This window comes from Spiroplasma endosymbiont of Melanargia galathea, from assembly GCF_964031075.1.
Lineage (GTDB): Bacteria > Bacillota_I > Bacilli_A > Mycoplasmatales > Mycoplasmataceae > Spiroplasma_A > Spiroplasma_A apis.
In genome coordinates this window covers 865069-922739 of sequence record NZ_OZ035000.1, presented here as the reverse complement: position 1 = coordinate 922739, position 57671 = coordinate 865069, and the positions used below count along the sequence as shown (strand labels likewise).

The window sequence follows — 57671 nt, the reverse complement described above, 5'->3', positions numbered from 1 at the left end:
CTCATAATGACTTATTTGATAATGCTTATAAGGCTAATGTTATTTTGGACACAACAAGAAAAATGACAGCTAAGTTTATCGGAGCGAAAAATCACAATGAAGTAATTTTTACCAGTGGTGCGACTCATTCATTAAATCAGATCTGCTTTGGACTCAAAACATATTTGAAGAAAGATGATGAAGTAGTTTTAACAATTCTAGAACACTCTTCAAATTTATTACCTTGAAAAGTATTAGAAGAAGAAATAGGAATAAAAATTAAGTACCTAGATTTAAATGATACCGGATCAATAGATCTGAACAAAATAGATAACACAATAAACAAAAAAACTAAAATAGTATCATTCGCTAGTGTTTCTAACACAGTTGGAGCAAGCAACGATGTTCAATCAATAGCTAATGCCATCAAGAATATAAATAACGATATTATCATTGTTGTTGATATTGCTCAGTCAGTACTGCATACGAGAACAAATGTTGAAGAATGAAATGTTGATTTTGTTGCTTTCTCTTCACATAAAATGTTTGGACCTTTTGGCTTAGGTATACTTTGAGGGAAAAAAGAAAAATTAGATATATTAAAACCACTTATTTATGGTGGTGGTAACAACGTTAATATCACATTAACTGAGTACAAACTTGCCAAGATTCCTCAAAAATTTGAGGCTGGAACCTTGAATTTAAGTGCAATTTATGGTTTTTTAGAAGCACTTAAGTTTATTGATAAGATATCAATTGAAAAAATACAAGAATACGAAGAAGGTTTAAAAAGATATTTGGTTGATGAATTATCCAAAATTGATGTTTCTAAATTTGAGTTTTATAACTTGAAAAATCCACAACCAATTGTTTTATTTAATATGATTGGTGTTAGTTCACAAGACTTTGGAGCATTTTTGAATAAAAAATACAAAATATCTGTAAGAGTTGGTAAACATTGTGCAAGATTATCACATTTAAAAACCGGAGCATTAACTACTATTAGAGCTAGCTTTTCAATTTATAATACACGTAATGACATTGATATATTTATTAAAGCATTACTTGATTGTGAAAATTGAGTTAACGAATTAATTTAAATAGGAAAGAAAAAAATTATGTTAAATAAAGAAGATAAAATTATTTTAAGACAAATTATTATGGAACACTTTACAAGTCCATCTAACAAAGGCTTTTTAGAACTTTCAAAAGGAATATTTAAAAATCAGGACTCAGCTAGTTGTTCAGATGAAATCAATGTACAAATAATTTTTGAAGATGGAAAAATAGTAGATAGTAGATTTGATGGTGTTGCTTGTTCAATATCAACTGCATCTATTGATATATTATGTGATCAAATACGTAATAAGGGTAAAGAAGAAGCTCTTAATATTTTGTATAATTACCATAATATGATTTCGGGAAAAGATTACAATGAGGATATTTTGGATGAATTAATAGCTTTTTGACAAATTCACCATCAAGGCAATAGAATAAATTGTGCTCTATTAGGAGCTGACGGTTTGAGATATATTTTAGAAAATGAGGTTAAGTAATGAAGAAGTTAAAACAAGAGGAAGAAATTAAAAAAATAAGTGAATATAAATACGGATTTAATGAAGGGGAAGTATCTTCGTTTAAGGTTGAAAAGGGGATTAATGAGGACATTGTTCGTCAAATTTCTAAAATTAAAGGTGAACCTGAATGAATGTTAGAGTACCGTTTAGATAGTTTCAAGAAGTTTTCTCTTAAACCACAACCAAATTTTGGTCCAGACTTGAATTTTGTGGACTTTCAAGATTATTATTACTATACCCGAGGTACAGATAATGTTGCCACAAGTTGAGATGATGTACCTGAAAATATTCGTAAAACATTTGATAGATTAGGTATTCCCGAGGCAGAAAAAAATTTCCTAGTTGGTATAAATGCGCAATGAGACGCCACTCCGATCTATGAACAATTACAAACTGAAATATCAGAAAAAGGGGTCATTTTTACTGATTGTGACACAGCATTAAAAAAATATCCAGAATTATTTAAGAAGTATTTTGGGAAATTAGTGCCAAATGACGACAATAAATATGCAGCATTAAATGGTGCTGTTTGGTCAGGAGGAACTTTCATTTACGTACCTGAGGGTGTTAAGTTAGATATGCCGCTTCAAGCGTACTTTAGAATTAACTTCAAGCAATCAGGTCAGTTCGAAAGAACGCTGATTGTAGTTGAAGATGATGCTCAAATTCACTATATTGAAGGTTGTACAGCCCCTGTTTACTCAAAAAACAATTTACATGCAGCAATAGTTGAAATATTTGTGGGTAAACGAAGTAGTGTGCGATATACAACTGTTCAAAATTGAAGTGATAATGTTCTTAATTTAGTAACTAAACGAAGTCTTGTTGAAGAGGATGGAAGAATGGAATGAATTGATGGTAATATTGGTTCTAAAATCAATATGAAGTACCCATCTTGTATTTTAAAAGGTGATCGTTCACAAGGTGATACAATTTCTATTGCGGTTGCTAAGAAAGGTGTTTATCAAGATGCCGGAAGTAAAATGATACATTTAGGCAAAGAAACCAAGTCAAAAATAGTATCAAAATCAATTACTTTCCAAGGTGGAACTGCAAATTATAGGGGTTTAGCTTATATTGGTGAGAATGCAACAAATTCTAAGGCAAGAGTTGAATGTGACACTTTAATATTAGACAATCAATCGCACTCAGATACCATCCCACAAAATAAGGTTCACAATAATGAGTCACAAATTGAGCACGAGGCTACTGTGTCTAAAGTGAGTGAAGAACAACTATTTTATCTAATGAGTCGTGGTTTGAGTGAACAACAAGCACTAGAAATTATAGTTATGGGTTTTTTAGAACCATTCACAAAAGAATTACCTCTTGAGTATGCTGTTGAATTAAATCAACTTATAAAAATGGATATGGAAGGATCTGTGGGTTAATAAATTTAACCCATTTTTTTAATATATAAAAATATTTTAGTTTGAAACTCCTTTAAAATGTTTCAAAGGAGTACAAGTATGAAAAAAATAATAAACTTAGTTTTGCTATCGTCAATTTTTGTTAGCGCACTTTCTTCCATTAGCTGTTCCACTATTTCAAGCACAACGCAACCTAAAAATTCTTTTAAAAACTTCTATGTTTTAGGAGATAGTCTTAGTGACACTGGTGGCTATGAAGCAATTGCAAATAGCGTCATAAAATCAAATAATCAAAATGCTATTTTTAAATATGCCGGTTACTATAATAAAAATATTCATAAAAATAACTTGGCATCAGCATCTAATGATCAACCCGCTGTGGAATGAGTAAATAACTTATTAGGATTTGGAAATATGGGTCCTGCAGGCGAATTGTTGAGTGATGAATATAAAGGCGGAAGGAACTATGCTATAAGTGGTGCAAGAGCTAGCGATGATATAACATTAAACTTAACAGAAATTGGTATAAGAAATTTTAAAATGAAAGCAGATTTATTATCTCAGGCTAGTGCCTTGACTTTGCAAAATAAATTATCAAAGGAAGATTTGGTTTTCATTGAAATTGGTGGAAATGATATGAATGCAGCTCTAGAAGCATTTTTGAGTAGTGGTTCTATAAAAGATGCAACGGATTTACTTAACAGAAGTAAAAATAATATTAGCAAAACTTTAGACATAGTTTTAAAGACTGGCGCCACTGTCTTATATATGAACTCACCAGATTTAACCTTAATACCAATTTTAAAAGGTGGCGAACTTGACAAGAATGGTAAAGTAACTAAACTCTCTGAAATGGCACCAAGGTTTACATCATTAATAAAAAAATATGATATGCAATTTTCGAATGAAATATCAGAAATAATCGATAGTTATAAAGAACAATACAAGGGACAAATAGAGTATTATGATTTATACGGTAATTTCAAAAATATTATGAATGATTATAAAACATTGATGTTAGAAGAATTTGGTTTAAAAATAAATACTTCGAATAATTTTGGTTACTCGTATACAAGATCACAATATGAAGACAAAACTATCGTATATGAATTTAGAAATGACCCGATTTCAACACATGAAAATATGGATATAAATGAGTTTTTCTTCATTGACGGTGTTCATCCAACCAAGTATGTTCATCAGTTTGTTGGTAAACTTATTTATAATGAAATCTGTGACCTATGATATCAAGGTCTTAACAAAGTTTCAATCAACCTTGAACTTATGGGAAATGATAAGTATAAGCATAACAATAAATTGTAAGAGATTATGGCACTAAATACAAGAAGTTAATAAATGCTTCTTGTATTTTTTCTTTGCTTATTTAAAAAATTAATTACCATATTTTAAAGGGCAACCCTTTTTTAGGTGTTTTATACTTTCATTATATTCTTTTTTAATTGCAATTTTATTGCCGTGAGTTCTATGACTTCTTATTCGATTGTATTATAAGCTTCATTTCATAACGTCGAGTTATATTTAGGGTCTTATGTTTTCATAACAATCGCCTTTGATTTAGGTTTAAGAAAAAATGGTTTAAATCAAAAACACAGAAACCATTTTTTATTATCCTAATTAATTCTTGAACCATATTTCACAACTCTTGTTGAACTATATGAAAACACAATGTCGAGATTTTCTATAAACTTATCTAGTAATTGACTTATTCTTAATAGGGTTTGAATGATTTTGTTATATTCTTTGAACAGTATTGGTAAATATGCATTCCACCTTAAATTGTTTCTATATTATTTATTCTATTAATTATGGTCATCATATTCGAACCATCCCTAAAGTTCTTTCCACCAAGGTTTTTCATGAGATATAGTGGTTGTTTTTGTTGAAATTTTTAAAGACAAAAAGTAAATTGCAATTGAGTATAAGACTCAGAGTCTTTATTTATTTTCCAACTAAATACATTTCTATTGTCGGTTACATTTTTAATGGAATACTGTACTTTTAAAAGTTTCTTTATAAATATAATAATTCCCCATTATTTATTGCTCACTAAATACCCATCTAAGATTTTTTAGTCAACTTCTCTATTGCTATATGTAATGTCATTTAAACCATGTTTTAACTTGTGGTTTGATGCAGTTGCCTCAAACACCGTTCTTTTTTGAACGGGGAAAATTATTTCAATATTTTATTTCAAAACACTCTTGATAACCAAACATACTGAAATGAAAGTAATTTATTTTACATAAAATTATAACTTTATCTTTTGTGTATTGATTTATTTTATTTCTCGCTACTTTCCAATATTTTTAAAGATAAAAGATTTTGCACCAATATCTATGCAATCTTTAAGTTTTCTGTATGCATGTCTTTTAGATCACCCAAGAGCTTGTGCACTTGTGTTAATTTTGTCAATATTATTTGATGATTTTCTTATGATTTCTAATTTGAATTGTTTCGTAATGTTTAAATAAATTCCCCTCATGGGACTACGTCCAAGTAATTTTACCTGTGACATAATTGTTTGTTAATTGGTTGTAATATTTTTGCTTATTATTCATAATATTTATTTAGAAAAATTTATAAAATTATTAAATTATGAGTGTATATATGATATATTAATAATAAGAGCGGAAGCAATTGCAAGCCGACGGTTACACTCTATCTGTTCATAGAGTTGAAGATAAAGGTTTATATAAACCTTTTTTTTATTTATATTTTAAATATGATGAAATATTATTTAAGAGAACGATAATTGGTAAAAATTCCTAAGAAAGTTAACATAACAAACAAGAAGGATTTGACCAAGAAATTCATATTGCAAAAAAATGAGAGATTTTTAAACAATAATAAAAGATATAAAATACAAATGCTTTCTAAACAAGATAAGGAAAACACAAAATGAACATTTCAACCTTTTAATGATCAATAAATTGAAGCAAGGGGACATTATAGATAAGTTGTCAAAGAAAGTTCTATGATTCGTAGAGTAGATAAATTAGTTTAATTGTCTCATAAATAATTAATAAAATATAGTTAATTAAACAAGCCAAAAATGTGAGTCAAAAAAAGAAACCAGTTTTGTCTAAAAGACAATCAAAATTATTTAATACAATCTCTAAATCAGGTAAAGCAAAACTCTTGGGATTAGAGAATAAAAAAATAATGAATAAAATGTTATTTCTTTTATAGCAAAAATTATTTAAAAGAAAGCGGTAATTACAATGTCAAGTTTATATTAAGGGTGAATTATAAAACATTGAGATTAAATTATAAAACAATCGATGTTATAAGTTTATTGAAGAATCTATTTGTAATAGAAGATTGTAATGAGAGAAAAACGAAGTTAGATGAAATTAAAGTTAAAAATTATGATGAGAGAAAAGAAGTATACAAGTTTTTTTATATTTTATGTAACACTGAGATAATTAGTAATGCTAAATCTTAGTACGAGAAGCATTTGATAAATGATGTTGATTATATTTTTTAAAAAGATAGAGTAGAAAAGACTGTTATAGCCAAAAAATAAATAAAATGAAGATAATAAATGTGTTGGCAAGTCAATTATTTATTGAAGTGAGAGATTACGCAAGCCAAATGAGGTGGAACCAAAAATAAAACAAAAAGCTAAAAATTTCTAGTAGAAAAGTGAATTTAAAAAGAGGTATGAAAAAAAGAAACATGGTTGGGGTTAAGCAGAAGGCATTTTCGAAAAAAGTTTTGAAACAAAGGTTTTTTACAATTGACATTTATAAAAACCCTTTTCAAACTCTTCGAAAACGAACTTCGAATCCACGCGAACTAAATAATGAGCTAGTTAAATTGAGTAAATCATAAAAGTTTTAGCTTCCTTAATTACATAACCGAACATGATTTGTTGATCGCTAGCACCCGTTCGTAACCATCAACTCCTTGAGATTTTTTGCGTATACTCCTATTCTTCAAACCAAAACTTTGAGAGTGGGCACGTATGGGTTGTAAGCAACAAATAAAAATCTAAACCATGTTTTTAGTTTATTTGTCACTCATCAAATATGTTTTCTTTATAAGATAAAAAAAGTTTTTTGTATATATTTAAAAAAATGATTTATAAAGATGGGTGTAAAGGATTTTGAAAAAAACTAAAAATAAAATCATCTTTTCTTTTTCTTTAAAATGATATTAAGGTAAAAAACAAAATATATATAATGGAATTAAGATCAAAGTCAAAGAAACTCCGTTTTTTAGAGGCTCAAAAATATTGAGAACGAAAGTTTTTTTTATATTAATCATCAAAGTTGTGATAAAAACTCACGAAAAAGGGAAAATAATATTTAGTTAAACTTGATTTAGATAAAAAACATAATAATAAATTAATAGACAATGAAGCAGATGATAATGCGGGCTTAATTTCTAGTTTGACTTTTTTTGAATAATGCACAGATTTAAGTATTATCAATCTTGTGTTTCCAAAAAAACAGCAGTCAAAGAAGAAAATATTAAACAAAATGTATAAAATAACCAAGAATAATATGAATACATAAATGTCAAACTAACGAAAGGTAGAAAAAGATAGATATTTATAAATATCTAAATGGGGGCGAGTAAATAGATTTTTTTAATATAACCAAGTTGTGATTAAAATGATGATTGTCATTAGCTTAATGCTTATTTTTTACTGATTGTTTTCATCTTCTTTATATCGAAATTACAACATGCTTAAAAATAACAACAAATCACGATGAATGAGGAGGGACTCACAGGCTTCCGGGGTAAAGTGACTATGTTTCAGTAGGGTTAGTTATCTGACATATCTAGGTAATAGCCCTAGCCCTTGTTTTATTTAAAAAAAAGCATGTATTTTGATAAAAGTAAAAAAAGAGGACATAATATTTAAACGACATATAATAAAAGCAATCAATTATATGATAACTGGGTCGCAAGAACTAATGTTTTTATCGGACGTTAAAAAAGGCGTGGAGTCCAATAACAAAAAAAGGAGACTCATCTCCTTTTTTTGTTTAGAATTGAGATATTATGAAATACAAAGCTGGACAAATTTGGTGATGTTATTCAGAATTTCTATAAGATTTTTACAAAAGAGATTACAAAAATATAAAAGATAATTATGACGAAGTTATCGCCTATATTGATGGGGCGAGCAAAATAATAAATAAAAGAAAAAATAGTTATTTTTTCTTTTATTTATATAATTTTGGTACGAGGGTAAAGAAATGAAAAGAGTAATAATGATATCAATGATGTTGAATTAAGAAATGCCTTCTTCAGATTGATATTTTCATTTATAAATATTCTTGTAACTAAATATAGATATATCAATGACAAAATATCACCAGAAGGAATGAAGAAATAAAATGTAAGTCAAAGTGAAGCTATTAGATATTTAAACAAAACATCTATATTTGTACATGAGACTCACAAATTGTGAACTGAAAACCTTGTTGCAAATAAATAGATATTTGATTGATATAAAGTTCTAAGAAAGTACAATGCGAGAATTAGTTGTTGAACACAAAATATAACCGACTTTTATGGAAGTAGTGCATATGAAATACAGCTAACTAAGGGTATTTTTGAAAATAGCCAATATGTAAATATTATGTCGTTAAAATTCAAAAAAGAACTTGAGTAGCTAATAATTTATTTGCTTCAACTACTACTCCTTCTACGGATTATAAAAGAATGTTTAAACTTGAAAAAAAAGCAGGAAGTGCGTTGTTTATGGCTACAAATTCAAAAAGATATACTGTATACAATACAAATTTCTAAAAGTATTACAAAAAATGAAAACAGAAAGCGGTGCTTAAAATAAGTGATTTAAACGAGATTAAAATTAGGATAAATGATAAGAAGATTCTTCAAAAGTGATGCCTTTTAAGGAATTTTGTAGGTTAATAATTGAACTAGATCCTAATACAAATAAAAGTTCTTTAAAAAAATTTTTTTTCAAGATTTACTAGAGGGTGCTTTGAATACATATTTTGAAGACCAACATAAGGAGAATATAAACACTAGTGTTAAAATTGCAGTGAGACGAGTTCTTAGGGATGAAATGAAAACTTTATAAGAAAAATAAAATCAATTAACTTAGAAACAAAATATGATAGAGACTATGTTAAAGCTATCAGTAATGTATTGTGCAGGACGATTATTGAGACTAAATATGAATCTGATGATAAGTTATTTTTTTATAGTGATTATAATTTACACGATGAGTTTTTGAAAACCCTTGTTAGTGTTGAGAAATTTGCAAACGATTTAGAAAGAAAAAAACAAGTTAGTGTGAACAACAGTAAAAAAACGTTTAATAAATAAGAATTTTGGGAGTATGAAAATAAGGTTTTATTCATCATACATGTTGAGTTAATGGTGGTCCTATCCCCTATTTTATTAAAAAAAGTATTTTATTTAATAAAAAGTGAAAAAAGTGTTGACATAATATTTGAACGATATAAAATAGAGATAACAGTTAGTAATAACTGGGTGCTACAAGAAAACTTTTCTTGTAAGCTCGACTAAAGAAGGCGTGGAGCTTTCTAAAAAAAAGAGCGTAAGCTCTTTTTTTGATTCAATAATAATATGAACAAAATACTCGCAGGACAAATTTGATCAGGTTATGCAAAATTTCCAAGGGATTATTATATAAAAAATTACAAAAATTTTAAGGCCGGTCAACAAAAGAAAAGGCCTTTTTTAATTTTAAAAACTAATAGAGACGGTACTGCAAGAGTGGACTATTCTACTTCTAAAGAAAATCCAAAATATTGTTTTAATGTAAAAAACAAAAACAGTAATTTCTATTTTAAACCTAATGATACATATGATTTACCAATAAATAAACTTGGTTATTTCTAGAAGGACCTTTACGGTTCTAAATTATATAATATATTTGAAAAATTTTTTAAAAGGGGCTATTAAAAAAATTTTCATCAGACCCTTATAGAGCGGCTAATGAAAAAAACTATTAGAAGGTAAATTTGACAAGTTATCTGGACGACAAAAAAAATAAATAGAAGGAATCAATTTTCTCCTGAAAGACAAAAACAATTATTTAATCAAATTTATAAAGCGGAAAGAAAAAACTTATAGATGAGTGAAAAAATACAATAAAAAAAGAAACCTTGAGCGGTGTGTGTATGTTGGTAAAGGTTGTTTAAAGAAAAATGGTAGGTACGAAATTCCTATTTTAAGGAATAAAAAAATTAGGGTATTAGGAATAGATTGTTTAGAAAAAGATAGTGAAAAATCAAAACAAGGCCGACAATTTGTAATAGAAGATTGCAACGAAAGAAATATGAGTTTTGATGGGAAAGAAGTTAAAACAAGTAAAGAGAGAAAAGAAATATACAAGCATTTTTTTATTTTGTGTAACTTAGAGTTAAGTAGTCCTGATAAGTCTCGGTACGAGAAGCGTTTAAAAATTGACACTGATTATATCTTTTAAGAGATTAGGTAGAAAAAGGCTAATATAGTCAGAAAACATGTAAAATGAAGAAAATAAGCGTGTTGGCAAATCACTCAATTAGCGAAGTTTTATAGATTCTACACAAGCAAAATGAGTTGGAACAAAATATAAAATAAAAAGATAAAGATCTTTATAAGAAAAGTGAATCTAAATAGAGTCATGAAAAAAAGATAAGGTTAGGGTTAAACATAGTCCCTTGATCGCTAGAATTGTTTGTAATCACCCTCTTCTCGAGAGTTTTTGCACCTACTCCCAATATTCAAACCAAAACTTTGAGAGTTTTTGTGTATGAATTGTAGGCAACAAGTAAAAATCTAAATGATGTTTTTAGTTTTTTGCCACGTGTTACCTATAAGTTTTTTATTAGTTATTTTTTTGTATAAATTTAAAAAAATAAAAAAATGAGTTGTAAAAATGAGTTTGAAGATATTTTTAAAAATTGATGCTTTTTTCGTTTAAATACTATTAAGGTAAAAAAATTCCTGAAGATGAAATAAATAATTTATTAAAGCTTGATTTGGATAAAAAATATAATCATAAATTAAAAGACATCGAAACGGATAATAATGTGGAGTAATTTTGGGTTTAGACATTTTTTCTTTTTTTTTGGGAGAAGTCACAAATTTTGATATTATCAGCCTTGTGTTTACTAAAAAAACAATAATTAAAAAAATATAAGATAAAATCTTGAAGACCTATTAGTTAGAATGGAGATTTTGTAAAAAAAAGAAATATTAAAGTTAAGGGTAAAATAATTAAAAAATCAGATAAAGAAAATATCCAATAACAATATCAATTCATAATTGACAAACTAGCCAAAAGTAGAAAAAGATAGATATTTTTAAATTCCTATTTCGGGTGAGTGAAGAGATAATTTGTTTGTTTTCTGATATAACCAAGTTATAATCAATTTAATAATTTTTATGGCTGTAACGATTATTTTTTTTATTATTGTTTTCACCTCCTTTGTAGCTGAATGACAACACACTTAAAAATAATTACAATTTACGATGAGTGAGTGGGGGTTCGCGGGCTTGGGGGCGAAAGTATAGTGTTTCTTGATTTAGTTATCTGATTTATTTGAGGAATTGATACCAAAAAAGAAGTGATTAAAAAGGGGATTTGATTTTTAGAGAAAGTGGTATAATTAAATAAATTGGTTAAACAATTAAAAAATAAAATTAAAGGTCTAAAAGGAGAAACAAGAGTATGAAAAAATTATTAGGAATATTGGGAGCAATGGGAATGATAGCTTCAACAGGAGCGAGTGTTGTTGCTTGTGGGAACAAGAGTAGTAATGGTCCTGAGAGCGATACAGAGGTAAATGCGAATAATATTGATGAAAAAGTTAAAGAATATCAAAAAAAATTAGATAGATATAACGAGTTGTGAGAGAGAAAAAAAGGAAATGGGGCCGCTTTATCAAAAGACGAAAAAATTGAGTTTGCAAAAATAATAGTAGATGCTATGGTTATGGACTATGAAATATGTCAAGTTGACAAAAGTAAGTTACCTCACGATGCGAGTTATCCAGCAATTGAAACTAAAGAGAAGTTGTTAAAAGAACTTAAAGAGCAGAAAGATGACGAAGAACTCAAAGAATATTTTAAAGAAATTTTGGACGAAGTTATAAGTTATATTGATGGTGCAATTGCGAAATATTCAAAATAAAAAGATTTTAAAAAGAAAAAATAGTTATTTTTTCTTTTTTTTATATAATTTTGTATGAGGGTAATGAAATGAAAATAATAATAACGATAGTAATGGTAGTAATTAGTATATTTGGAATGGGAGGATTTTTACAAAATCATAGTGAAAGAAAGGCAAAAATTGATTTAAATGAAATATATAAGAAAAATGAGGAAGGAAATTTAGTTCAAGGAAAAGAAAAAATTAATGAAATGAATAATGGGACTTATCCGCAAGTAAGTTTAAAGGGAAATAATTATAATTATTGAAAATGATTATATATTGACAGCACTAATGACAGAGGATTAGATGAAGAATATTTTCCAAGTGGATATGGAGAAAGCAGGGGGAAAGTAGAAAAAGAAATTTGACAGACACATACATACGAAGTGAAGAGAATAAAGGTCAATGATTATAGTAATGGGTGAGATGATTTTTGAAAGTATTATAGTAATATTTATATTGATTTTAAATATAGTTATAATTTGTGGAATGGGCAAGATGATTGAAGTTATGAGGGAGTAAATGAAGAACTTTATAAGATAAATAAAAATGATCAGTTTAGCAACGAAATATGATGGAGAATATGTTAAAGTTATTAATAATGTTTTGTACAGAACAATTATTGAGACTTATGAGTCTGATAATAAGTTATTTTTTGATAGTGATTATAATTTACACGATGAGTTTTTGAAAACCCCTGTTAGTGTTGAGAAATTTGCAAACAATTTAGAAAGAAAAAAAACAAGTTAGTGTGAATAAAAGTAAAAAAACGTGAATAAATAAGAACTTAAGGGTTTGAAAATAGGGGTTTTGTTATCCAACAAGTCTAGTTAATAGTGGGCCTATCCCCTGTTATATTAAAAAAACTATAGTATTTAATAAAAAGTAAAAAAAGTGTTGACATAATATTTGAACGATATATAATAAAAGTAATCAGTTACATGATAACTGGGTTGTCTATCTTATAGGATATGGCATACGACGAAAAAGGGCGTGGAGTCCAAACACAAAAAGAGCATTAGCTCTTTTTTTGTTATAATAATATTATGAAATATTATATAGGACAAATTTGATGAGGTTATTCTGAATTTCCGGGAAATTTTTACAGAGAGGATTATAAAAGTAAAACAGCAGGTTTTCAAAAGGCGAGGCCCTTCTTGATTTTAAAATTTAATAGGGATGGGACGGCGAGGGTCGCATACTCATCATCAAAAGCAAACCCAAAATGATGTTTGAATATTAATCACAAAAAAGATAAGTATCATTTTAATATAAATGATACGTACGATTTACCGGTTAGCAACTTGATCTTTAAGAAAATGGATTTGCAAAACTCAGATTTCAACAAAGCTTTTAAAAATTTTAGAAAAAACGCTTTGCTCAGATACTCAAGCGATCAATATAGAGGTGCTTATGAAAAGAAACTCCTAAACGGAGAATTTGATAGGTTGAATAAGCACTCAAGAAAACTAAACAGGAGGAATCAGTTTTCTCCTGAAAGACAAAAACAATTATTTAACCCAACATATACAGAAGAAAGAAAAAAACTTATAGATGAGTGAAAAAACACAATAAAAAAAGAAACCTTAAGAGGGGTTGCATATGTTGGTAAAGGTTGTTTAAAGGAAAATGGTAGGTACGAAATTCCTATTTTAATGAATAAAAAAATTGGGGTATTAGGAATAGATTGTTTAGAAAAAGATAGTGAAAAATTAAAACAAGGTCGACAATTCGTAATCGAAGATTGCAACAAAAGAAATATGAGTTTTGATGGGAAAGAAGTTAAAACAAATGAAGAGAGAAAAGAAATATACAAGCATTTTTATGTTCTGTGTAACTCAGAGTTAAGTAGTCATGTTAAGTCTCGGTACGAAAAGCATTTGAAAAATGATACTGATTATATCTTTTAAGAGATAAGGTAGAAAAAGGCTAATATAGTCAGAAAACATGTAAAATGGAAAAAATAAGCGTGTTGGCAAATCACTCAATTAGCGAAGTTTTATAGATTTTACACAAGCAAAATGAGTTGGAACAAAATATAAAATAAAAAGATAAAGATTTTCATAAGAAAAGTGAATCTAAATAGAGTCATGAAAAAAAAGATAAGGTTAGGGTTAAACATAATCCCTTGATCGCTAGACTTGTTTGTAATCATCCGCTTCTCGAGAGTTTTTGCACTTACTCCCACTCTTCAAACCAAATCTTTGAGAATGTTTGCGTATGAATTGTCGGCAACAAGTAAAAATCTAAATCATGTTTTTAGTTTTTTGCCACTTGTTACCTATAAGTTTTTTATTAGTTATTTTTTTGTATAAATTTAAAAAAATAAAAAAATGAGTTGTAAAAATGAGTTTGAAGATATTTTTAAAAATTAATGTTTTTTTCGTTTAAATACTATTAAGGTAAAAAAATTCCTGAAGATGAAATAAATAATTTATTAAAGCTTGATTTGGATAAAAAATATAATCATAAATTAAAAGACATCGAAACGGATAATAATGTGGAGTAATTTTGGGTTTAGACATTTTTTCTTTTTTTTTGGGAGAAGTCACAAATTTTGATATTATCAGCCTTGTGTTTACTAAAAAAACAATAATTAAAAAAATATAAGATCAAATCTTGAAGACCTATTAGTTAGAATGGAGATTTTGTAAAAAAAAGAAATATTAAAGTTAAGTGTAAAATAATTAAAAAATTAGATAAAGAAAATATCCAATAACAATAATAATTCATAATTGACAAACTAGCCAAAAGTAGAAAAAGATAGATATTTTTAAATTCCTATTTCGGGTGAGTGAAGAGATAATTTGTTTGTTTTCTGATATAACCAAGTTATAATTAATTTAATAATTGTTATGGCTGTAACGATTATTTTTTTTATTATTGTTTTCACCTCCTTTGTAGCTGAATGACAACACACTTAAAAATAATTACAATTTACGATGAGTGAGTGGGGGTTCGCGGGCTTGGGGGCGAAAGTATAGTGTTTCTTGATTTAGTTATCTGATTTATTTGAGGAATTGATACCAAAAAAGAAGTGATTAAAAAGGGGATTTGATTTTTAGAGAAAGTGGTATGATTAAATAAATTGGTTAAACAATTAAAAAATAAAATTAAAGGTTTAAAAGGAGAAACAAGAGTATGAAAAAATTGTTAGGAATATTGGGAGCAATGGGAATGATAGCTTCAACAGGAGCAAGTGTTGTTGCTTGTGGGAACAAGAGTAGTAATGGTCCTGGGAGCGATACAGAGGTAAATGCGAATAATATTGATGAAAAAGTTAAAGAATATCAAAAAAAATTAGATAGATACAACGAACTACGAGAAAAAGCTAATAAAGAAAAATTTACAAAAGACGAAAAAATTGAGTGGATAAAACTTGTTGTTGATATTACGGTTATGAACTATGAAATATGTAAAATTGATAAAAGTAAGTTACCGTACGACTCAGAATTTCCAGCAACGGAAACTAAAGAGAAATTGTTAAAAGAACTTAATAAAATGAAAGGTGATGAACTAAAACAAGAATTTGAAGACATTTGGGACGAGGTTGTTGGTTATATTGATGCTGCAATTGCTAAATATTCAAAATAAAAAGATTTTAAAAAGAAAAAATAGTTATTTTTTCTTTTTTTTATATAATTTTGGTATGAGGGTAAAGAAATGAAAAGAATAATAACGATAGTAATGGTAGTAATTAGTATATTTGGAATGGGAGGATTTTTACAAAATCAAAGTGAAAGAAAGGATAAAATTGATTTAAATGAAATATATAAGAAAAATGAGGAAGGAAATTTAGTTCAAGGAAAAGAAAAAATTAATGAAATGAATAATGGAACTTATCCGCAAGTAAGTTTAAAGGGAAATTATTATAATTATTGAAAATGATTATATATTGACAGCACTAATGACAGAGGATTAGATGAAGAATATTTTCCTAGTGGATATGGAGAAAATAGGGGAAAGGTAGATGAAAACGTTTGACAAACGTATACATACGAAGTGAAGAGAATAAAAGTCAATGATTATAGTAATGGGTGAGATGATTTTTGAAAGTATTATAGCAATATTTATATCGATTTTAAATATAGTTATAATTTGTGAAACGGGCAAGATGACTGAAGTTATGAGGGAGTAAATGAAGAACTTTATAAGATAAATAAAAATGATCAGTTTAGCAACGAAATATGATGGAGAATATGTTAAAGTTATTAATAATGTTTTGTACAGAACAATTATTGAGACTAAATATGAGTCTGATAATAAGTTATTTTTTGATAGTGATTATAATTTACACGATGAGTTTTTGAAAACCCCTGTTAGTGTTGAGAAATTTGCAAACAATTTAGAAAGAAAAAAAACAAGTTAGTGTGAATAAAAGTAAAAAAACGTGAATAAATAAGAACTTAAGGGTTTGAAAATAGGGGTTTTGTTATCCAACAAGTCTAGTTAATAGTGGGCCTATCCCCTGTTATATTAAAAAAACTATAGTATTTAATAAAAAGTAAAAAAAGTGTTGACATAATATTTGAACGATATATAATAAAAGTAATCAGTTACATGATAACTGGGTTGTCTATCTTATAGGATATGGCATACGACCGAAAGTGGCGCTAAGCTACGGAAAAAAGAAGAATAATCTTCTTTTTTTGTTTATAAGACATATATTATGAAATATGAAGTAGGACAAATTTGGTGAGGTTATTTAGAATTCCCAGTAGATTATTATAGAGAGGATACTAAAAAATTTAGAGCCGGCACTCAAAAACTAAGAACTTTTGCTATTGTTAAAATTAATAAATATGATACCGGCAGAGTAGTTGATGGTTCTTGAACAGTAAAAGATAAATATAGTTTTTTTTAAATGTAAAAAAAATCTCTTATTAGATTTGATAAATATAACGTATTTGATATTTCATTAAAGAATTTAAAAAAATAGCCCTCAAATTTTTTAATAAATATAGTTTTAAAAAAAAGAGCGGAAATAATAGCTTGAATAAACTACTAAAAAATCAAATAGAAGGAATCAATTTTCTCCTGAAAGACAATTACAATTATTTAATTCAATTTACAATGTAGAAAGAAAAAAATGTTATCTTCATTCATGGGGAAAAATACAATAAAAAAAGAAACCTTAAAAGGGGTTGCATATGTTCTTATCAATTGTTTAAAGGGAAACGGTAGGTATGAAATTCCTATTCTAATAAATAAAAAGGTTGGGGTGTTAGGAATAGATTACTTAGAAAAAGATAATGAAAATTAAAAAAAGGCCATCAGTTTGTAATAAAAGATTGTATCGAGAGAAATATGAGTTTTGATGGAAAATAAGTTAAAACAAATGAATAGAGAAAAGAAATATACAATCATTTTATATTTTGTGTAATTCAAAGATAAGTAGTCATGTTAAGTCTCGATACGAAAAGCATTTGAAAAATAATGTCGATTATATATTTTTAAGAGATAAGGTAGAAAAAACTAGTATAGCTAAAAAGCAAGTAAAATGATGGAAACAAATGCGTTGACAAATCATCTAATTAGCGAAATGAATGATATTGCACACAAGCAAAATGAGTTGGAAAAAATTAAAAAACACAAAGCAAAGGATTTATTCTCTTGTATTTGAAAACGAATGATGCTAATGATTCTTCGAAAGTTTTTTAATTGATCCAAAAGCTGGTTTTGAAGAACCAGAGGATCTTTTTTTGGTATTTGTAGCTTAAAAGCAAAGAAACAATCGAGAAGCCCGTTTTTTAGAATCTCAGGTTTTTACAATTACCAGTTGTAAAAACCCTTCTCGAACTTTTAAAAACAAGCATTGAGAGTTTTGTGAACGCTATTACTATCCGAATCAAATCTTTGATAGTGTTAGCGTAAGGATTTTAAGCAACAATTAAAAATCTAAAACTTGTTTTTAGTTTATTTACCACTTATTTGTAAGATAAAAAATGTTGATTAAATAAATTTAAATAAATAATAAACGTACTTTAAAAATAGGGTTTAGAATATTGTCGAAAAACTGGCGAAAGAAAAATTATTTCTTTTCTTTTTGTTTAAAATATTATTGAGGTAAAAAAATGAAAATCAAATATATTTATATTCCAATTAGTATCAAAGTTAAGGAAACTAGGTTTTTTATAGGTTTTAAATCTCCTGATAACGAAGGATATTTTTACATTAATCGTCAAAGTTGTAAAAAAATTCCTGAAGATGATGAAAAATATTTGGTAAAGCTTGATTTGGACAAAAAATATAATCACAAATTAAAAGATATGGAAACAAATGATAATGTGGGAGTAATTTCAGATTTAGACATTTTTCCTTTTTTTGAAGAATGCACAGACTTTAATATTATCAGCCTTGCGTTTCCTAAAAAAACAGTAATTAAAAAAGAAAATTTAAGATCAAACGTTGAAGACCTAGTAGTTAGAGCAGAAATATTGGAAAAGGAAATTGAAATACTAAAGTTGAGGTTTAAAAAATTAGAAAATTAAATGTATAAATAACCAAGAACAATAAAAATACATAATCGACAACTTGCCAAATGTAGAAAAAGATAGATATTCATAAATTTCTAAATAATGGCGATTAAAAAAAATCCAAAATAAGAATAAAATTTTTAAGAAGAGCGAAAGTTCTTTTTTTTTTTTTTTTGATTTAAAGTAGATGTATGAAAAAGTTTAAATATATCGTAGTTACCATAATTTATGAAGTTTTTAAAAACAATAATAAAAAATTTGATATGACAGTAAATAATTTAGATTACTTTTAATAACAAAAAATAAATAACGATGGAACTACAAGATGTAAACTGTATTAAAAAAAAGTTTAAATTTATTTTTAATTTTTGTATTGTAGATCAATACAAATTCTATTGTTACGATAAGTAAGAAACTTTGCATAGCTACTAATTTATTACAAAAAGTAATATAGAGTTATTTGTTTTAATTCATGATGTAAATAGAAAAAACCTTCGAACTTATAGAAAAACGCAAAAAATAAAGTGCTTTAGTATTTTATTTTAAGGTGATTCTTTTTAATGATTAATGATTCAATAGAAAGTGAGTAAACTAATAGAATCATTTATTTAAAAAAGAAAGAATTTCAAAGGATACCATAAAATTTGACATGAGTACCAGCATATTAAATGATGAAAATAAGATCTAATAAGAAAATTCCAAAGTGTTTTTTGAGTGAGTAGAGTATTACAATTTAAAAGCAATAATAAGAAATCTAAAACAAGACTTTATTCAAGATAAATAAGTAAAAACATCACACTTTCTTAATATGAAAGCAAAGTGTCTTTGAAATTAGTTTATTAAGCATAAAAAATCTCATTAGGTATGGTCATATTAATGTCTTAAAGTGGAAAAACTGTAAATTAAATATTTAGTCAATTTTGAGTTCTTAAATAAGATTACTTTTCTATTTAAAATGCTGCTAACAAATTTGTTATTTTAATATAAATAATTCAACAAAGACTTGAATTAATCTAATTCTTATATATAAAAATAGATGTTTTAAATGAATTAATAAGAAAATCTAAGAAAAATTTTAACTAGCATTATTAAGGATCAAGAATCTTTAATCCAAAACTTAATGCTAAGCAAAATAGTTATAATTTTTTCAGATGCCCTCATAAAAACCATAAATTAAAATATATTTGTTGATTAGATTTTTTTATCATCTATGTAATTTTGGGTTGAAGTATCTCTAATTTAAATTGATAAATAGTTGATACAAGTTCTAATGTTTGCTTAATAAAAAAATTTTAAAACTACCTCATTCAAATCAAGTGCCTTAATATATAAATAATACTTGGAAATTCTTACAAATTAAAAAACACGATAACTACATAATTCTCTAGGAGAGGCATTCCATCATATAATAATGGCACAGAAAATTATTTACTGAGTCTTTAAATAGAGCTATAGTCGCTAAACAGTAAAGGGGCGGATATCCAAGGTTTGAGATCACCTTTAACTATGTAAAAGTTTATGATAATTTAGTTCAAATTCAGGAAGCAAAAAAATTTATGTCAAGTTCTTATGAAAGAAGTATTTTTGATGTCAGTTATAGTTGACGACTATATATGAGAAGACTTTTATTTTTTTAATATTGAGCTATCTATTGCTTTTTAATATTTATTTCCTATAATATTTATGATTTTGAAAAATATTTTTTAAAATAAGAAAGGAAAAACATCGGATATAGATTTAAAACATAATTTGAATTTCTAAATAACATGTAAAAGATATTCTTAGTTTCAATCTTACAGAAACGTGTAATGAGGATATATAGTGGAAGGGTAGATTTTATAGAAACTACCAAATAATGAATTGTTAATAATGATTCTTATACGTCATAATTATTTATTTGAAGCACTATTTTCTAAGAAATATCATAATACTCTGTTTTTTAATAAGTTATATCTTTTGTACAACGTTTTCGCACTAAAATATATTACCCAGTATTAATTTAACAACTCATTTTATTGATTACTTATAAATAGAGAGAGGTGTCATTATGTCAAATGTCACAAGTTGCAATTATTCTGGGTGCATTTCTAAACCCAAAAAAAGCCTATTAAATTTCTATTATTGTAAAAAACACTATAGATGGATTAAAAAAACTAGAGGATAGTTTTTAGGGTGGTTTGGGTGGGTTAAGATATATAAATTATCAAAACTTTTTCCGTCTTACTTATATTTTTCATAATTTTCTAAAGTCCTTGGGAAATTATTGACCTCATTTCATGAATGAGGTTTTTTTGTATCCTTATGAAGTTTTGTTATATAATAAAAGAATAAAAAGGATCAGGATTAAATATGAACATAAAGTTTAATTTAAATTCAATAATTAAAGATTGAAGATGATGGTCGTACGTTTTTATACTGATCTCATTAATTTCTTCATTAATTTATGGTTTTTATTATTGTGTTTTAAAAGAATATTGATACGTAAGTGAAACTAGTATCTATGCTAGTTTACTTAATTACGATGCACTTATGAGTTTTTTTTCAGTACAAGTAACAATCATCACGATTGTTTGACTATTATTATTTGTAATAAAAAGCTATAGAAATCAAAAAATAATAGAAAGTGATTTTCAAATCTCGGTAATCAATTATAATTTATTGGTATTTATAATCTTTTGGGTTGGTATCATCTATAGTTTTGCAAATGAAAAAGGTTTTTTAGAAAATTACAGTAAGAATCAGGTCATTTGTACTTCAATTACACACTTCTTCTTACCTACTTTTTTATTGGTTTTATATCCATTTACAGCAGGAAATAAATATATTGACTTTAAAAAAATCTTTAAAGAAAAAACTTTTTATAAAACAATGATATATCCTATCTTTTACTTGTTTTATATACTTGTAAGGGGAAAAATATACCAAAATGATAAAGCTTCAGAAAACTCTTGACCATATGATTTTCTTAACTTTGATAAATTATTAATTGGTAACTCATTGTTTGGTTATATTATTTTACTAGTACTTGTGTTTTTCATATGATTGATTTTGCACCATTGATTGATAATTTCTATCAATAATCTTATTTATAAAAAACGAAAAAAAATAGAGAAAAGCTAGTTTCTCTATTTTTTATTTTTGATCTATTTTATATTGATTTTCACCGTTACATTTGTAGCATGTTAGAACAGACATAGTGTTTTGATATTTAGTATTTTCTGTTCTAAATGAAAAGTTGTTTATTTCTGGTATGATTTTATCCACGCTTTTAAAGTATTCCATGTATTTTTCTGGTGAGGAACGTTTTTTACAATTTATACAACGGAAATTACGAACATCAAATCTTTTGATTACAGCTTGTATTTGAGCAAAATACCACTCGAAGTCATTTTTTGGATACTCACTTGAGAAATATTTATCAAATGCGTCGATTAAAGCACGTTCACCTTCTTCTAGTTTGGATTGTCTGCTAGCAAACTTTTTGTAAAGTAAAGGTAGCAATAATGATGCTGTAAATAGTGACATAGCAGAAACTGCAGTAAAAATAGCTGATATTAATCCAGTTACCTCTTGTAAACTCATATTTTTTTACTCCTTTATATTTTTTAATTTTTGAATTACATTACTAATTCAACACCTTCGATGTCATAGGGAAATTCTTCTAATAATACACCTTCGACACCTTCTTTGAAGGTGAGCTCTGTGAGACCACAGCCAACACAGTTGCCTTTTAATCTAATATAAACTAATTTGTTTTTAATAGCAACAAATTCCATATCACCACCATCTTGTGATATATAAACTTTTAATTGGTCCAAAATTTCAATGACTTTTTTTTCTAAGATATTTTTTTCCATTTTTTTCTCCTTATTTTGAAAAAAAATACAAAATATATACTTTATTTCTAAGATAAGTTTATAATCATTTATGAAGGAGAGCAATAAAAAATGATAAATATAGGTCAAAAAGTTACAGCAAAAGTTACAAGTATCGTTAATTACGGTGCATTTTGCGAAATTATTGATGGTGAAAACATTATTAAAGGTTTAATCCATATATCAGAAATTTCTGACTTTTACGTTAGCGATATCAACGAGTTTTTAACTGTTGGTAGCGAAGTTGAAGTTGAAGTTATTGATATTATTCAAGATAAAAACCAAGTAAAATTAAGTTACAAACGCATCAGACCAGATTTAGTTAAGAGTGATGACTCTAAATTAAAAGAAACTGGCAGCGGATTTGATAACTTAAAAAATAGTGTAGAATAAGCCATAAAAAAAGAGGTATTTTTTATGATTAAAATAGATTTTTCAAATTCAAAAATTGAAAAAGAAGTAAAAAACTTTGACATTTCAAGAATTAAGCAAATACATGAGATGATTGAAAACCGTTCTGGTTTAGGAAGTGATTTTCTAGGTTGATTAGATTGACCTGATAATTATGATAAAACAGAATACAAAAAGATGAAAGAAGTGGCTGAAAAGTTACGAAATCAAATTGATGTTTTAATTGTTATCGGTATTGGTGGAAGTTATTTGGGTGCAAGAGCAGCTGATGAAATGATACGTGGTCTTTATCACAAGGATAAAGTTGAATTAATATATGTTGGTAATACAATAAGTTCAACTTATACACAACAAGTTCTAGATTATCTAGATAATCTGGAGTTTGGTATTGTTAACATCTCCAAATCAGGTACAACAACTGAACCTGGTATGGCATTTAGGGTGTTCGAACAATATCTTGTTGAGTCAAAAGGCAAAGATGTTGCAAAAGAAAGAATTGTAGCGATTACAGATAAAGCCAAAGGTGCTTTAAAAGAGTTAGCTACAGCAGAAGGTTATCAAACTTTTATAATTCCCGATGATATTGGTGGAAGATTTAGTGTTTTCACACCTGTTGGAATTTTTCCACTATTGGTGGCTGGTATTGATACTGATGCTATTTTCAAAGGGGCAAGCAAAGCCGTTAAAGAGTTAAAGGACATTAATAACGATGCATATTTATATGCTGTGTCGCGTTATTTATTGAATACTCAAAAAGGTTACGCTGCTGAAACTTTAGTTAGTTATGAAATTCAGATGCAAATTTTTACAGAATGATGAAAGCAATTATTTGGTGAATCCGAAGGTAAAGATGATAAAGGTTTACTTCCTACAAGCTGTATATTTTCAACAGATTTACATTCATTGGGTCAATTTATACAAGAGGGAACAAAAAATGTGTTGTTTGAAACTATCATAGATGTTAAAAAACCCACACATGATTTAAAAGTTCCTAAAAATAAAGATGATCTTGATGGATTAAACTATCTTACTAACAAGACTTTTCATGAAATAAATTCAACCGCCCTAGTCGGTGTAGTTGATGCACATTCTCAAAAAGGTCTAGTTCCAAATATTTTGTTGAAGTTTGAAAAAATGGACGCCGAAATGTTTGGTTATGCAGCTTATTGATTTATGAAAGCTTGTGCTATGAGTGGTTATTTGTTGGGTGTCAACCCATTCAATCAACCAGGAGTAGAAGTTTATAAAGAAAATATGTTTAAATTATTGAAAAAACCCGGTTATTAAAATAAAAGTTACGATAATATTTATGTTATTCGTAACTTTTATTTTTTTTAATTTAAAATTATTCAAGAGGTGTATTATGTTAACTAATAAAGAATTAATTTATCTATCGGAAAAACAAAAATATTTGGATAATTATATAATGGAAGCAAAAAGTATTGTAAACTCTCCAGAAATTACCAAAAAAAAATTAATCGCTTTTTATGTGGAGGTAGCTGAGTTCATTAATGAACAAAGGTCCTTTAAATTTTGGTCAAATAAGAAGCCAAGCGAAAAATCGATTTTACTTGAAGAGTATATTGACGGCATTCATTTTTTAATTTCTTTGGGAAATGATATGGAATACGACTTTTCTAAATACATAAATACTAATGAAATTAAGACAAAAGACATCATTGAAAATTATTTAAATGTATTTTCTATGACATCCAATCTAGTTGAAACTCAATCAATAGAGAATTACGAAAATTTATTAAAATCTTTTTTAAATATATGTTATATCCTTGATTTTACTATCAATGATATTATTGGTTCTTATAATAAAAAAAATGAAATAAACTTTGAAAGACAAAATAGTAATTACTAAAAGGAGAAGTTTCGGTGAACGATTTTAAAAAAAATAAATTATACGATTATCAGCCTTCCAATTTAAATGACCACAAAATGCCCAAATTAGAAAAGGACATTGTAGTTAGCAATAATATCAATAAAGAGTCAAAAAATGAGCATAACTCAGATGAAGTTGTGTCAAACAAGTTGGATAATTCAAAAGCTAAGGAACTGATTGCCAATATTAAAAAGCAAGCAGAACTTTCTCATGAAGAATCCGATAATAATCCAGAACAGTCTAAATTAGTTATGCCAGATCCAAATAGTAATGATCGTTTAATCAAATATGGTAGTTATAAAGTTGCATATGAAGCAAAGGTTCCTGACTATAGAAACTCACAAAAAATAGTTAAAGATTCTAAAAAAGAAGCCAGAGAGAACTTACAAAAAAAAGATATAGATGTCATTGTAAATACTTTTAAACATAAAGTTATTAAAATAAATAAGACTGAAGTAGTTATTAAAAATAATAAATACGGCTTCGAATTTTATAAAAATAGTTTCGATAGAAGGTGATGGGTAACTGCAATTGTCTTCGATGAAATCTGAAATCCAAAAAAAGAAGCTTATCTTTCGTTGTGAAGTGGTAACGCGTTTGTAGGTTATGGTGAAAATACTTTGGACGAAGTTATTTCAAGAGCTCACACTTTAACAACGTCAGGCAGAACCGGCAATATTGTTTGAAGAGATTTCGTTATATCTTGGAATGAACAAAATAATCGTTTTTTAGCGGGTGATAAACCTACACAGTTTACATTTAAGGAGTATCAAAAAATAATCAAATGATGAGACGCTAATAAAATCAGAATTCACGTCAAACAAGAAAAGATAAAAGATTATGAAGATTTGATGAATGAAACAAAGTTGAAAAAAGCAAAAGGGGAATTTGTTAGTCCAATGGTTGCCATTCAAGCTAAATTATTAGACCCCCCAAGAAAAGCTAAATATATTTTTGGTTACCCAGTTAAGAAAAAAGATTATAAAGGAAAGGATTATGCAAATCCCGAGAATAAGCTTTATGAAATAGGATTTGCATTTAATGAATAAGTTGGAAAAAATTACATCTGTTAAGAACACTAAAATATTAGAAATTTTAGAACTAAAAAAAATCCGAATACAAAAACAAGAAAAAAAATATATAGTAGAAGGTTTCAATTTAGTGCAAGAGGCTATGAAAAATGATGTTGTTGAACTTATTTTAGGCACAAAAAAATACTCAGGTTTAATAGACGAAGAAAAATTCATAGAAATAACCGACAATGTTGCAAATAAGTTAAGTGATTTAACAAATACGCAAGAAATTTTTGCTGTTTGTAATTTTAAACCAAAAGACTTCAATGATAGTAATGTTCTTGTTTTAGATGATATACAGGACCCAGGAAATCTAGGAACTTTAATTAGAAGCGCTTATGCATTTGGTTTCGAAAATATTTTATGTTCAGAAAAAACAGTTTGAATTTATAACCAAAAAGTTTTACGAGCAACACAAGGCAATCATTTCCAACTAAATTTCAAAATTGGCATTCTTGAAGAAGAATTGAAAAAATTGAAAGAAAATAATTTTATTATATTAGGAACTTCTTTGAATTTAGATAATAATATAGATATAACAACATTAAAAGATAAGAAAATAGCTTTAGTTTTAGGTAATGAGGGGCAAGGTGTTTCTGAATCAATAAAGAATATTTGTGATTACAACATAGTATTAAAAACTAACAAAAATGTAGATAGTTTGAATGTTTCAGTAGCAGGTTCAATAATTATGAATAATATATATTCAAATAATTAATTTTGTAACACTAAAAAGGAGATAATATGAGAATATTTAAAGCATTAATAGATAACAAACTAATAGATAATGGACAATGACTTGAAATAATCAATCCAACTTCATTAGAAGTAGCTGGTAAAGTTACTGCTTTAACGCCCGATGATATTAAATGTGCGTTTAATGCAGCAAGAAATAGTCAAGCTGAATGGGAAAATACGCCTTTATTAACAAGAATAAGTATTTTAAAAAAATTTAGAGATGAACTTGAGGTTAACAAAATGGAAATTGCCCAAGTAATAAGTGAAGAAATTGCAAAAGGTTTCAAAGATTCGTTAACAGAAGTTGAAAGAACTTTAGAAATTATAGACTACACATTTGAAGAAGCAAAAAGAATGGATCCATTAGCGATGACAGGAGAAGGAATGGGTGCCAAAAACAAAATAGGTATTTTTTCAAGAGTGGCTAAAGGTGTTATTTTAGCAATTTCTCCCTTTAATTATCCTTTCAATCTTGCTCTAGCAAAAATAATTCCAGCATTAGTTATGGGTAACAGTGTGGTCTTTAAACCTGCGACAGCAGGTAGTTTGGTTGGTGCATTTATGTCTGAGTTAGCAATCAAAGCCAACCTGCCGAAGGGTATTTTTAATGTAGTAACTGGTAGAGGGCGTGATATTGGTGATGATATTACATCCAATCCAGAAATCGATATGATTTCATTTACAGGCAGTGTGAACATCGGTAACCAAATACGAAAAATGGGTAGCACAACCGATTTAGTCTTAGAATTAGGTGGTAAGGACCCCGCATTGGTTTTGGACGATTTAAACCTTACAAAATATGCGGATGAAATTATTTCTGGAGCTTTTGGATATTCAGGACAGAGATGTACAGCAATCAAAAGAGTTTTAGTTAACAATAAAATAGCAGATAAACTAATTCCGATGTTGAAAGAAAGAGTTGATAGATTATCGGTTGGTAAACCATCGGATAATGCAGATATAACACCTGTTATTGATATGAAATCAGCAAACTTTATTTTAGGTTTAATAAACGATGCGAAAGCCAACGGGGCCAAAATTATAACTGGTGATAAAAGTGAAAATAATCTTTTGTGACCAACTTTAGTAGATTTTGTAACTCCTGATATGCGCCTTGCTTGAGAAGAACCTTTCGGTCCTGTTTTACCAATTATAAGAGTTGACGATTTAGATGAAATGATAAGTTTAACAAATAAATCAGAATTTGGACTGCAGGCAAGTATTTTTTGTCAAGATCTTTCACAATCTTTAAATGTTGCCAAACGAATAAAAACAGGTACTGTTAATTTGAATGGTAAATCTCAACGTGGTCCCGATTGTTTTCCTTTCTTAGGGATTAAAAACTCTGGTGAAGGAGTACAAGGAATTAGAGAATCGTTGTTAAGTATGACTAGATATAAAGGTATTGTAATAAATTACTAGACTAAAAATAATACAGAATATTAATGAAACATTTAAGACATACTCGTATATACTTAGAAGTGATTTAAATTTAGGTAGTATTTTATTTTTGTTGTGCTAAAATAATATTATATTTTAGGGCAAATTGATAGGGGTATTATATGAAAAAAATTAGGTTTTTTGGGATAATAGGAATTTTAGCTTGTTCTTTTTTAATGATTCTTTCAATTATTATGTTTAAGTTGCATGATAATTCTTTCAAATTTACAATAATAGTTTCTTTGCATAAAGGTGTTGGTAATCAAATTTCTGCTACAGATTTAAAAGTATTTTCTTACATGGTTATTGCGTCAATGGTTGGAATGACATTGATTGGTATTTTAAGATACATCCTTTTTAAAAACAAAGCTTTATCAATTATAAGCTCACTAACTAGTGTTTTTGCTTTTGTAGCTTTGTTTGTCTATTTTTTTAATGTCAATCCACTTTTGGATGATGGATGATCATTGAATTACAATAACCCAGCATTTATAATTGTTGCAAATCCAACAAGAATAATTTCCATAGTTGGAATTGTACTTTTGGGTATTACAGGCATCTATTCAGTTATCTCTATTGTAATTACTTTTAGAATTAAGAATGTAGCGTTTGAGAATACAGTTAACCACGAAAAAATTAGTAAGAGTTTTTTGGACACACAAGAAACTGAAGATATATCTGAGAATGATAAAAACTTAGTAAAAAATGCTAATCTTGTTGATAATAGTTTTACATCAACTCCAAATGATGAAACTTACAATATAGCTGATAAACTACAAAAGTTGAGAGAAGACCTTGCCGGTGGAATTTTTGACGAACGATTATTTAACACTGATAGTGAGACAAAAGACACTGAAGTCAAAAGAGAAGACAAATTACAATACGATGGGCAAAATGTTAATGAAGAAATTGATAATGATGATCCGATTAACTTGAATGAGAGAGTATCAGAAGACAAAGTTTTGGTTGAAGAAAATCAATTAGTTAGCGAGGAAACTGAAGAATCTCCAAGATTACCCGAACCACCAGTTGATCCTTATCGTCAAACAATTATCCCAAGAAGGTCACTAGATAGAAAAGTTGAATATAAGAAACCAATTGGAAACAAGCCATTTAGTGAATTATCTCAACCTTCAAGAGAAAGAAGAGAAGCAAAGTACGATAGTAATTACCAAGGAAAAGTATTTCTAGGTGATAGCGATAGAATTTGGGAGGCTATGAAAAAGCAAAAAAGATTGAACACCAATTCAACACCTCAAATAGAATCACCTTCAAACCCAGATGACTCAAGTAAAATTGAAGAAGTTCAAATAGAAACAACCATTACCCCTGAGTTAGCACCTAAAAAGGTAATTGATCCCTTAAGTGAGAATCAACAAATTAAAAATAATGATCAAATTTACCCAACAATTGATTGGGACGAGTAATAAATTTTTGAAAATCACTTCAATTTTAAAAGGCAACTAAGTTTGCCTTTTTTATGTATAATTCAAACTCGGTATTTGATAAATGTGTGAAGTTGAATTTTATTCTTTCAATGTTCTATGTTTTAAATATATTTAAAGCCGTTGATTAATTTCCATGCGCCTATTTATAAACATATAAGAATTTGTTTTACTAAGTACATCATTAATTTACCTACGCTTACAATGAAAGCATAGTAAAGCAAGTATTTTTTAACATAATAACGGTAATTATAAATCAAAATACAACACTCCTATTTGTTTGATAATTTAATAAAACTTCGCTTTAATAAATGTGAAAGAATGTTGACACTAAATTTTTCTAATGATTTTAATTCTGCCAAATAAATAACTGCTAAAAGAGTTAGTATAAGATTTCTAGATACATATAAATTAGTTCATATTCATTGAATGTGATAAAAAATGTTTTTCTCGATTCTTGAAAAATCACTGGCAACGATTTAAAGTAAAACTAAACCTATGTTTGAAAATTTAAGCATACATCGCAGTGTTCGCTTAGTTTTTAGAGTCAAAACTTATTTTGATGCTTTTAAAAAAATTGAAATCTAATATAAACGTTTTTTTATGTTCATATATTATTCATTTTGTTGGATTTTTACTTATTTCAATATAACCTTAACTAAGGTGCATCGAGTTTTTGTTATTTTATTCTTAGTTGCAATTGTTTTTAATTATATGAGCTATATTAGTAGTATTTGTAAGTAAAATATTATTTCTTTATTTATAATGCTTATACATCCAGAACTTTATAGATTTTATGTTTCTTTTGTTTATGATGTCAACTTTTTTGATTAATATATGAAGTGGAAAGTATACTAATTAATAATAAGAAATCTGATTTTGTTAGCTGAATATAATTTTCTCGTAATAAATTATGCTAGAAAACATTGAATATAGGTACGCCCAGAAGAATTAACATAAAAAAGTTGTGGTACACATTTTAATGATAAAGAATAATAGATTTAGAACGCAAATGTATATCTTTCTATTAAAGAAATAGTTTATAAATGCTAAACTGCTAACAAATTCCCTTTATAATGTGAATAATTCTACCGAGATTGAATTTTTACAAATGAAAAACAATTTCAGTTCATAAAATTTGCTTTCTTTATTATCGTAAAAATTCAATAAAAAGGGTTTTTTTATTTTTATATGTGCTATTATTAGAAAGCCGTTAAGTAACTGCCTTTTCAATCGAAAATCATTATCTTAAAAAAAAGAAATAAAATAATGTAAAAATGATTGACAAACAATTTCATTTACGGTATATTTAATAACGTGCTTGTTTATCAAGCCATAAAACGATCTTTGAAAACTAGATAGAACAACAACAACCAATTTAATTTGTACAATATAATACAAGTTCAATTTTTTGAGAATACAAACAGATATAGTCATGAATCAAAATATTCGCATTAATTTTTAATGAGAGTTTGATCCTGGCTCAGGATGAACGCTGGCGGCATGCCTAATACATGCAAGTCGAACGGGGTGCTTGCACCCAGTGGCGAACGGGTGAGTAACACGTATCTAATCTACCTTTTAGTGGGGGATAACAGTTGGAAACGACTGCTAATACCGCATACGACACCATTTGGCATCAAAAGGTGTTAAAAGACCCGTTTGGGTCGCTAGAAGATGAGGATGCGGCGTATTAGCTAGTAGGTAAGGTAATGGCTTACCTAGGCAATGATACGTAGCCGAACTGAGAGGTTGATCGGCCACATTGGGACTGAGATACGGCCCAGACTCCTACGGGAGGCAGCAGTAGGGAATTTTTCACAATGGGCGAAAGCCTGATGAAGCAATGCCGCGTGAGTGATGACAGTCTTCGGATTGTAAAGCTCTGTTGTAAGGGAAGAACAGCTAGAAGAGGAAATGCTTTTAGTTTGACGGTACCTTACCAGAAAGCCACGGCTAACTATGTGCCAGCAGCCGCGGTAATACATAGGTGGCAAGCGTTATCCGGATTTATTGGGCGTATAGGGTGCGTAGGCGGTTGATTAAGTTTGAGGTTAAAGCCCGGAGCTCAACTCCGGTTCGCCTTGAAAACTGATTAACTAGAATACAGGAGAGGTAGATGGAATTCCATGTGTAGCGGTGAAATGCGTAGATATATGGAGGAACACCAGTGGCGTAGGCGGTCTACTGGCCTGTAATTGACGCTGAGGCACGAAAGCGTGGGGAGCAAATAGGATTAGATACCCTAGTAGTCCACGCCGTAAACGTTGAGTACTAAGTGTCGGCAATTGTCGGTGCTGCAGCTAACGCATTAAGTACTCCGCCTGAGTAGTATGCTCGCAAGAGTGAAACTCAAAGGAATTGACGGGGACCCGCACAAGTGGTGGAGCATGTGGTTTAATTCGAAGCAACGCGAAGAACCTTACCAGGGCTTGACATCCAGTGCAAAGCTACAGAGATGTAGTGGAGGCCAACATTGAGACAGGTGGTGCATGGTTGTCGTCAGCTCGTGCCGTGAGGTGTTGGGTTAAGTCCCGCAACGAGCGCAACCCCTATCATTAGTTACTAACATTCAGTTGAGGACTCTAATGAGACTGCTAGTGTAAGCTAGAGGAAGGTGGGGATGACGTCAAATCATCATGCCCCTTATGTCCTGGGCTACACACGTGCTACAATGGCTGGTACAAAGAGTCGCAATCCCGCGAGGGGGAGCTAATCTCAAAAAGCCAGTCTCAGTTCGGATTGAAGTCTGCAACTCGACTTCATGAAGCCGGAATCACTAGTAATCGCGAATCAGCAATGTCGCGGTGAATACGTTCTCGGGTCTTGTACACACCGCCCGTCACACCATGAGAGTTGGTAATGCCAGAAGCACGTATCCTAACCGTAAGGAGGGAGCGTACCAAGGTAGGATTAGCGATTAGGGTGAAGTCGTAACAAGGTATCCGTACGGGAACGTGCGGATGGATCACCTCCTTTCTATGGAGTATCATAGTTTAGAGAAAAAAAGCTGAGCGAATCGGTGTAACAGCTTATGAGTATATCTCGTTCTATCTAGTTTTCAGAGATTGTTTTGCGCCAATGCGGCGCAGCAATTTCTGAAAAGAAAATCGTTCTTTGAAAACTGAATATTAGATGAAAAAAAATAGACATTTAATTTTTCTTACGTTTAACAATAAAACGTAAAAATAGTAACTAAAATTACTAAGAAAAACTAAAATTTCAAAAAAATATAGATTATTTTATAATGCAAAATAGGTCTTTCTTTAAGAAAGTATAGTAAGGGCATATGGTGAATGCCTTGGAAAATGGAGCCGATGAAGGACGCGACTACCTGCGAAAAGCGCCGGGGAGCTGGAAGTAAGCTTTGATCCGACGATGTCCGAATGGGGAAACCTACTATGATTAATCTCATAGTGTCCATAACTGAATACATAGGTTATGTGAAGGGAACCTGGGGAACTGAAACATCTTAGTACCCAGAGGAAAAGAAAACGAATGTGATTCTGTAAGTAGCGGCGAGCGAAAGCGGAACAGGCCAAACCGGTCTTCGGGCCGGGGTTGTAGGACTCTTGTTAGAGTTACAAAGTTAGTGTATAGCAGAAGCTGTTGGGAAGCAGCGGCGTAGAGGGTGATACCCCCGTATGCGAAATGCACTAACCTCGAAAGAGTATCCTGAGTACGGCGGGGCACGTGAAACCCTGTCGGAATCTACCCAGACCACTGGGTAAGCCTAAATACTACCATTTTACCGATAGTGAACCAGTACCGTGAGGGAAAGGTGAAAAGTACCCCGTGAGGGGAGTGAAACAGTTCCTGAAACCATATGCTTACAAGAAGTCAGAGCCCGTTAATGGGTGATGGCGTGCTTTTTGTAGAAAGAGCCGGCGAGTTACGATATCATGCAAGGTTAAGCAGAAGATGCGGAGCCGTAGTGAAAGCGAGCCTTAATAGGGCGTTCAGTATGATGTCGTAGACACGAAACCGGGTGATCTAGCCATGAGCAGGTTGAAGTTAGGGTAAGACCTAATGGAGGACCGAACCAACGTTCGTTGAAAAGACCGTGGATGACTTGTGGCTAGGGGTGAAATTCCAATCGAACCCGGAGATAGCTAGTTCTCCCCGATATATCTTTAAGGATAGCGTCGAGGTTTAGAATTATGGAGGTAGAGCTCTGAATGTATGATGGCCCCACCTAGGGGTACTGATTACAATTAAACTGCGAATGCCATAATTTCATACTCGGCAGTCAGAACATGGGTGATAAGGTCCATGCTCGTGAGGGAAACAGCCCAGATCTACAACTAAGGTCCCTAAATATACGCTAAGTGTGTAAGGATGTGAAGGTGCACAGACAGCTAGGATGTTGGCTCAGAAGCAGCCACCATTTAAAGAGTGCGTAACAGCTCACTAGTCGAGTGCCTTTGCGCCGAAAATGTACCGGGGCTTAAGCGGATTACCGAAGTTTAGGATTTACAGCAATGTAAGTGGTAGGGGAGCGTTCTAATTGCAATGAAGTCAGACTGTGAGGACTGGTGGAGCGATTAGAAGAGATTATGCCGGCATGAGTAACGTTTGGGAGTGAGAATCTCCCATGCCGTTTGACCAAGGTTTCCTGGGCAAGGTTCGTCCACCCAGGGTTAGTCAGGACCTAAGGCGAGGCCGAAAGGCGTAGTCGATGGACAACAGGTTGATATTCCTGTACCACCTAATAAAGTGATGGAGTGACGGAGAAGGATAGTGGATGCCGGCTGTTGGATATGCCGGTCTAAATACAAAGGAGTGTACGTTGGTAAATCCGCGTGCTATAACTCTGAAGTATGATGGGGAGTGAACGCTACGGCTAGTAACGAAGTCCATGACTCCACGCTTCCAAGAAAAGCTTCTAGCGTTAATTTATTAGGTGCCTGTACCTAGAACGAACACACGTGGTCAAGGAGAGAATCCTAAGGCAAGCGAGATAACTATAGCTAAGGAACTCTGCAAAATAACCCCGTAAGTTAGCGAGAAGGGGTGCTCACTTTTAGTGAGCCGCAGTGAAGAGGAAGGGGCAACTGTTTAGCAAAAACACAGCTCTCTGCAAAGTCGTAAGACGAAGTATAGGGGGTGACGCCTGCCCAGTGCCGGAAGGTTAAGAGGAGATGTTAACTTAGGTGAAGCATTGAATTGAAGCCCCGGTGAACGGCGGCCGTAACTATAACGGTCCTAAGGTAGCGAAATTCCTTGTCAGGTAAGTTCTGACCCGCACGAAAGGCGTAATGATCCCTTCGCTGTCTCGGCTATAGACTCGGTGAAATTTTAGTACCAGTGAAGATGCTGGTTACCCGCAACTAGACGGAAAGACCCCGTGGAGCTTTACTATAACTTAATATTGAGTCTTGGTGTAACATGTAGAGGATAGGTGGGAGACGTTGAAGCAGTCACGCTAGTGATTGTGGAGTCATCCTTGGAATACCACCCTTGTTACATTGAGGTTCTAACCTAGACCCGTTATCCGGGTCAGGGACAGTGTTTGGTGGGTAGTTTGACTGGGGCGGTCGCCTCCTAAAAAGTAACGGAGGCGCCCAAAGGTACCCTCAGTACGGTTAGAAATCGTACGCAGAGCGCAAAGGTATAAGGGTGCTTAACTGCGAGACTTACAAGTCGAACAGATGCGAAAGCAGGGCTTAGTGATCCGGCGGTCCCGTGTGGAAGGGCCGTCGCTCAACGGATAAAAGTTACCCCGGGGATAACAGGCTGATCTCCCCCAAGAGTTCACATCGACGGGGAGGTTTGGCACCTCGATGTCGGCTCATCGCATCCTGGAGCTGTAGTCGGTTCCAAGGGTTGGGCTGTTCGCCCATTAAAGCGGTACGCGAGCTGGGTTCAGAACGTCGTGAGACAGTTTGGTCCCTATCTGTTGTGGGCGTAGGAAAATTGAGAAGAGCTGTTCCTAGTACGAGAGGACCGGAATGGACGCACCCCTGGTGCTCCTGTTGTCACGCCAGTGGCACAGCAGGGTAGCTATGTGCGGAAAGGATAATCGCTGAAGGCATCTAAGCGAGAAGCCTCCTTCAAGATGAGTTTTCCCATTCTTCGGAAGTAAGATCCCATGTAGACCACATGGTTGATAGGTTGGGTGTGTAAGCACGGCGACGTGTTCAGCTTACCAATACTAATAGATCGAGAGTCTTTCTAAAGAATACCTAAAACAAATTGCTTTATAAAGTATATATTCATTCTAATGTTCAGTTTTGAGAGAACGATTAGGTTTGCAAAAACCCATCTCTCAAAAAAATTCAGATCTGGTGGCCATAGCACTGAGGTCACACCTGTTCCCATGTCGAACACAGAAGTTAAGATCAGTAACGCCGACGATAGTATAATGCGAAAATAGGAAGCTGCCAGTTCAGAAGTAAAAAAGTTCAACTAGATGTTGGACTTTTTTATTTTTTAGGTGTAATATCTCTTTTTTTGCCTCACTAGTAAATTGATTTTAAAATTCTTTATTAAAAAGATAAATTATTTATGATAGTACATTAAGGAAAAAATAATAAGCATATATGAAACTTGAAAACTTAAATTACTTCAATATAACATACAAAGTGTATTTACTATTATTATCTTTTTAAAGACTTATATAATAAAAAAATACTAAAATTTTTAGACATTTTTAAGTTTAATCTGTGCTATTATTAAAAGGCCGTTAAGTTGAAACTTTTAACTTAACGACAAAAAATAAAATATAAAATAAAAAAAATATTGACATTTAATTTTAAATAATATATATTTATTAATGTCGCTTGTTGAACAAGCTATAAAACGATCTTTGAAAACTAGATAGAACAACAACAACCAATTTAATTTGTACAATATAATACAAGTTCAATTTTTTGAGAATACAAACAGATATAGTCATGAATCAAAATATTCGCATTAATTTTTAATGAGAGTTTGATCCTGGCTCAGGATGAACGCTGGCGGCATGCCTAATACATGCAAGTCGAACGGGGTGCTTGCACCCAGTGGCGAACGGGTGAGTAACACGTATCTAATCTACCTTTTAGTGGGGGATAACAGTTGGAAACGACTGCTAATACCGCATACGACACCATTTGGCATCAAAAGGTGTTAAAAGACCCGTTTGGGTCGCTAGAAGATGAGGATGCGGCGTATTAGCTAGTAGGTAAGGTAATGGCTTACCTAGGCAATGATACGTAGCCGAACTGAGAGGTTGATCGGCCACATTGGGACTGAGATACGGCCCAGACTCCTACGGGAGGCAGCAGTAGGGAATTTTTCACAATGGGCGAAAGCCTGATGAAGCAATGCCGCGTGAGTGATGACAGTCTTCGGATTGTAAAGCTCTGTTGTAAGGGAAGAACAGCTAGAAGAGGAAATGCTTTTAGTTTGACGGTACCTTACCAGAAAGCCACGGCTAACTATGTGCCAGCAGCCGCGGTAATACATAGGTGGCAAGCGTTATCCGGATTTATTGGGCGTATAGGGTGCGTAGGCGGTTGATTAAGTTTGAGGTTAAAGCCCGGAGCTCAACTCCGGTTCGCCTTGAAAACTGATTAACTAGAATACAGGAGAGGTAGATGGAATTCCATGTGTAGCGGTGAAATGCGTAGATATATGGAGGAACACCAGTGGCGTAGGCGGTCTACTGGCCTGTAATTGACGCTGAGGCACGAAAGCGTGGGGAGCAAATAGGATTAGATACCCTAGTAGTCCACGCCGTAAACGTTGAGTACTAAGTGTCGGCAATTGTCGGTGCTGCAGCTAACGCATTAAGTACTCCGCCTGAGTAGTATGCTCGCAAGAGTGAAACTCAAAGGAATTGACGGGGACCCGCACAAGTGGTGGAGCATGTGGTTTAATTCGAAGCAACGCGAAGAACCTTACCAGGGCTTGACATCCAGTGCAAAGCTACAGAGATGTAGTGGAGGCCAACATTGAGACAGGTGGTGCATGGTTGTCGTCAGCTCGTGCCGTGAGGTGTTGGGTTAAGTCCCGCAACGAGCGCAACCCCTATCATTAGTTACTAACATTCAGTTGAGGACTCTAATGAGACTGCTAGTGTAAGCTAGAGGAAGGTGGGGATGACGTCAAATCATCATGCCCCTTATGTCCTGGGCTACACACGTGCTACAATGGCTGGTACAAAGAGTCGCAATCCCGCGAGGGGGAGCTAATCTCAAAAAGCCAGTCTCAGTTCGGATTGAAGTCTGCAACTCGACTTCATGAAGCCGGAATCACTAGTAATCGCGAATCAGCAATGTCGCGGTGAATACGTTCTCGGGTCTTGTACACACCGCCCGTCACACCATGAGAGTTGGTAATGCCAGAAGCACGTATCCTAACCGTAAGGAGGGAGCGTACCAAGGTAGGATTAGCGATTAGGGTGAAGTCGTAACAAGGTATCCGTACGGGAACGTGCGGATGGATCACCTCCTTTCTATGGAGTATCATAGTTTAGAGAAAAAAAGCTGAGCGAATCGGTGTAACAGCTTATGAGTATATCTCGTTCTATCTAGTTTTCAGAGATTGTTTTGCGCCAATGCGGCGCAGCAATTTCTGAAAAGAAAATCGTTCTTTGAAAACTGAATATTAGATGAAAAAAAAATAGACATTTAATTTTTCTTACGTTTAACAATAAAACGTAAAAATAGTAACTAAAATTACTAAGAAAAACTAAAATTTCAAAAAAATATAGATTATTTTATAATGCAAAATAGGTCTTTCTTTAAGAAAGTATAGTAAGGGCATATGGTGAATGCCTTGGAAAATGGAGCCGATGAAGGACGCGACTACCTGCGAAAAGCGCCGGGGAGCTGGAAGTAAGCTTTGATCCGACGATGTCCGAATGGGGAAACCTACTATGATTAATCTCATAGTGTCCATAACTGAATACATAGGTTATGTGAAGGGAACCTGGGGAACTGAAACATCTTAGTACCCAGAGGAAAAGAAAACGAATGTGATTCTGTAAGTAGCGGCGAGCGAAAGCGGAACAGGCCAAACCGGTCTTCGGGCCGGGGTTGTAGGACTCTTGTTAGAGTTACAAAGTTAGTGTATAGCAGAAGCTGTTGGGAAGCAGCGGCGTAGAGGGTGATACCCCCGTATGCGAAATGCACTAACCTCGAAAGAGTATCCTGAGTACGGCGGGGCACGTGAAACCCTGTCGGAATCTACCCAGACCACTGGGTAAGCCTAAATACTACCATTTTACCGATAGTGAACCAGTACCGTGAGGGAAAGGTGAAAAGTACCCCGTGAGGGGAGTGAAACAGTTCCTGAAACCATATGCTTACAAGAAGTCAGAGCCCGTTAATGGGTGATGGCGTGCTTTTTGTAGAAAGAGCCGGCGAGTTACGATATCATGCAAGGTTAAGCAGAAGATGCGGAGCCGTAGTGAAAGCGAGCCTTAATAGGGCGTTCAGTATGATGTCGTAGACACGAAACCGGGTGATCTAGCCATGAGCAGGTTGAAGTTAGGGTAAGACCTAATGGAGGACCGAACCAACGTTCGTTGAAAAGACCGTGGATGACTTGTGGCTAGGGGTGAAATTCCAATCGAACCCGGAGATAGCTAGTTCTCCCCGATATATCTTTAAGGATAGCGTCGAGGTTTAGAATTATGGAGGTAGAGCTCTGAATGTATGATGGCCCCACCTAGGGGTACTGATTACAATTAAACTGCGAATGCCATAATTTCATACTCGGCAGTCAGAACATGGGTGATAAGGTCCATGCTCGTGAGGGAAACAGCCCAGATCTACAACTAAGGTCCCTAAATATACGCTAAGTGTGTAAGGATGTGAAGGTGCACAGACAGCTAGGATGTTGGCTCAGAAGCAGCCACCATTTAAAGAGTGCGTAACAGCTCACTAGTCGAGTGCCTTTGCGCCGAAAATGTACCGGGGCTTAAGCGGATTACCGAAGTTTAGGATTTACAGCAATGTAAGTGGTAGGGGAGCGTTCTAATTGCAATGAAGTCAGACTGTGAGGATTGGTGGAGCGATTAGAAGAGATTATGCCGGCATGAGTAACGTTTGGGAGTGAGAATCTCCCATGCCGTTTGACCAAGGTTTCCTGGGCAAGGTTCGTCCACCCAGGGTTAGTCAGGACCTAAGGCGAGGCCGAAAGGCGTAGTCGATGGACAACAGGTTGATATTCCTGTACCACCTAATAAAGTGATGGAGTGACGGAGAAGGATAGTGGATGCCGGCTGTTGGATATGCCGGTCTAAATACAAAGGAGTGTACGTTGGTAAATCCGCGTGCTATAACTCTGAAGTATGATGGGGAGTGAACGCTACGGCTAGTAACGAAGTCCATGACTCCACGCTTCCAAGAAAAGCTTCTAGCGTTAATTTATTAGGTGCCTGTACCTAGAACGAACACACGTGGTCAAGGAGAGAATCCTAAGGCAAGCGAGATAACTATAGCTAAGGAACTCTGCAAAATAACCCCGTAAGTTAGCGAGAAGGGGTGCTCACTTTTAGTGAGCCGCAGTGAAGAGGAAGGGGCAACTGTTTAGCAAAAACACAGCTCTCTGCAAAGTCGTAAGACGAAGTATAGGGGGTGACGCCTGCCCAGTGCCGGAAGGTTAAGAGGAGATGTTAACTTAGGTGAAGCATTGAATTGAAGCCCCGGTGAACGGCGGCCGTAACTATAACGGTCCTAAGGTAGCGAAATTCCTTGTCAGGTAAGTTCTGACCCGCACGAAAGGCGTAATGATCCCTTCGCTGTCTCGGCTATAGACTCGGTGAAATTTTAGTACCAGTGAAGATGCTGGTTACCCGCAACTAGACGGAAAGACCCCGTGGAGCTTTACTATAACTTAATATTGAGTCTTGGTGTAACATGTAGAGGATAGGTGGGAGACGTTGAAGCAGTCACGCTAGTGATTGTGGAGTCATCCTTGGAATACCACCCTTGTTACATTGAGGTTCTAACCTAGACCCGTTATCCGGGTCAGGGACAGTGTTTGGTGGGTAGTTTGACTGGGGCGGTCGCCTCCTAAAAAGTAACGGAGGCGCCCAAAGGTACCCTCAGTACGGTTAGAAATCGTACGCAGAGCGCAAAGGTATAAGGGTGCTTAACTGCGAGACTTACAAGTCGAACAGATGCGAAAGCAGGGCTTAGTGATCCGGCGGTCCCGTGTGGAAGGGCCGTCGCTCAACGGATAAAAGTTACCCCGGGGATAACAGGCTGATCTCCCCCAAGAGTTCACATCGACGGGGAGGTTTGGCACCTCGATGTCGGCTCATCGCATCCTGGAGCTGTAGTCGGTTCCAAGGGTTGGGCTGTTCGCCCATTAAAGCGGTACGCGAGCTGGGTTCAGAACGTCGTGAGACAGTTTGGTCCCTATCTGTTGTGGGCGTAGGAAAATTGAGAAGAGCTGTTCCTAGTACGAGAGGACCGGAATGGACGCACCCCTGGTGCTCCTGTTGTCACGCCAGTGGCACAGCAGGGTAGCTATGTGCGGAAAGGATAATCGCTGAAGGCATCTAAGCGAGAAGCCTCCTTCAAGATGAGTTTTCCCATTCTTCGGAAGTAAGATCCCATGTAGACCACATGGTTGATAGGTTGGGTGTGTAAGCACGGCGACGTGTTCAGCTTACCAATACTAATAGATCGAGAGTCTTTCTAAAGAATACCTAAAACAAATTGCTTTATAAAGTATATATTCATTCTAATGTTCAGTTTTGAGAGAACGATTAGGTTTGCAAAAACCCATCTCTCAAAAAAATTCAGATCTGGTGGCCATAGCACTGAGGTCACACCTGTTCCCATGTCGAACACAGAAGTTAAGATCAGTAACGCCGACGATAGTATAATGCGAAAATAGGAAGCTGCCAGTTCAGAAGTAAAAAAGCTCGACAATTAGTCGGGCTTTTTTATATATATCTTTAAGGAGTTCAAATGGATAATATATTGGAAAAATTTAATCAAAAATTTAATCAAAAATTAAATAGGTTTCGTATTCACGATATAAATTTAAATTGATATTTTGAAGGCCTACCATCAATAATTAATGTAAATAATTTATATTCGATTGTTAATGTAATATTTAAAAGTGAGATGAACAAAGTTGAAGAAGATGACATAAAAAATAAAATTATTTGTCTTAGGAATTGCTTTATCGACAACTTTGACAATAATTTAAAACTTTTAGAGCTATACAAAAATTCTAATGAACATATTATTAATAATTATTTAACTCAATATTATGCGCTTTTGAAAACATTCATAAATGAGTCTTTGTTAGTCTATATTTTTCACAATAAAATACATAGTGATGTAATTTACAAAAATACTTATGTAGATGTTGACGATTTCTATAATATAAAAAAAGTTGAATTGCATCTACAAGTGTTAAAAATAAGAAAAATATTTGTTAAATCTGTTGTTACACTAAGTGAAGAGTTAAGTAAATTAGTTACCGATTTAGATGAATCAATAAATAATCAAAAATCAATAATTAAAAAACTTTTGAAAAAGATTATTTAGTATAATTATTATGCTGTAAAAATAGAAAAGGTGAGACTGTGATTAAAAAATTAGAAGAATTACTTAAAGATTTCAAATTAAAAGTAAATAATATAAAGACAAAAGAACAACTAGAGGAAGTTAAAAAAGAGTATACAGGTAAAGAGTCGCCTTTGAATCTTGTTTTAAACAATCTTAAACAACTTTCTTCGAGTAAAAAAAAAGAAGTAGGCTTATTTGCAAATAAAGTAAAAGCTGAGATATATGAAAAATTAAATGACCTTTTTGAAGAATTTTCGAATTTAGAATTACTAAACTTGCTAGAAAAGGAAAAGGTAGATATTACATTGCCAGGCGTTAGTATAAATCGTGGATCAAAACACCCCTTGAATATAGTTATTGACGAATTAAGTGATATATTTAGTGAAATGGGTTACGAAATGATCAATGGAACTGAATTGGAACTAGATGAGTATTGCTTCCAAAAATTAAACTTACCTATCGGCCATCCCGCTCGTGATATGCAAGATACATTTTACATAGACGAAAAAGTAGTGCTTAGAACACATGCTACTAATATGACAGCTAGACTTTTAACTAAATTATCAAAAAATATTAATAATGAGAAAAATATTGCAGCCATTAGTTACGGAAACGTTTACAGAAGGGATGACGATGATGCAACTCATTCTCATCAATTTATGCAAATTGATGGATTTGCAGTCGGACAAAAACTAAGCTTTGCCAATCTTAAATGAATTTTAGAATATATGTGTAAACGTCTTTTTTCTAACAAAACTCAAATAAGAATGAGACCGAGCTTTTTCCCGTTTACCGAACCCTCAATAGAGGTAGATATTAGTTGTGTTAGTTGCGACGGATTAGGGTGTAAAATATGTAAATTTACAGGGTGAATTGAAATTTTAGGAGCAGGTATGATAGCACCTCAAGTATTAATTTTGAATGGGTTGGATCCTAATGAAGTTGGAGGTCTAGCATTTGGTATAGGAATTGAAAGAGTAGCTATGCTTAAATTTGGTATTAAAAATATTAGAGACTTTTACGAAAACGATATTAGATTCTTAAATCAATTCAAGTTTTTCGGAAATTAAAGGAGCAAAAAATGATAATTACAAGAAATTGATTGGAAAACTTTATAGACCTTGTGGGAGTTAAAGATAACGAAATAACTGTTGCATTGAACTCACTTGGTTTTGAAGTTGACTCATACAAGACTTTCAAGGATTTAAATCAAAGACTAATGTTAGGTCATATCGGGAATGTAAGTAAAATTGATGGAACACATCTGAATTTTTGTTTTGTTGACAAGGGTGAAGATTTGGTTTCTCCAATTGTTTGTGGTGCAGACAATGTTGCAGAAGGTCAATATGTTGTGCTTGCAGAACCAGGGTCAAAAATCTCAAATGGTCTAGAATTACAAACAAAGGAAATTAAAGGAAAAACATCTGAAGGGATGATTTGTTCCTTAATTGAATTAGGAGTTGACCCAAAAAACCTTACAGAAAAAGAGATTCAAAGTATATACGAAGTTCATACAAAAAAAGATACATATAGTTATATCGGGAATAAAAAGATTTTAGACATTATCGGTTTTAATGACTCATTATGAGAAGTTGATTTGACACTAAATCGTAGTGACTGTTTAGCTGCATTTCAGTTATTGAAAGAGTTAGCTAACTATTTTGATAAAGAAATTATAGACATTTCTCAATCTTTTGAAGCAAAAGTGGACAATAAAAATAACGATCAAATCAAGATTACTTGAGAAAAAGACGTTGATGAACACATAAACTTCGCTGGGTCTCAAATTTTTAACATAAAAGAGATTTATTCATTAGTAGAAAATAAACTTAAAGTTTACTCAGAACACGATCTATGACTAAAATTCAATGGTGTTAAAACTACAAATAATTTTTGACTTGATTTAAGTAATATTATTGCTATTGAAACTGGACAACCAATTTTATTTCTAGATGAAAAAGTTTTAAATAAGGAATTAAAAATTAAAAATGAAAATAGTGATGACAAGACAACAAATTTGCAACTATTAAATGGTGATGAAATTATCTCTACTTTAGGAATGGGTGTTGAGAAAGATTATTTGCCAAACGGTGATAGTAAGAAAGTTGTTGTTGTGTACCTTTCACTAAATCCAATACTCATGAGAAAACAACAAAAGGTACTTAATATTTCAAGTGTTTCTTTACAAAGGTGAATGAAACCAATCAGTACAGAACTTTATCAATTAGCAGAAAAAAGAATCACTTATTGAATGAATTATTATAATTTATATAATTCTTCTAGCTCTATTGAGATGATTAAACAACTTAAACAGTCTACAAAAACTATTGAAATATCTTTGGAATTTATAAATGATTACTTAGGTATGAGTTTAAGTGTAGAAAACATAAAGAATTTATTTAGAACATTAGATTTTGAAATAGAAATAAAAGATAAACTTTTAACTTTTAACATTGATAAATTCAGAACGGATATTCAAAATAAAGCTGATATAGTTGAAGAAATTGCCCGTTTATACGGATATAACAATATTCCATCAGTTGCACCAAGTATAGTAACACACTCTAAAGAAAAAAAACTTTCTCAAAACTTAAAAAAAATGGTTGAAAATCACTTAATAGGACTGGGATTTAATAATACTAAAACATATTCGTTGATGAATTACAAAGAAGTTTTACATTGAGATCTTTTCAATGTAAATAATCCGGTAAAATTATTATCTCCTTTAAGCCAATTAAGAGAAGCTTATCGCTTAAGTTTATCTAAAAGCTTAATTGAAGTTGCGAGTCTTAATTACTCAAGAAATAATAAAAATCTCAAACTTTTTGAGTGTGCAGATATTTATAACTATGATAACAAAAGAGAATCACACATCGCTTTTTTGATATCTAGTGATAGTTTCAGTCAAAAAGCACACAATTATAAAGTCAAACCAGATTTCTTTTTTGTTAAAGGAATTATGGAGTCAGTTTTGAGTATTTATCAAATAAGCCTTTTAGATATCGAACTAAAAGATATGAATTCAAAAATTAATGAGATACACCCGTATTTAAATGCTGAAGTTATGTATAAAGATTCTTTAATTGGATTTATTTTTAAGTTAAATCCAAAATACGAAAAAACATTAAAACTAGATAATACTTTTTTAGTTGAACTTAATCTAAATGCAATTGAAGAGCTATATAATCAAAAAATAAGATTAAAAGAAATCTCAAAATACCAAAAGACTTCTAGAGATCTTACAATATTATTAGACGATAAAGACCGTTATAGCGATATCATTAAAAAAATAATCCAAGATGTAAATTTCATAACGAAAATTGATTTAGTGGATATTTATCAAGATGAATTATTGAAAAAAAACAATAAAAAAGCAGTCTCAGTTAGTTTTGAGTTCAATGACTTAGAAAGACAACTAAATGACGAAGATGTGATGGCAGAATGACAAAAGTTACAAGACAAGCTACTTGAATTAAATATTGAGGTGAAATAATTTGCTTAAAAAAGATATAGAACTTAAAAAAAATATCGATTTAGATTTAACTTATTCAGATATCGACAACTCAAATTTTGAACATGCCTTACTTAAAAAAATAGATAAAATTGATGTCAAGGGTAAATTAGTATATCAGGATTCTATAAAGGGTATATATATCAAAGCAAAAATATGTGCAGATTATCAAGCATTAGACGCACGTGATGGAAGTGAAATATCTATTACTAACGAAACTCTTGATTGAGAAGATGAGTACTTCTTTGAATCAAAAGATGATCAACACAACATAGTTATTGGTGAACAATTTGATATACTAGGTTACGCAGTTTCTCAAATAGTTTTAAATATTCCTATTAATTTCACAAAAAACTATGGTAAAATTTCATTTGTCGGTAAAGATTTTAAACTTATGTCTGAAGAAGAATACCAACAAGAACAAGCAGAAAAATTAGATCCTAGGTGAAATAAACTTAAGGATTTAGTAAAAGAATAAATAATCGGAGGTGTAAAACATGGCTGTACCATTTAGAAAAACCAGTAAAGCTGCAAAAAATAAAAGAAGAAGTCATCTTGCTTTAGTTAGTTCAGCTATCATTTCGTGTCCAAACTGCGGAAGCATGATAAAACCACACAGAGTTTGTCGTGAATGTGGTTACTACAAAAACAAAGAAGTAAAAAAAGTAGGTTAATTTAAACAAGTATATCTTGTTTTTTTTTTTTTTTTAAAAATATTAGCAGTTCAATAAATTATAAATGATTTCCAAGTTATCGCTAAATTGTGATTATGCTTGCTTTTTAATTCTTTATATTTAAAATTATATTAATGAAGGGAGGGCATGATATGCAAAAACACAAAAGTCATACAAACTCAAAAATGCCCTTAATCGGTCTATTAGTTAGCATAAATGATAATCCTCTAAATTAGCTCAGCTCTTTAATGATAATTTTTAATATACAAATTACCTGTGAAGGTAAAATTTTTAATAGCAAAAAATAGAAAAGAAGGTTTATTATATGAAAAAACAAGGAGGAGCAATGTTAAAAACAATTGCTCACTATTATAAAAAAGAGTGGAGGCTCACGGCAATTATGCTATTCTTGATAATGATAATTGTTTCTTGTGCAGTGATGTTTCCTTTATTAACACAACAAATGATTATGGCTGTTAGGGTTGCTAGTGGGAGCAAAGAAGTTATAGCATCAGGTATAATAAGTTATTGAGGCTTATCTTGAGTTACACTAATTTATATTTCATTAGGTGTAATTATTACTTACGGTATATCTTCATACATATATGACTTTATTTCATATATTATGGGTAAGAGAATTGAAATAAGTTTACGTAATCGATCACTTGAAAGTTTAGTTAGACAAGATATATCGTATTATTCAAACAAAAAAATAGGTAGCATATTAACAAAAGTGATTTCAGATACTCAAATTGTTGGAGATCAAGCTGTTCAAGTTCCCTTACAATTTGGAATATCTTTTTTTGAAATCTTAGCATCTGCAATTATGATGTTTATACTGAGTTGGCAGTTGGCAGCTATCACAATGACTATATTTTTACTTATTATGATAGTAATGGCCTTTTGTTACTTAGCTACGAGAAGAAAGTTTCACAAAGTACGTGAAGTTATTACCGAAATCAATGGTAATGTAACTGACAGAGTAGCAACTATTAGACTTATTAAATCTAATGGGACTGAAAATTATGAAACTGACAGATTTCATAGAGTTCACCAAAACTACTACAAAAAATCAATTGTTATTGGTAAAATACAGTCATTTATGTTAACAACAATGTGGGCTGGTATATTTGTTTTGCAATTCTCAGTGATAATATTTTCAATGATATTATTCGGGGGTAAAAGCGGCGGAGTAACATTTTTTGATACGACATTTATTGCTTTTACATTAGCACAACAAATAATGATTGGACCGTTATTCCAAATAATGAATGCTTTATTTGGTTTATCACAAGCTACCGTAGCAGCTCAAAGAGTCGATGATACAATTAATGTTACATCAATTTTAGACCCACATTATAATAGTGGTATAAAAATTGATAAACTAAAGGGAAAAATAATATTTGAGGAAATTGAGTTTAGGTATCCAGAAAAACCGAAAAAAATTATTCTACCTAAATTTAGCTTTGTCTTTGAAGAAGGTAAAAGTTATGCTTTTGTTGGAGAAACAGGTAGTGGTAAATCAACAATTGCTAAGTTGTTACTAAGATTTTACGACCCATCAGAAGGTAAAATAATTATTAATGATAATATAGACTTAAAAGATATCAATCTGGAGAGTTATTTGGCGCATATAGGTTATGTTGAACAAGAGCCTCAAATACTTTATGGTGATGTTTACGAAAACATTCGCTATGGTTGTTTTGGAGCTTCTGATAACGAGGTAATGGAAGCGGCAAAAAAAGCAGAACTACACGAATTAGTTTTAACTTGACCCGATGGATATGATACTATTTTAGGAGAAAGGGGATTTATGTTATCTGGTGGTCAAAAGCAACGCTTAGTCATAGCCAGAATGTTCCTAAAAAACCCTAAAGTACTAATTTTAGATGAGGCCACAAGTGCTTTAGATAATATTGTAGAGCAAGAGATCCAACAAAAATTAGATGATTTAATGAGGGGTAGAACTACAATCTCTATTGCACACCGTTTAAGTACCATAAAAAATTGTGATGAAATAGTAGTATTGGGAAAAAACGGCCAAGGAATTGTTCAAAGAGGAGATTTTGAAACTCTTAAAAAAGTTAAAGGTCATTTTCAAAATTTATACAAAGCAGGTTTGATGGAATAATAAATTAGGAGATTTAGAATGAGAAATGAAACAATGAGTTTAAAAAAGCAATCAAAAGAGATTGACTTATCAAAACCATTAATAGAATTAAAAAATATTACAAAAAATTATAAAACAAAAAAAGCATTAAACAATATAAATTTAACAATTATGCCAGGAGATAGAATTGGTGTCATTGGTGCTAACGGTGGTGGGAAATCTACTCTAAGTGAAATAATTGGAGGGATTCGAAAACCAACCTCAGGACAAGTTATTCGTCAAGAAAACTTGAAAATTGGTTTACAATTTCAAGAATCTAGATATCCGATAGGAATAACTGTTTTTGATATGATCAAATACTATTTAGAGGCTTTCAATGTTCCTATGTCAGAAGAAGAACTCACAAAATTATTAAAAAGATATCAAATTAATCCTTTTCGTAACAAATTTTTGGAGAGGTTAAGTGGTGGTCAACAACAACGCGTTAATATTTTGCTAAGTATGATTCATAACCCAGATTTAGTAATATTAGATGAAATATCTACTGGATTGGATATTGAGGTTCGTGGTGAAATCTTTGAATTTATTCGTGAAAATGTGATTGAAAAGAATAAAGCGATGTTTTTAGTTACCCACATTATGACTGAAATTGAAGACCTATGTGAAAAATATATTTACATAAGTGATGGAGAAATCAAAGATGCTGGATTAGTATCTGATATTATCAAAGAACATGGCTCAATTTACAACTATACTTGAAAAAGATTTAAAGATGATAAAGCAGCCAAAAATATCAACGAAGAAATTGAAGAAAATCTTTTAAAGACAAAAAATAAGATAGACAAAATAGTTAATACAAGCAGAAAAAAAGGAAAGCACATACCACTGATAAATCTCCTTTTAAAATATTATTTTAAGGGTTTTGCAGTTCCATTCTTTGTCTTGGCATTTCCTATCATACTTTTATTTTTAGAAGGGTTTGCTTTTAAAGGTGTAAAGTTCAATCCAAATACTAATGATTATGATTTATTGCACACCTTGGTAGGGTCGCTGGCTGTTCTTCAGATCATATCAGTGGGGATATTTATTATTCCACAAACTATAATTGAGTTTAAAAACTCAGTTTTATTAAAGCGAATAGGCGCCACTACCATTAAACCCGTATCATTTGTTTTATCTGTTGTTATAATGGGATTTATATTTATGATAATAGGTTTTCTTTGAACACAATTGTGGGCTGGAATATTTTTTGGGTCAACTTATACTTGAGAATTGGTTGCCATGCCAAAACAATTTTTAGAAATGATACCATTTTTTGTAATTATCTTGGTTTCATCCGTAACATTAGGAACTATGCTTTCAAGTGTATTTAACTCAACAACTACTTATATTGCAATCTCGAATGTGATTTATGTGCCAATCGCCTTTTTATCTGGTTCAATAATGCCAATTGATTTGATAATGAATAGCGATATTCTTAAATATGCAACTTATCTAAATGTATTCAAATATTGTATCGATCCTTTTAATGCAGCTTGAAATGGTACATTTGATTTAGACACTAAGTTTTGTATATTTTTAGGAATCTCAATAGTTCTAGCTGTAGGCTATGCAACAATCACATCTTTAAGATTAAAATGAGAAAATTAAACATAAAAACTGAAACGTTTTTAACTTTAATTTATGAACACTAGCTTAACTAGTGTTTTTTTTATCTCAAGAATTAAGGCCTCATTTAAATTAGAAGTTATCAATTACATACGAAAATACATAAAATACTCCAAAAAATCGTCGATAGTTATAATGAAAGGAGACAAAAAAAATGACGAATTTATTCAAAGAAATATCAGCTGAATTGATGAATATTTCCATATGTATTGCAATTGCAGAAAATGACTTAGTCAGCGAATTTCTAGATTACGAAGATAAAACTTTAAGTGACTTGATTAAATCTGTTAATCCAATTAAAGCTTTAGATCTAACAAATTCCATATATTATCATTATTCAAACTTCATGAATGAAGTTTCTGGATTGGTTAGCCATGAGTCTTATCAAGAACTTAAAGAAACAGAACGAAAAGCATATCATAAGACAGTCAAGATTATTGAAAGTACAATAAAACATTAAAAAATATTCCATTAAATTAGACTTATTTAGAATTTATTCTTGTAAAGTAATATAATCTTAAATGTGGTGGAACCCATGAAAGGAGTTACTTTATGAATAAAAAAATCATCAATACGGAGTACATTTTTTTAAATATCGATATCAAAAGTAAGGAAGAACTATTTTCACACATAGCTAATAATGCTTATAAATGAGAAATCGTGAAAAGTATACCAGAATTGATAGAAAGTTTTAAAGAACGAGAGACTTTATCATCAACAGCACTTGGCGGTGGCTTTGCTATACCACACGCGAGAAACCCCAAAATTGCTAAACCTGCTGTGTTCGTATATAGGTTTACCAACCCTATTGTTTGAGATGACGAAAACGAAGTTGAAGTTGCAATAGTTTTGTTGGTGCCAGAAGGCAGCGGTACTTACTTAGATATATTAAGTGGTATAGCAACAAAACTAATGAGCGAGAAAAATAAAGATTTTTTGAAAAAGTGTCAAAATAAAACAGAAATAACATCGTTTCTTATTAGTGAAGAAACTAAAAGTCCGACAAAAGAAACTCTAAATGAGAAATCTATCAGAGTAGTGGGTGTAACAGCATGTGCTACGGGTGTGGTTCACACTTATATGGCTAGAGAAGCAATATTAGATGCTTCAGCCAAAATGGATTGATTTGCTGAAGTGGAAACTCAAGGACAAAAAGGTCCAGAATTTATATTATCGTCAGAGTCTATCAAAAAGGCCGATGTAGTAATTTTGGCAAATGATATAGCAATCGATACTGACAGATTTGTTGGTAAAAAAATATATAAAGTTGGTACAAAACCCTTAATAGAGGATCCTGTTTTTCATTTGCGACAATCTCTGATAAAAAGCAAAGAAATGAAGGCTGATAGTTATAATGAAGGAACAGGTTTTGATATTAAAGACGGTAAAGCTTGAATAAGACATATAATGAGTGGTATATCATTTATGATACCCTTTATTGTTTTTGCTGGGATTGTTTTTGCTATAGTAACAGGAATCGGTAAACTAACTTACGGAACCTGACTAGACTATAGTGGAAAACTTAATGGAAATTCAAATACTTATGTCCAAAGCGGTGTCTCACTACATAACCTAGATGTAAAAGGGGGAGCAGCCTGAGAAGCAATTAGAGGTGATGATGGTAGTTATACTGCGACTATCACGATAAATAGTGCTTTTATATCAATACTTTATTACTTAAATCAATTCGCTAACATAGGTTTTGGTGTGATGATTCCGGTGATGGGGGCTTATATTGCTAACTCAATTGGGGGAAGAAGTGCTATTACTCCGGCCTTCATTTTGACTAGTGCAGGAACCAACCCTTCGATGTGATGACATTGAGGTATTTTCCACAGTAATATAACTTCACCAATGACAGGAGACGAAGTTTCTATGGACACTTTGTTCCCAAGTAATGGTGGTGGTATATTCGCTGCTCTTTTATTTGGTTTTTTAGTTGGTCACACTGTTAAGTGAATCAACACTAAATGAAAGGTAAGTAACTATTTAAAACCAATTATGCCAATCATCATAATTCCAGTATTCGTAACCTTAATTTACGGAATATTTACTTTATTCTTATTTGGTAATATATTCGGGTTATTAATGGGATATTTCAATTACGGTTTACAAAAAATGGAAAACTCTAAAATGGGTATGGCTGCGCTTGGACTTCTTTTAGGATTGATTGCCGGTATTGATATGGGTGGACCAATCAATAAAATTGCTTCATTTGGTGCAACCGCATTGATTCCAACAGATGGTGGTAAGGCAATGGGTTGTGCTGCAGCTGCCTTCGCAATTGCTCCACTTGGTGCAGGAATATGTTCACAAATATTTAGAAAAAAATTCAAACAAGACCAACCATTAGGTGTAAATGCAACAATACTTGGGTTTATGGGTATTTCTGAAGGTGCCATTCCTTTTGCTGCTAAATATACTTGAGCTGCCTTCTTACCAAACATTATTTGTTCTGGGGTGGCTGGTATGCTAGCTGGAATGTTCCATGTATCTGGTTGAGTCGGTGCATGAGGTGGTCCTATTATTGCTTTATTTGGTGGTGTCACTACGTGGGAGATGAGCTACATAGGTGTATTATGGTATTTATTAGCGATTGTTATCGCTACAACCATGCACGTATTTATGTTCAGATTTTTAGTAGAAATCCAAACCGATAAAGGGCAAATAGGTTCTGTTAAAAAAGCACATATAGAACTAATGGAGAAAATGAATAAGGACTTTATAAATGAGAAAAACTTGTTTAAAAGCAAAATTATGGATATAAAAAAAGAAAAAAGTAGTATATCAAAACTTAAAAAAAATAAGAAAATTGCTTATCTTGCAAAAAATGAAAAATATAATTACATATTAGAGAAAATAAATATTCATTTTAAAGAACTTCTACATAAACATAAAGCATTTAAAAATAAAGAAAAAAACATTTATAAAAAACATATGATTAGCGAAAAATTAGCTTTAAAAGCAAACAATACTGATATAAAAAACTATAAAATGCAACAAAAAAAAGGGATGCAAAAACTTGTAACTGAACAACAAGCAAAACTAAGATCTCTTACTAATGTTTTGAATCAAAATATCAAAAAAACCAAAGCAGAAAAACTCAAAACAGTAATTCAAAATGCAAAAGAGAAATATAAACTAGAAGTAGAGAATTATATTTCTACATTTAGAGAACCTTCTCTATTCAACTACAACCAAGAAATAATGACTATTTCATAAATAAATAACTCACCTTAAAAGTGAGTTATTTTTAAAACTAAAAGAAAAAAAACTTGATTATGTAAAGAAGTGGTATATAATAATTAGTGTGTGGGAGAAAGTGGGGGAAAATGTATGCTTCTAGGTACTTTTGAGCATAATCTTGACGATAAGTTGAGGTTAACAATACCATCAAAACTTAGAAATAAGTTAGGTGACTTAATATTTGTGTCAAAAGGCATAGAGAATTGTCTAGAAGTGAGAACCCCAGAGAATTTTAAAAAGCTACTTTCTGATTTAGGGCAAAAAAGTAGTTTTAATTCTTCAACTCGTAAAATAGAACGTTTAATTTTATCTAATTCAGATGAAATTAGCATCGACAATGCAGGAAGAATAAAAATCCCAACAAATTTATTGGATAAAGTTAATATCTCAAAACAAGTTTATATCTTAGGGCTAGGAGATAGAGTTGAAATTTGAGATAAGTTTGTATATGAAAAAATGATTGAGGAAACTGATGAACTAGAGATATATGAAGCAGCAGAACAATTGGGCGGAGCAAAATAAAGATGCAAAAACATACATCTGTATTATTAAAAGAATCATTAGAATTATTAAATATCAAAGAAGATGGTATTTATGTCGATTGCACATTAGGGCGTGCAGGACATAGTGCTGAAATATTAAAAAAAATAAAAAAAGGTCATTTATTTGCGATTGATCAAGATATTGAAGCTATCAAGGAAAGTGAAAGTGTACTAAAAGAAATTGCAAATAATTTCACCATTATGCAAGGAAATTTTGAAAATATAAAAGTTTTACTTGCATTAGAAGGTGTTGAAAAAGTTGACGGTATTTTATTTGATTTAGGTGTCTCATCACCACAGTTTGATGTTGGTGATAGAGGATTTAGTTATCGATTTGATGCTGAATTAGATATGAGAATGGATAAAATAAATAATCAACTTACTGCTAAATTTGTCATAAATAATTATTCTGAAAGAGAACTTGCAGATGTTTTTTTTAAATACGGTGAAGAAAGTTTTTCATTTCAAATAGCAAGAAACATAATTAAATACCGTGAGAAAAAATCACTAGAGACAACATTCGAACTTGTTGATGTCATTAAAAAATCTTTACCTCAAAAAATCTTGAAAAAGAAAAAACATCCAGCAAAGAAGGTTTTTCAAGCATTAAGAATATTTGTTAACAATGAACTTGAAGTTTTAAAAAAATCTTTAAGCCACTCACTAGAATTACTAAATAAAAATGGAAGATTGGTAGTTATTACCTTTCATTCTTTAGAGGAAAAAATTATTAAAGATATTTTTAAAGCAAATACCGTGCATTCAAGTGATAAGTTTATTGCTAAATTACCAATACAAGTTGATCTGAAGAATAAAGATTTTGAGTTAGTTATTAAAAAACCAATTGTTCCAAGTGATGTGGAATTAGAAAATAATAGAAGGTCGCGAAGTGCTAAGTTGTGGTCTATAAAGAAAGTGAGTTAATTATGTTTGAAGAAGTTTATGCAGCTTTAGAAATTACTAAAAAAGAAATCCGTTTTATTGTTGGTAAATACCGTGATAACAGAGAACTTAAAGTGATTTTTAAAGATAAAGTTAAAGGTAATTGATTAAATGACCGAGATGAAGTTGTTGATATTAATGCAGTATATCATCGTGTTAATAGAGCAATAAATAGATATGAAATAACTTTTAAAGAAAAACTCGAGAGTATAGCGGTGGTCTATCCGACAAAAACATTAAATATCAAACAAGCTTCTCCAGTTGTTTTTCTTGAAAAACATCCTAAAATATTTGGTGAGAAAGAAATCGAAGAACTTCATTCACTTGCCAAAAAAGTTAACTTCGATGAAAAAAACATAGTATTTAATATTAGGCCATATTCTTTTACAATCAATAATACCATTTCAAAGAGCGAACCACCGATTGGTGTAATGGCTAATTCTGTTACAATGAAAGCAAAAGTTTACACAATTGCCAAAGAGGTTTATGAGAGTCATAATAAGATTATTGAGAAATGTAACAAAACTATCTTGAACAAAAACAATCGTCTTTACGCATTGGCATTACAATGTGCCCAGAACGAGAATTTTAGAGAAAACTTTGTTTTAGTTAACTGGGATATTAATCAAATTGATCTTGGTTTTTTTGGTAAGGAAACACTTGTAAAAGTAATTACTATTAATTCGGGGGTTAATTCAATTGTAGAATCATTAGCTAATAAGATGTATTCTAAGTATGATGTTGCTGAGAAATACCTTTTTAAACTTACGGATTTTGCAACACAAAATCAAAAAAGTGTTCCTATATATAGAAAATATTTAAATGATAAAAAAATTACTCATGAACTAACATCTTCAGAAATTAAGGATATGTTAATGTATGATTTCAAAGGAATTATAAAAATAATCGATAAACAAATTGAAAAAGAATTTGAAAACATACCACCAAACTTTAAAATTTATCATACAGGTAAAATAACCGAAGTCTCTGGTTTTGAAAAGATTTTATTGGAAAGTAAATATAAAACAAAGTCTTTAATTTACTTCTCTGTTGTAACGGGTGCTAGCGAAATATGAGCAACTGCTTTATGTGGAGCCATTTTGTACAATCATATTAAAAATAAGCACAAAACTGTATTTAAGACAAGCACAAACACAATTGAGAGACCAATCAATTATCCAATGGGTCAACCACCATTTGGATTTAATCAACACATAATTGGACCACAAGTCAACATTCCACCGAACGAAGGTTTTGAATATCAACAATTTCCGCATGGAATAAATAATTGAAATAGTCAAATTTATTATCCAAATCAAATACCTAATCAGGTGTATAATAATCAAAATAACAATCCCCAAAGTTTAAGAAACGATAGTAATATCGGACCTCAAAATGGTATTATAAATACGCAAAGAGATAGATAAAATAGGAGAGAATAATATGTCTGTAAATTTAGATTTTAATCAAGTTGCCAAAATTAAAGTTATTGGTGTTGGTGGAGGAGGTTGTAATGCCGTAAACCGCATGGTTGAAGAAAATCTTCAAGGTGTTGAGTTTATCGTTGCAAATACAGACTCACAAGTGTTAGCAGCAAGTTCAGCACCAACTAAGTTAATACTTGGTAAACAAACATCAAAAGGGCTTGGAGCAGGTGCTAATCCAGAAACTGGAAAACAAGCAGCTATTGAATCAGAAACTGAAATAAAAGAAGTTTTGTCGGGTGCAGATTTAATTTTTATTGCCGCTGGAATGGGTGGAGGTACTGGAACTGGTGCTGCTCCTGAGATTGCTAGAATAGCTATGGAAACTGGAGCTTTGGTTATCGCAATAGTTACAAAGCCTTTCCGTTTTGAAGGAAGAATGAGAAATTCATATGCTGTACAAGGTGTAAGTGAACTTAGAAAATATGTGGACTCAATAATTATTATCTCAAATGATCGCTTACTTGAAATTATTGGTGGAATTCCAGTAAAAGACTCATTCAGAGAAGCTGACAACATTTTAAAACAAGGAGTACAAACTATTACAGATCTAATTGCGGTTCCTGCTGTTATTAACCTCGATTTTGCTGACGTAAGAACAGTTATGCGCGGTAAAGGTAATGCTTTATTTGGTATAGGTATTGGTTCTGGGCCAGACAAAGCTATCGAAGCGGCTAACAAAGCAATAACTTCATCTCTCCTTGAAACTTCAATACGTGGAGCTAAAGATGCCATAATTAACGTAACTGGTGGAACAGAAGTTACTTTAAACGATGCTTATGATGCAGTTGATATTGTTCAACAAGCAAGCGGTGAGGACGTTAACTTCATTTTTGGTTTGGCAATTAATGAGCATCTTGGAGATGAATTGATTGTTACTATCATTGCCACTGGTTTTGATGAAGACTATGTTCAACCAAATATAAAAGTTGATAATACTTATAATCAAAAAGTTGAGCCAACAAAGGCTTCTGAAAAAGTGATTGAAGAACCTCGTTTAGAAACAGCTTACGAACAAAGAACGTCTTTTATTAGTAACGCTGATAAAAGACCGTCTTATTTCCAACAAGATGATTCAAATAACATTGCTGGAAGAGTTGAAAATTGAAAAGAAGCTCATGTTCAACCTCAAGTTCAACCAGTTGCTCAGAAAATTGAAGATACTTCTGATGATGAAGATGGCGAATATCCAACTTTCTTGAAAAAAGAATGATAATTTAACAACTATACAACCATAAATACTAATAGTTATACAGAACATTCTGATAACCATATAGTTATTTGGTTGTTTTTTATTTTTTTAAGAGATTTTATGTATACTATTTAGTTACGATAAAAAGGGGGTAATTAGGTGTTTCTTAATAATTAGATAACATAAACCCCCTATTAATGGGCTTTTAAGATGCTTGCTTTTTGCATTTTCTTTTGCTAGTATTTTATTAGGCGATGGAGGACAAAAAAATGTCATGTTTATTAAATACCCGCAAAGTTAATAAAATGATTGCCTTTTTTGCTATTCCTAC

The 57671-nt window shown here is 31.4% G+C and carries 45 protein-coding genes and 6 rRNA genes (1 of these 51 running past the window's edge); 48 read left to right on the top strand and 3 right to left on the bottom strand.

The window, feature by feature from the left end; all coding sequences use genetic code 4:
• The 4 genes from AAHM92_RS04145 to AAHM92_RS04130 form a co-directional block, all read left to right on the top strand.
• Positions 1-1079: the 3' portion of an aminotransferase class V-fold PLP-dependent enzyme gene (locus AAHM92_RS04145; RefSeq protein ID WP_500222192.1), read on the top strand. It extends 136 nt beyond the left edge of the window; 1079 of the gene's 1215 nt are visible here — the last part of the coding sequence; its start codon lies beyond the left edge, outside the window; the stop codon is at positions 1077-1079.
• An 18-nt stretch (positions 1080-1097) separates the two neighbouring features.
• Positions 1098-1535 (top strand): iron-sulfur cluster assembly scaffold protein, encoded by a 438-nt coding sequence (locus AAHM92_RS04140; RefSeq protein WP_500222190.1) that lies wholly within the window; start codon positions 1098-1100, stop codon positions 1533-1535.
• Positions 1535-2947, top strand: a complete 1413-nt coding sequence (gene sufB, locus AAHM92_RS04135) for a Fe-S cluster assembly protein SufB (RefSeq protein WP_023789901.1) — start codon at positions 1535-1537, stop codon at positions 2945-2947. The genes AAHM92_RS04140 and sufB overlap by 1 nt, the downstream gene beginning before the upstream one ends.
• A 78-nt stretch (positions 2948-3025) precedes the next feature.
• Positions 3026-4249 (top strand): SGNH/GDSL hydrolase family protein, encoded by a 1224-nt coding sequence (locus AAHM92_RS04130; RefSeq protein WP_500222188.1) that lies wholly within the window; start codon positions 3026-3028, stop codon positions 4247-4249.
• Between the two features lie 988 nt (positions 4250-5237).
• Here the strand turns inward: AAHM92_RS04130 and AAHM92_RS04125 are convergent.
• The gene (locus AAHM92_RS04125; RefSeq protein ID WP_500222186.1) at positions 5238-5429 is read right to left on the bottom strand and encodes a hypothetical protein; all 192 of its coding nucleotides are present in this window, start codon (positions 5427-5429) and stop codon (positions 5238-5240) included.
• Between the two features lie 572 nt (positions 5430-6001).
• Between AAHM92_RS04125 and AAHM92_RS04120 the strand changes: the two genes are divergently transcribed.
• From AAHM92_RS04120 to AAHM92_RS04035, 18 genes are all read left to right on the top strand, one after another.
• Complete coding sequence (locus AAHM92_RS04120) at positions 6002-6136, top strand: hypothetical protein (protein ID WP_500222184.1); 135 nt, start codon at positions 6002-6004, stop codon at positions 6134-6136.
• 52 nt (positions 6137-6188) lie between these two features.
• Positions 6189-6392 (top strand): hypothetical protein, encoded by a 204-nt coding sequence (locus tag AAHM92_RS04115; RefSeq protein WP_500222182.1) that lies wholly within the window; start codon positions 6189-6191, stop codon positions 6390-6392.
• Positions 6393-6610: 218 nt separating this feature from the next.
• On the top strand, positions 6611-6781 hold the full coding sequence (locus AAHM92_RS04110) for a hypothetical protein (RefSeq protein ID WP_500222180.1): 171 nt from the start codon (positions 6611-6613) through the stop codon (positions 6779-6781).
• Between the two features lie 2742 nt (positions 6782-9523).
• The gene (locus AAHM92_RS04105) at positions 9524-9799 is read left to right on the top strand and encodes a hypothetical protein (RefSeq protein WP_500222179.1); all 276 of its coding nucleotides are present in this window, start codon (positions 9524-9526) and stop codon (positions 9797-9799) included.
• A 238-nt stretch (positions 9800-10037) separates the two neighbouring features.
• Complete coding sequence (locus tag AAHM92_RS04100; protein WP_500222177.1) at positions 10038-10388, top strand: hypothetical protein; 351 nt, start codon at positions 10038-10040, stop codon at positions 10386-10388.
• 997 nt (positions 10389-11385) lie between these two features.
• Complete coding sequence (locus AAHM92_RS04095; protein ID WP_500222176.1) at positions 11386-11556, top strand: hypothetical protein; 171 nt, start codon at positions 11386-11388, stop codon at positions 11554-11556.
• Positions 11557-11618: 62 nt separating this feature from the next.
• A complete protein-coding gene (locus tag AAHM92_RS04090) occupies positions 11619-12080 on the top strand; it encodes a lipoprotein (protein ID WP_500222174.1) in 462 nt (153 codons plus the stop codon).
• A gap of 68 nt (positions 12081-12148) precedes the next feature.
• Entirely contained in the window at positions 12149-12691 is a 543-nt protein-coding gene (locus AAHM92_RS04085) for a hypothetical protein (RefSeq protein WP_500222173.1), read from the top strand.
• Complete coding sequence (locus tag AAHM92_RS04080) at positions 12651-12851, top strand: hypothetical protein (protein ID WP_500222172.1); 201 nt, start codon at positions 12651-12653, stop codon at positions 12849-12851. The genes AAHM92_RS04085 and AAHM92_RS04080 overlap by 41 nt, the downstream gene beginning before the upstream one ends.
• Positions 12852-13147: 296 nt before the next feature.
• Entirely contained in the window at positions 13148-14011 is an 864-nt protein-coding gene (locus AAHM92_RS04075; protein ID WP_500222170.1) for a hypothetical protein, read from the top strand.
• A gap of 998 nt (positions 14012-15009) precedes the next feature.
• A complete protein-coding gene (locus AAHM92_RS04070; protein ID WP_500222168.1) occupies positions 15010-15258 on the top strand; it encodes a hypothetical protein in 249 nt (82 codons plus the stop codon).
• Positions 15243-15695, top strand: a complete 453-nt coding sequence (locus tag AAHM92_RS04065) for a lipoprotein (RefSeq protein ID WP_500222167.1) — start codon at positions 15243-15245, stop codon at positions 15693-15695. The genes AAHM92_RS04070 and AAHM92_RS04065 overlap by 16 nt, the downstream gene beginning before the upstream one ends.
• Positions 15696-15764: 69 nt before the next feature.
• Positions 15765-16307, top strand: a complete 543-nt coding sequence (locus tag AAHM92_RS04060) for a hypothetical protein (protein WP_500222165.1) — start codon at positions 15765-15767, stop codon at positions 16305-16307.
• Positions 16267-16470 (top strand): hypothetical protein, encoded by a 204-nt coding sequence (locus AAHM92_RS04055; protein ID WP_500222163.1) that lies wholly within the window; start codon positions 16267-16269, stop codon positions 16468-16470. Before AAHM92_RS04060 ends, AAHM92_RS04055 begins: the two co-directional genes overlap by 41 nt.
• 300 nt (positions 16471-16770) lie before the next feature.
• Complete coding sequence (locus tag AAHM92_RS04050) at positions 16771-16965, top strand: hypothetical protein (RefSeq protein WP_500222161.1); 195 nt, start codon at positions 16771-16773, stop codon at positions 16963-16965.
• Between the two features lie 225 nt (positions 16966-17190).
• The gene (locus AAHM92_RS04045) at positions 17191-17364 is read left to right on the top strand and encodes a hypothetical protein (protein ID WP_500222160.1); all 174 of its coding nucleotides are present in this window, start codon (positions 17191-17193) and stop codon (positions 17362-17364) included.
• A gap of 811 nt (positions 17365-18175) precedes the next feature.
• Positions 18176-18592 (top strand): hypothetical protein, encoded by a 417-nt coding sequence (locus AAHM92_RS04040; protein WP_500222158.1) that lies wholly within the window; start codon positions 18176-18178, stop codon positions 18590-18592.
• Between the two features lie 2334 nt (positions 18593-20926).
• The gene (locus tag AAHM92_RS04035; protein WP_500222157.1) at positions 20927-21697 is read left to right on the top strand and encodes a Pr6Pr family membrane protein; all 771 of its coding nucleotides are present in this window, start codon (positions 20927-20929) and stop codon (positions 21695-21697) included.
• Positions 21698-21709: 12 nt separating this feature from the next.
• Here the strand turns inward: AAHM92_RS04035 and AAHM92_RS04030 are convergent, their stop codons facing one another.
• Complete coding sequence (locus AAHM92_RS04030; RefSeq protein ID WP_500222155.1) at positions 21710-22159, bottom strand: hypothetical protein; 450 nt, start codon at positions 22157-22159, stop codon at positions 21710-21712.
• A gap of 35 nt (positions 22160-22194) precedes the next feature.
• Positions 22195-22434 carry a NifU family protein gene (locus tag AAHM92_RS04025; RefSeq protein ID WP_023789873.1) on the bottom strand — a complete coding sequence of 80 codons (240 nt, stop codon included), beginning with the start codon at positions 22432-22434 and terminating at the stop codon, positions 22195-22197.
• A 90-nt stretch (positions 22435-22524) separates the two neighbouring features.
• Between AAHM92_RS04025 and AAHM92_RS04020 the strand changes: the two genes are divergently transcribed.
• From AAHM92_RS04020 to ftsZ, 26 genes are all read left to right on the top strand, one after another.
• Complete coding sequence (locus AAHM92_RS04020) at positions 22525-22845, top strand: S1 RNA-binding domain-containing protein (RefSeq protein WP_023789871.1); 321 nt, start codon at positions 22525-22527, stop codon at positions 22843-22845.
• 24 nt (positions 22846-22869) lie between these two features.
• Entirely contained in the window at positions 22870-24150 is a 1281-nt protein-coding gene (locus AAHM92_RS04015; RefSeq protein ID WP_500222152.1) for a glucose-6-phosphate isomerase, read from the top strand.
• A 76-nt stretch (positions 24151-24226) separates the two neighbouring features.
• Positions 24227-24733 (top strand): dUTP diphosphatase, encoded by a 507-nt coding sequence (locus AAHM92_RS04010; protein ID WP_500222151.1) that lies wholly within the window; start codon positions 24227-24229, stop codon positions 24731-24733.
• Between the two features lie 14 nt (positions 24734-24747).
• Positions 24748-25803 (top strand): hypothetical protein, encoded by a 1056-nt coding sequence (locus tag AAHM92_RS04005; protein WP_500222149.1) that lies wholly within the window; start codon positions 24748-24750, stop codon positions 25801-25803.
• Positions 25796-26545 carry a TrmH family RNA methyltransferase gene (locus tag AAHM92_RS04000; RefSeq protein ID WP_500222148.1) on the top strand — a complete coding sequence of 250 codons (750 nt, stop codon included), beginning with the start codon at positions 25796-25798 and terminating at the stop codon, positions 26543-26545. The genes AAHM92_RS04005 and AAHM92_RS04000 overlap by 8 nt, the downstream gene beginning before the upstream one ends.
• Before the next feature lie 26 nt (positions 26546-26571).
• On the top strand, positions 26572-27987 hold the full coding sequence (locus AAHM92_RS03995) for an NADP-dependent glyceraldehyde-3-phosphate dehydrogenase (RefSeq protein ID WP_500222147.1): 1416 nt from the start codon (positions 26572-26574) through the stop codon (positions 27985-27987).
• Between the two features lie 140 nt (positions 27988-28127).
• Positions 28128-29432, top strand: a complete 1305-nt coding sequence (locus tag AAHM92_RS03990) for a tripartite tricarboxylate transporter TctB family protein (protein ID WP_500222145.1) — start codon at positions 28128-28130, stop codon at positions 29430-29432.
• A 1478-nt stretch (positions 29433-30910) separates the two neighbouring features.
• Positions 30911-32429 (top strand): 16S ribosomal RNA (locus AAHM92_RS03985).
• Between the two features lie 290 nt (positions 32430-32719).
• A 23S ribosomal RNA gene (locus AAHM92_RS03980) occupies positions 32720-35628 on the top strand.
• Between the two features lie 105 nt (positions 35629-35733).
• Positions 35734-35839, top strand: a 5S ribosomal RNA gene (rrf, locus tag AAHM92_RS03975).
• Between the two features lie 532 nt (positions 35840-36371).
• Positions 36372-37890, top strand: a 16S ribosomal RNA gene (locus AAHM92_RS03970).
• 291 nt (positions 37891-38181) lie between these two features.
• A 23S ribosomal RNA gene (locus AAHM92_RS03965) occupies positions 38182-41090 on the top strand.
• A 105-nt stretch (positions 41091-41195) separates the two neighbouring features.
• A 5S ribosomal RNA gene (rrf, locus tag AAHM92_RS03960) occupies positions 41196-41301 on the top strand.
• The 16S, 23S and 5S rRNA genes sit together here, the layout of an rRNA operon.
• A 61-nt stretch (positions 41302-41362) precedes the next feature.
• Positions 41363-41950 (top strand): hypothetical protein, encoded by a 588-nt coding sequence (locus tag AAHM92_RS03955; RefSeq protein WP_500222144.1) that lies wholly within the window; start codon positions 41363-41365, stop codon positions 41948-41950.
• A gap of 38 nt (positions 41951-41988) precedes the next feature.
• Positions 41989-43041: a phenylalanine--tRNA ligase subunit alpha gene (gene pheS, locus AAHM92_RS03950; RefSeq protein WP_500222142.1), complete on the top strand. Its 1053-nt coding sequence runs from the start codon at positions 41989-41991 to the stop codon at positions 43039-43041.
• Between the two features lie 11 nt (positions 43042-43052).
• Positions 43053-45464, top strand: a complete 2412-nt coding sequence (pheT, locus tag AAHM92_RS03945; protein WP_500222141.1) for a phenylalanine--tRNA ligase subunit beta — start codon at positions 43053-43055, stop codon at positions 45462-45464.
• A gap of 1 nt (position 45465) precedes the next feature.
• Positions 45466-45960 carry a YceD family protein gene (locus AAHM92_RS03940; RefSeq protein ID WP_500222139.1) on the top strand — a complete coding sequence of 165 codons (495 nt, stop codon included), beginning with the start codon at positions 45466-45468 and terminating at the stop codon, positions 45958-45960.
• A gap of 19 nt (positions 45961-45979) precedes the next feature.
• The gene (gene rpmF, locus AAHM92_RS03935) at positions 45980-46156 is read left to right on the top strand and encodes a 50S ribosomal protein L32 (RefSeq protein ID WP_023789849.1); all 177 of its coding nucleotides are present in this window, start codon (positions 45980-45982) and stop codon (positions 46154-46156) included.
• A 325-nt stretch (positions 46157-46481) separates the two neighbouring features.
• Positions 46482-48287 carry an ABC transporter ATP-binding protein gene (locus AAHM92_RS03930; RefSeq protein ID WP_500222137.1) on the top strand — a complete coding sequence of 602 codons (1806 nt, stop codon included), beginning with the start codon at positions 46482-46484 and terminating at the stop codon, positions 48285-48287.
• A gap of 18 nt (positions 48288-48305) precedes the next feature.
• Entirely contained in the window at positions 48306-49916 is a 1611-nt protein-coding gene (locus tag AAHM92_RS03925) for an ABC transporter ATP-binding protein/permease (RefSeq protein WP_500222136.1), read from the top strand.
• Between the two features lie 172 nt (positions 49917-50088).
• The gene (locus tag AAHM92_RS03920) at positions 50089-50394 is read left to right on the top strand and encodes a hypothetical protein (RefSeq protein WP_023789843.1); all 306 of its coding nucleotides are present in this window, start codon (positions 50089-50091) and stop codon (positions 50392-50394) included.
• A 92-nt stretch (positions 50395-50486) separates the two neighbouring features.
• Entirely contained in the window at positions 50487-53156 is a 2670-nt protein-coding gene (locus AAHM92_RS03915; protein ID WP_500222134.1) for a fructose PTS transporter subunit IIB, read from the top strand.
• 90 nt (positions 53157-53246) lie between these two features.
• On the top strand, positions 53247-53702 hold the full coding sequence (gene mraZ / locus AAHM92_RS03910; RefSeq protein WP_166484607.1) for a division/cell wall cluster transcriptional repressor MraZ: 456 nt from the start codon (positions 53247-53249) through the stop codon (positions 53700-53702).
• Between the two features lie 2 nt (positions 53703-53704).
• Entirely contained in the window at positions 53705-54646 is a 942-nt protein-coding gene (rsmH, locus tag AAHM92_RS03905; protein WP_500222131.1) for a 16S rRNA (cytosine(1402)-N(4))-methyltransferase RsmH, read from the top strand.
• Positions 54622-56091 carry a hypothetical protein gene (locus AAHM92_RS03900; RefSeq protein WP_500222130.1) on the top strand — a complete coding sequence of 490 codons (1470 nt, stop codon included), beginning with the start codon at positions 54622-54624 and terminating at the stop codon, positions 56089-56091. The genes rsmH and AAHM92_RS03900 overlap by 25 nt, the downstream gene beginning before the upstream one ends.
• Before the next feature lie 16 nt (positions 56092-56107).
• Entirely contained in the window at positions 56108-57364 is a 1257-nt protein-coding gene (ftsZ, locus tag AAHM92_RS03895) for a cell division protein FtsZ (protein WP_500222128.1), read from the top strand.
• The last annotated feature ends 307 nt before the right edge of the window (positions 57365-57671 follow it).